The 56,244-nt window shown below is 54.5% G+C and carries 54 protein-coding genes, 2 tRNA genes, 2 rRNA genes and 2 riboswitches (2 of these 60 running past the window's edge); of the genes, 29 read left to right on the forward strand and 29 right to left on the reverse strand.

The window, feature by feature from the left end; all coding sequences use genetic code 11:
• From K3729_13855 to K3729_13870, 4 genes are all read right to left on the reverse strand, one after another.
• Nucleotides 1-979, reverse strand: partial view of a TrkH family potassium uptake protein gene (locus K3729_13855; protein ID UWQ98522.1) — the 5' portion only. 470 nt of this gene lie to the left of the window's left edge; only the first 979 of its 1,449 coding nucleotides appear in the window; its start codon is at nucleotides 977-979; the stop codon falls past the left edge of the window.
• Between the two features lie 98 nt (nucleotides 980-1,077).
• Nucleotides 1,078-2,181 carry a GTP cyclohydrolase FolE2 gene (folE2, locus tag K3729_13860; protein UWR01063.1) on the reverse strand — a complete coding sequence of 368 codons (1,104 nt, stop codon included), beginning with the start codon at nucleotides 2,179-2,181 and terminating at the stop codon, nucleotides 1,078-1,080.
• Between the two features lie 236 nt (nucleotides 2,182-2,417).
• The gene (gene metZ / locus K3729_13865; GenBank protein ID UWQ98523.1) at nucleotides 2,418-3,608 is read right to left on the reverse strand and encodes an O-succinylhomoserine sulfhydrylase; all 1,191 of its coding nucleotides are present in this window, start codon (nucleotides 3,606-3,608) and stop codon (nucleotides 2,418-2,420) included.
• Nucleotides 3,609-3,676: 68 nt separating this feature from the next.
• Nucleotides 3,677-3,754: riboswitch (SAM riboswitch) on the reverse strand.
• A 108-nt stretch (nucleotides 3,755-3,862) separates the two neighbouring features.
• Nucleotides 3,863-4,522 carry a hypothetical protein gene (locus tag K3729_13870; protein UWQ98524.1) on the reverse strand — a complete coding sequence of 220 codons (660 nt, stop codon included), beginning with the start codon at nucleotides 4,520-4,522 and terminating at the stop codon, nucleotides 3,863-3,865.
• A 177-nt stretch (nucleotides 4,523-4,699) separates the two neighbouring features.
• On the opposite strand from K3729_13870, the gene K3729_13875 reads away from it, so the two are divergent.
• Both K3729_13875 and K3729_13880 read left to right on the forward strand, forming a co-directional pair.
• Entirely contained in the window at nucleotides 4,700-5,407 is a 708-nt protein-coding gene (locus tag K3729_13875) for a glutathione S-transferase N-terminal domain-containing protein (GenBank protein ID UWQ98525.1), read from the forward strand.
• Nucleotides 5,408-5,462: 55 nt separating this feature from the next.
• Nucleotides 5,463-5,783 (forward strand): hypothetical protein, encoded by a 321-nt coding sequence (locus K3729_13880; protein UWQ98526.1) that lies wholly within the window; start codon nucleotides 5,463-5,465, stop codon nucleotides 5,781-5,783.
• Here the strand turns inward: K3729_13880 and K3729_13885 are convergent, their stop codons facing one another.
• From K3729_13885 to K3729_13900, 4 genes are read right to left on the reverse strand one after another with little or no spacing between them, the layout of a single operon-like run.
• Nucleotides 5,784-6,389: a septation protein IspZ gene (locus tag K3729_13885; protein UWQ98527.1), complete on the reverse strand. Its 606-nt coding sequence runs from the start codon at nucleotides 6,387-6,389 to the stop codon at nucleotides 5,784-5,786.
• 51 nt (nucleotides 6,390-6,440) lie between these two features.
• Complete coding sequence (locus tag K3729_13890) at nucleotides 6,441-7,343, reverse strand: DMT family transporter (protein UWQ98528.1); 903 nt, start codon at nucleotides 7,341-7,343, stop codon at nucleotides 6,441-6,443.
• Between the two features lie 28 nt (nucleotides 7,344-7,371).
• Nucleotides 7,372-7,761 carry a hypothetical protein gene (locus K3729_13895; GenBank protein UWQ98529.1) on the reverse strand — a complete coding sequence of 130 codons (390 nt, stop codon included), beginning with the start codon at nucleotides 7,759-7,761 and terminating at the stop codon, nucleotides 7,372-7,374.
• Between the two features lie 34 nt (nucleotides 7,762-7,795).
• Complete coding sequence (locus K3729_13900; GenBank protein UWQ98530.1) at nucleotides 7,796-8,818, reverse strand: alkane 1-monooxygenase; 1,023 nt, start codon at nucleotides 8,816-8,818, stop codon at nucleotides 7,796-7,798.
• 184 nt (nucleotides 8,819-9,002) lie between these two features.
• Here K3729_13900 and K3729_13905 point away from each other — a divergent pair, with 184 nt between their 5' ends.
• Complete coding sequence (locus K3729_13905; GenBank protein UWQ98531.1) at nucleotides 9,003-10,688, forward strand: NAD(P)H-dependent oxidoreductase subunit E; 1,686 nt, start codon at nucleotides 9,003-9,005, stop codon at nucleotides 10,686-10,688.
• Between the two features lie 96 nt (nucleotides 10,689-10,784).
• Nucleotides 10,785-12,080: a signal recognition particle-docking protein FtsY gene (gene ftsY / locus K3729_13910; GenBank protein ID UWQ98532.1), complete on the forward strand. Its 1,296-nt coding sequence runs from the start codon at nucleotides 10,785-10,787 to the stop codon at nucleotides 12,078-12,080.
• Nucleotides 12,081-12,132: 52 nt separating this feature from the next.
• On the opposite strand, the gene K3729_13915 is transcribed toward ftsY, so the two are convergent.
• Together K3729_13915 and K3729_13920 are read right to left on the reverse strand one after the other, a co-directional pair.
• Entirely contained in the window at nucleotides 12,133-12,693 is a 561-nt protein-coding gene (locus K3729_13915; protein ID UWR01064.1) for a hypothetical protein, read from the reverse strand.
• Entirely contained in the window at nucleotides 12,693-13,295 is a 603-nt protein-coding gene (locus tag K3729_13920) for a riboflavin synthase (protein UWQ98533.1), read from the reverse strand. Before K3729_13920 ends, K3729_13915 begins: the two co-directional genes overlap by 1 nt.
• 138 nt (nucleotides 13,296-13,433) lie before the next feature.
• On the opposite strand from K3729_13920, the gene K3729_13925 reads away from it, so the two are divergent.
• From K3729_13925 to K3729_13935, 3 genes are all read left to right on the forward strand, one after another.
• A complete protein-coding gene (locus K3729_13925; GenBank protein ID UWQ98534.1) occupies nucleotides 13,434-14,729 on the forward strand; it encodes a capsular biosynthesis protein in 1,296 nt (431 codons plus the stop codon).
• Between the two features lie 192 nt (nucleotides 14,730-14,921).
• On the forward strand, nucleotides 14,922-16,067 hold the full coding sequence (locus K3729_13930; GenBank protein ID UWQ98535.1) for a polysaccharide biosynthesis/export family protein: 1,146 nt from the start codon (nucleotides 14,922-14,924) through the stop codon (nucleotides 16,065-16,067).
• A 2-nt stretch (nucleotides 16,068-16,069) separates the two neighbouring features.
• Nucleotides 16,070-18,103 carry a capsular polysaccharide biosynthesis protein gene (locus K3729_13935; GenBank protein UWQ98536.1) on the forward strand — a complete coding sequence of 678 codons (2,034 nt, stop codon included), beginning with the start codon at nucleotides 16,070-16,072 and terminating at the stop codon, nucleotides 18,101-18,103.
• On the opposite strand, the gene ribD is transcribed toward K3729_13935, so the two are convergent.
• From ribD to dnaG, 13 genes are all read right to left on the reverse strand, one after another.
• A complete protein-coding gene (gene ribD, locus K3729_13940) occupies nucleotides 18,100-19,158 on the reverse strand; it encodes a bifunctional diaminohydroxyphosphoribosylaminopyrimidine deaminase/5-amino-6-(5-phosphoribosylamino)uracil reductase RibD (protein UWQ98537.1) in 1,059 nt (352 codons plus the stop codon). The two genes, K3729_13935 and ribD, sit on opposite strands and share 4 nt — an antisense overlap.
• A 26-nt stretch (nucleotides 19,159-19,184) precedes the next feature.
• Complete coding sequence (gene nrdR / locus K3729_13945) at nucleotides 19,185-19,652, reverse strand: transcriptional regulator NrdR (protein UWQ98538.1); 468 nt, start codon at nucleotides 19,650-19,652, stop codon at nucleotides 19,185-19,187.
• Between the two features lie 253 nt (nucleotides 19,653-19,905).
• Nucleotides 19,906-20,418 (reverse strand): chemotaxis protein CheD, encoded by a 513-nt coding sequence (locus K3729_13950; GenBank protein UWQ98539.1) that lies wholly within the window; start codon nucleotides 20,416-20,418, stop codon nucleotides 19,906-19,908.
• Between the two features lie 280 nt (nucleotides 20,419-20,698).
• Nucleotides 20,699-21,085, reverse strand: coding sequence for a response regulator (locus K3729_13955; protein ID UWQ98540.1), 387 nt, complete (start codon nucleotides 21,083-21,085; stop codon nucleotides 20,699-20,701).
• Between the two features lie 11 nt (nucleotides 21,086-21,096).
• Nucleotides 21,097-21,954 (reverse strand): protein-glutamate O-methyltransferase CheR, encoded by an 858-nt coding sequence (locus tag K3729_13960; GenBank protein UWQ98541.1) that lies wholly within the window; start codon nucleotides 21,952-21,954, stop codon nucleotides 21,097-21,099.
• Nucleotides 21,944-22,396 carry a chemotaxis protein CheW gene (locus K3729_13965; GenBank protein UWR01065.1) on the reverse strand — a complete coding sequence of 151 codons (453 nt, stop codon included), beginning with the start codon at nucleotides 22,394-22,396 and terminating at the stop codon, nucleotides 21,944-21,946. The genes K3729_13960 and K3729_13965 overlap by 11 nt, the downstream gene beginning before the upstream one ends.
• Before the next feature lie 16 nt (nucleotides 22,397-22,412).
• Nucleotides 22,413-24,533, reverse strand: coding sequence for a chemotaxis protein CheA (locus K3729_13970; GenBank protein UWQ98542.1), 2,121 nt, complete (start codon nucleotides 24,531-24,533; stop codon nucleotides 22,413-22,415).
• Nucleotide 24,534: 1 nt separating this feature from the next.
• Nucleotides 24,535-24,903, reverse strand: coding sequence for a response regulator (locus tag K3729_13975; protein ID UWQ98543.1), 369 nt, complete (start codon nucleotides 24,901-24,903; stop codon nucleotides 24,535-24,537).
• Nucleotides 24,893-25,186 carry an STAS domain-containing protein gene (locus tag K3729_13980; GenBank protein ID UWQ98544.1) on the reverse strand — a complete coding sequence of 98 codons (294 nt, stop codon included), beginning with the start codon at nucleotides 25,184-25,186 and terminating at the stop codon, nucleotides 24,893-24,895. Before K3729_13980 ends, K3729_13975 begins: the two co-directional genes overlap by 11 nt.
• Before the next feature lie 173 nt (nucleotides 25,187-25,359).
• Nucleotides 25,360-25,767, reverse strand: a complete 408-nt coding sequence (locus tag K3729_13985; protein UWQ98545.1) for a secondary thiamine-phosphate synthase enzyme YjbQ — start codon at nucleotides 25,765-25,767, stop codon at nucleotides 25,360-25,362.
• Nucleotides 25,768-25,779: 12 nt separating this feature from the next.
• Nucleotides 25,780-26,049: a hypothetical protein gene (locus tag K3729_13990; GenBank protein UWQ98546.1), complete on the reverse strand. Its 270-nt coding sequence runs from the start codon at nucleotides 26,047-26,049 to the stop codon at nucleotides 25,780-25,782.
• Nucleotide 26,050: 1 nt separating this feature from the next.
• Nucleotides 26,051-28,033 carry an RNA polymerase sigma factor RpoD gene (gene rpoD, locus K3729_13995; GenBank protein ID UWQ98547.1) on the reverse strand — a complete coding sequence of 661 codons (1,983 nt, stop codon included), beginning with the start codon at nucleotides 28,031-28,033 and terminating at the stop codon, nucleotides 26,051-26,053.
• A 151-nt stretch (nucleotides 28,034-28,184) separates the two neighbouring features.
• Entirely contained in the window at nucleotides 28,185-30,146 is a 1,962-nt protein-coding gene (gene dnaG / locus K3729_14000; protein ID UWQ98548.1) for a DNA primase, read from the reverse strand.
• A 398-nt stretch (nucleotides 30,147-30,544) separates the two neighbouring features.
• Here dnaG and K3729_14005 point away from each other — a divergent pair, with 398 nt between their 5' ends.
• From K3729_14005 to K3729_14015, 3 genes are read left to right on the forward strand one after another with little or no spacing between them, the layout of a single operon-like run.
• Nucleotides 30,545-32,005 carry a hypothetical protein gene (locus K3729_14005; protein ID UWQ98549.1) on the forward strand — a complete coding sequence of 487 codons (1,461 nt, stop codon included), beginning with the start codon at nucleotides 30,545-30,547 and terminating at the stop codon, nucleotides 32,003-32,005.
• A 17-nt stretch (nucleotides 32,006-32,022) separates the two neighbouring features.
• Complete coding sequence (locus tag K3729_14010; protein ID UWR01066.1) at nucleotides 32,023-32,565, forward strand: pilus assembly protein; 543 nt, start codon at nucleotides 32,023-32,025, stop codon at nucleotides 32,563-32,565.
• Nucleotides 32,562-33,149, forward strand: coding sequence for a hypothetical protein (locus tag K3729_14015; protein ID UWQ98550.1), 588 nt, complete (start codon nucleotides 32,562-32,564; stop codon nucleotides 33,147-33,149). Before K3729_14010 ends, K3729_14015 begins: the two co-directional genes overlap by 4 nt.
• A gap of 18 nt (nucleotides 33,150-33,167) precedes the next feature.
• On the opposite strand, the gene K3729_14020 is transcribed toward K3729_14015, so the two are convergent.
• On the reverse strand, nucleotides 33,168-33,656 hold the full coding sequence (locus K3729_14020) for a hypothetical protein (protein UWQ98551.1): 489 nt from the start codon (nucleotides 33,654-33,656) through the stop codon (nucleotides 33,168-33,170).
• Nucleotides 33,657-33,715: 59 nt separating this feature from the next.
• The gene (locus tag K3729_14025; GenBank protein ID UWQ98552.1) at nucleotides 33,716-34,660 is read right to left on the reverse strand and encodes an NAD(P)-dependent oxidoreductase; all 945 of its coding nucleotides are present in this window, start codon (nucleotides 34,658-34,660) and stop codon (nucleotides 33,716-33,718) included.
• 147 nt (nucleotides 34,661-34,807) lie between these two features.
• Between K3729_14025 and K3729_14030 the strand changes: the two genes are divergently transcribed.
• Nucleotides 34,808-35,719 carry a pirin family protein gene (locus tag K3729_14030; GenBank protein ID UWQ98553.1) on the forward strand — a complete coding sequence of 304 codons (912 nt, stop codon included), beginning with the start codon at nucleotides 34,808-34,810 and terminating at the stop codon, nucleotides 35,717-35,719.
• A gap of 52 nt (nucleotides 35,720-35,771) precedes the next feature.
• Here the strand turns inward: K3729_14030 and K3729_14035 are convergent, their stop codons facing one another.
• Nucleotides 35,772-36,365: a TetR/AcrR family transcriptional regulator gene (locus tag K3729_14035; GenBank protein UWQ98554.1), complete on the reverse strand. Its 594-nt coding sequence runs from the start codon at nucleotides 36,363-36,365 to the stop codon at nucleotides 35,772-35,774.
• Nucleotides 36,366-36,484: 119 nt separating this feature from the next.
• Here K3729_14035 and K3729_14040 point away from each other — a divergent pair, with 119 nt between their 5' ends.
• The 11 genes from K3729_14040 to K3729_14090 all read left to right on the forward strand — a co-directional run bounded on the left by K3729_14040 (nucleotide 36,485) and on the right by K3729_14090 (nucleotide 46,274).
• Nucleotides 36,485-36,793 (forward strand): hypothetical protein, encoded by a 309-nt coding sequence (locus K3729_14040; protein ID UWQ98555.1) that lies wholly within the window; start codon nucleotides 36,485-36,487, stop codon nucleotides 36,791-36,793.
• Nucleotides 36,794-36,847: 54 nt separating this feature from the next.
• Nucleotides 36,848-38,134, forward strand: a complete 1,287-nt coding sequence (locus K3729_14045) for a homoserine dehydrogenase (protein UWQ98556.1) — start codon at nucleotides 36,848-36,850, stop codon at nucleotides 38,132-38,134.
• A gap of 111 nt (nucleotides 38,135-38,245) precedes the next feature.
• Nucleotides 38,246-39,214, forward strand: a complete 969-nt coding sequence (gene glpX / locus K3729_14050; GenBank protein ID UWQ98557.1) for a class II fructose-bisphosphatase — start codon at nucleotides 38,246-38,248, stop codon at nucleotides 39,212-39,214.
• Between the two features lie 92 nt (nucleotides 39,215-39,306).
• Complete coding sequence (gene recJ, locus K3729_14055) at nucleotides 39,307-41,064, forward strand: single-stranded-DNA-specific exonuclease RecJ (protein ID UWQ98558.1); 1,758 nt, start codon at nucleotides 39,307-39,309, stop codon at nucleotides 41,062-41,064.
• 72 nt (nucleotides 41,065-41,136) lie between these two features.
• Nucleotides 41,137-41,211: transfer RNA gene (locus tag K3729_14060), tRNA-Glu, on the forward strand.
• Nucleotides 41,212-41,256: 45 nt separating this feature from the next.
• A tRNA-Glu gene (locus tag K3729_14065) sits at nucleotides 41,257-41,331 on the forward strand.
• A 268-nt stretch (nucleotides 41,332-41,599) separates the two neighbouring features.
• Nucleotides 41,600-42,604 carry an ABC transporter substrate-binding protein gene (locus tag K3729_14070; protein ID UWQ98559.1) on the forward strand — a complete coding sequence of 335 codons (1,005 nt, stop codon included), beginning with the start codon at nucleotides 41,600-41,602 and terminating at the stop codon, nucleotides 42,602-42,604.
• Nucleotides 42,605-42,655: 51 nt separating this feature from the next.
• Nucleotides 42,656-43,444, forward strand: coding sequence for an ABC transporter ATP-binding protein (locus K3729_14075; protein UWR01067.1), 789 nt, complete (start codon nucleotides 42,656-42,658; stop codon nucleotides 43,442-43,444).
• On the forward strand, nucleotides 43,444-44,202 hold the full coding sequence (locus K3729_14080; protein ID UWQ98560.1) for an ABC transporter permease: 759 nt from the start codon (nucleotides 43,444-43,446) through the stop codon (nucleotides 44,200-44,202). Before K3729_14075 ends, K3729_14080 begins: the two co-directional genes overlap by 1 nt.
• Nucleotides 44,203-44,256: 54 nt before the next feature.
• Complete coding sequence (locus K3729_14085; GenBank protein ID UWQ98561.1) at nucleotides 44,257-45,039, forward strand: HAD-IIB family hydrolase; 783 nt, start codon at nucleotides 44,257-44,259, stop codon at nucleotides 45,037-45,039.
• A 14-nt stretch (nucleotides 45,040-45,053) separates the two neighbouring features.
• A complete protein-coding gene (locus K3729_14090) occupies nucleotides 45,054-46,274 on the forward strand; it encodes a glycosyl transferase (GenBank protein ID UWQ98562.1) in 1,221 nt (406 codons plus the stop codon).
• A gap of 1 nt (nucleotide 46,275) precedes the next feature.
• Here K3729_14090 and K3729_14095 read toward each other — a convergent pair whose 3' ends face one another.
• Nucleotides 46,276-48,024 (reverse strand): sugar phosphorylase, encoded by a 1,749-nt coding sequence (locus K3729_14095; GenBank protein ID UWQ98563.1) that lies wholly within the window; start codon nucleotides 48,022-48,024, stop codon nucleotides 46,276-46,278.
• 210 nt (nucleotides 48,025-48,234) lie between these two features.
• Nucleotides 48,235-48,323: riboswitch (TPP riboswitch) on the forward strand.
• Nucleotides 48,324-48,368: 45 nt separating this feature from the next.
• Between K3729_14095 and thiM the strand changes: the two genes are divergently transcribed.
• From thiM to K3729_14130, 7 genes are read left to right on the forward strand one after another with little or no spacing between them, the layout of a single operon-like run.
• The gene (thiM, locus tag K3729_14100; GenBank protein UWQ98564.1) at nucleotides 48,369-49,145 is read left to right on the forward strand and encodes a hydroxyethylthiazole kinase; all 777 of its coding nucleotides are present in this window, start codon (nucleotides 48,369-48,371) and stop codon (nucleotides 49,143-49,145) included.
• Entirely contained in the window at nucleotides 49,142-49,774 is a 633-nt protein-coding gene (thiE, locus tag K3729_14105; GenBank protein UWQ98565.1) for a thiamine phosphate synthase, read from the forward strand. The genes thiM and thiE overlap by 4 nt, the downstream gene beginning before the upstream one ends.
• The gene (gene thiD / locus K3729_14110) at nucleotides 49,771-50,589 is read left to right on the forward strand and encodes a bifunctional hydroxymethylpyrimidine kinase/phosphomethylpyrimidine kinase (GenBank protein UWQ98566.1); all 819 of its coding nucleotides are present in this window, start codon (nucleotides 49,771-49,773) and stop codon (nucleotides 50,587-50,589) included. The genes thiE and thiD overlap by 4 nt, the downstream gene beginning before the upstream one ends.
• Nucleotides 50,586-51,524, forward strand: a complete 939-nt coding sequence (locus K3729_14115; GenBank protein UWQ98567.1) for an ABC transporter substrate-binding protein — start codon at nucleotides 50,586-50,588, stop codon at nucleotides 51,522-51,524. The genes thiD and K3729_14115 overlap by 4 nt, the downstream gene beginning before the upstream one ends.
• Complete coding sequence (gene tenA, locus K3729_14120; protein UWQ98568.1) at nucleotides 51,521-52,207, forward strand: thiaminase II; 687 nt, start codon at nucleotides 51,521-51,523, stop codon at nucleotides 52,205-52,207. The genes K3729_14115 and tenA overlap by 4 nt, the downstream gene beginning before the upstream one ends.
• Complete coding sequence (locus K3729_14125; protein UWQ98569.1) at nucleotides 52,207-52,929, forward strand: ABC transporter ATP-binding protein; 723 nt, start codon at nucleotides 52,207-52,209, stop codon at nucleotides 52,927-52,929. Before tenA ends, K3729_14125 begins: the two co-directional genes overlap by 1 nt.
• Nucleotides 52,926-53,663 carry an ABC transporter permease gene (locus K3729_14130; protein ID UWQ98570.1) on the forward strand — a complete coding sequence of 246 codons (738 nt, stop codon included), beginning with the start codon at nucleotides 52,926-52,928 and terminating at the stop codon, nucleotides 53,661-53,663. The genes K3729_14125 and K3729_14130 overlap by 4 nt, the downstream gene beginning before the upstream one ends.
• Before the next feature lie 842 nt (nucleotides 53,664-54,505).
• On the opposite strand, the gene rrf is transcribed toward K3729_14130, so the two are convergent.
• Nucleotides 54,506-54,620 (reverse strand): 5S ribosomal RNA (gene rrf / locus K3729_14135).
• A 129-nt stretch (nucleotides 54,621-54,749) separates the two neighbouring features.
• Nucleotides 54,750-56,244 (reverse strand): 23S ribosomal RNA (locus tag K3729_14140) (it continues 1,345 nt past the right edge of the window).

A 56,244-nucleotide genomic window follows, 5' to 3' on the forward strand; every position in this document is an offset into this window, starting at 1 on the left:
TGCCCCACGTCATGTAGTCCGCGCTAGCGTATCCGGTGCCCGAAATGATGGATGTCACGTTAAAGAGCGCCTCGCGAAAGGCGAGTTCCGAGAGGACGCCTTGCCGCCCCCAGACCCATGACGTGATCAGGAGCACGCAGATCGTGATAACGCCAAGAAAGCCGCGGATTTGGGGGTCAGACCACAATGGTTTTGCCGACCCCGCCATCAGTTGCACAAAGCGGACAAACGGCACCGCCGCGAGCAGCATAAAGACAATCGCGATGTAATGGGTCGACGCGCCGAACCGCGAAAAGGATGCGTCGGTGTTGGCCATGCCACCTGTCGAAACCGTGGTCATCGCATGCACGACACTGTCAAAACGCCCCATGCCGGAGGCGGCATAAGCGAACGCGCAGGCGATTGTCAGGCCGATGTAGATGGTCGAAATGGAACTCGCAATCTCCCCTGCTCTGGGTAGGATTTTCCCCATGGTATCAAAGCCTTCGGATCGGAAGATTTGCATACCACCAACCCGCAGTTCAGGCAGGAACACCATCGCCACAACAATAATCCCGACGCCGCCAAGCCATTGCAGAATGCCGCGCCAAAGCTGCAATCCGCGCGGCAACCCATCGAGGCCGGTAAACACGGTCGCACCAGTTGTCGTCAGGCCAGACATTGCTTCGAAAAACGCGTCGGTAAAATTCGCCTCTGTCGCGCCCAGTACAAATGGAATTGCGCCGAAAACAGGCAGCGTGATCCAGACCAGTGACGTCAATAGGAAGGTCTGGCGCAGAGATAACCGCGCAGCCGTCCCGTTCGAACAGGCCATTGATGTCAGAACACCCGCAAGAATGGTCACAATCGCGGCCTCGAAGAACACGGGCCATTCGCCGTTTTGATCCACGATATCAATGGCCAAGGGCCCGAGCATGGTCACGCCAAGCGAAGCCACGAGCAGGCCAATAACATATCCAACTGGGCGTAAGTCGATCATCCTGCAGGGTTGGCCTGCGGGGGGTATGGTGTCAAGAGACTGCGGCGTGAGAACGGCCACTGCCGTGGCCATTCGTTCACAGGTTCGGCGGGGCTATTCTAGCCGACGTGGAACAACGTCACGAACATTTTGGGGTCGATGCTATCCGCCGCGAAGGTTTCGCCTTCCGTCAGCACTGACACCGCGTCATGGCTGTGCAGGCTTTCCTGATGGCTTGCCACGACGCGGAAATCGCCGATACGCGGGTCTTTCAGTAGTTGTTCACAGAAAAGCCGCGCTGCATCTTCAACGAAGATCGGGTTCGCTGCGTTCAGTTCGGCAAAGGCCTGTTCATCTTCACGTTTGACCATCACTTGCGTTTCCGTAGGCACAGCTGCGCGGGCCATGTCGATCAGGTCTTCGAACCAAAGGATGCTTTGCCCTTCTTCCAGTTTCACCGAAATCCGCGCGACGGACCGCTGCGAATGTGGTGTCGCCAATTGCCCACGGAATTGGCGGGCATGTTCGGAAAGTTCAAGCGAACACGGGCATGTAGACGAATAGACATAGTCGAAATGTACGATTTTGCGTCGTACGCCGTCTTGTTCCACAAGTTCCAACGCGATGTCGTAGTACTGGTATCCAGACAGACCGGACCGCAGGCTTTCAACTTTCATTGGGAAAGACAGCCGCATTTGAATGCGTGCATCAAAGCTTTCAAGGTCGGTCTTATAGGCATCCAGCGCCCGTTCGATCACGTCGAAGCTAAAAGTTTCTTCGGCGTGTTTGTAGAATGTCCGCATGATGCGGGACATGTTGATACCCTTCTTTTCGGCATCAAGCGACACTGTGCCCGTCACAGATGTTTCCAGCGTCAGATCGCCATTGTCACGGGTGCGGAACCGGATTGGCAAGCGGAAATTGGAAATGCCGACGTGTTGGATTTGCTGTTTCGTGCCACGGATCAGCGACGACGGGCCGTTTTGCAAATCAGGCATGCTCGCCTTATAGGCGTCATCGACTTCAAACGCGTCGGGGTAAGCGCGCGCTAGTGCGGGATAGTTTGAGACTTCCTGCCCCGGGATCAGGCGTGATACGAGCGGGTCCAACGTTGCGACTTCTTCTGCTGTGACGTCTCCTGCCCAGCGCCGTAGCAACGCCAATGCGGCCTCGGCTTCTTCGCGCGATGGTTCACGGTCTAGGTCTGGCGAATGAATATTCATGGCAAGGTCTCCCTGCTGGCTGCCCGCTCCATCCATATGGGGCGATTGTGACAGCTTTCCACTGATACCATCTAAAATACGCGTGATAGCGTCGTTTGGATCAGACATGAGGGCATTCTTTCGCGTGTTTAGGTCTGGCTAGCATAGCCATGTCTGACCTGAACGCGACTGTCTTTTTCGACAGGTTTTAACCGGAACACGCCGCATTGGCGTGTTCCGGATTGTTCGGCGTCGACTTAGGCGATGGTATCAAGTGCCGATTGTAGATCAGCGAGAAGATCGCCTGCATCTTCAAGCCCGCAGGAAATCCGCACGATGCCATCGCTGATCCCCAGCTCAGAACGGTGTTCGGGTTTCAGCCGCTGGTGCGTCGTGGTGGCCGGATGGGTGACGATAGATTTACTATCGGCAAAGTTGTTGGAGATCGTGAAAATCTCGAGAGCGTTAAGGAATTTGAACGCCTCTTCTTTGCCGCCTTTGACTTCGATCGCCAAAACCGTCCCACCGCGTTTGCACTGCCGTTTTGCCAGCGCATATTGTGGATGCGACGGATGCCCTGGATATACCACCTTGTTCAGCTTGGGATGATCGGCAAGACCGTTGGCCAACACTTCTGCGGTATCGCATTGTGCATCAATGCGCAGGTCCATCGTGTCCAATGACTTCAGCATGACCCACGCGTTAAACGGCGACATCGCACCGCCGGTGTGTTTTAGGTAGGCTTCGACCGGGCCACGCACGATGTCACGTTTGCCAAGGATGATCCCACCCAAACAACGCCCCTGCCCGTCCACGTGTTTCGTGGTGGAATAGACCACAAGATCAGCACCAGCTTCAATCGCATAGGAATATGTCGGCGTCGCAAAGACGTTATCGACCACAACCATTGCACCAACCGCATGCGCCATGCCAGCGACCGCTTTCAGGTCGATGACCTCAAGCACTGGGTTTGACACGCTTTCAAGGAAAACCATGCGTGTGTCGGGCCGAATGGCCGCTTTCCACGCGTCCAGATCGCGCCCGTCAACCAGCGTGATTTCGACGCCAAAGCGCGCAAGGATGTCTTCGAGGATATACAAACAGGACCCGAACAAAGCCCGCGACGACACGATGTGATCGCCCGCTTTGACCAACGACATCAGCGCACCATTGACCGCCGCCATGCCTGACGCGCATGCAAAACCGGCTTCTGCGCCTTCAAGGGCTGCCATCCGGTCTTCGAACATCGCAAGTGTCGGGTTGCCGTAGCGGGCGTAGATAAATTCGTCGCCTTCGATCTGGATGAAGCGCTGTTCGGCGTCCTCTGCCGTGTCGTAAACAAAGCCTTGGGTCAGAAAAATTGCTTCGGACACTTCGCCGTATTGGCTGCGCCGCGTACCGGCATGGACAGCCTGTGTGCGACGGGACCAGTTTGATGAGTTGGACATCTATTCGTTCTTTCGGTTCAGGGGGGCGCTTTTCAAAGCAAAACCCCGACACCGGGCAAGGCATCGGGGTGTAAAAACCCGCAGCCTTTTTAGCGAATTATTTAACGTGGCCCGCAATCCGGTCACAAATCACCACGCCTGTTCGGATAGTCAGCAGGACGCGAGAGGTCAACAGGCGTTCACGGAGGGCCGTTCACATTCACGTAAAAAGGGCCGCCAATTGGCAGCCCTTCTTTGTCTTGATTTAGGATCAATTAATCCGCTGCGAAGATAATCGCGAATGCGTCGCTTTCCGCGAAATCTTCGAGTTCCTCGATGTCGTCTTCTGTCAGATCATCGATATCGGTTGTCGATGTGATTGGCAGGCCAACCCCAACGCCAATGACGCCTTCAGTTGTGAAGCTGCCGAAGACGAGCCCTTGATAGCGCCCGTTACCCGCACCACTGCCGCTAAGGGTGCCGTCGATGCTGGCTGCCATGAAAGCATCCCCTTCGAAGTCTTCAGTCACTTCGCCTTCGGAAAGCGTGATTGTACCCGTTTTGCTGTTCCCGTTCGAATCGACAAAGTCACCAAAACTACCGGTCAGAGTGCCTTCGTCACCTGAAAACGATGTTTGCAGAGCAACGCTGCCGGCCAATGTTGGGGTTGGCAAATCACTGATGTCGTCAACCTCGTCAATATTGAGCGTACCAATTTCGGAATACACAATTGCGTCGCCTTCATAGCTAGCGCCACCAGCAGCAGACAGCGTTGAAAACTGCGCGTATTCGACGGAATCATTCAAACCCGCCGTCAGAACCGGATTGGTTTCGAAGTCGTTCAACACGTCATCGAAAGTTGAGCCGCCGCCACCGCTGCCGCCACATGCAGCCAGAGCAAGAATGGAAGTTGAAATGAAAAATGTCCGTATCATGGGTAACTCACTATTTGTTGGTTTCAATTGCTCGCGAAGGTGCCAAAAGTTAACGAAATCGTCCACCCTCAACTTAAGATTTTAAACGGCGTATCCATGTTCGCCTGCAAACCTGTCCAACGCGTTGCGTCTTGTTCGGAATTGCGTAGGCTGCGCGAACGCCAACAGGAGAAACGCATGACCGCCCCCATTGATCTATATTTCTGGCCGACACCAAATGGTTGGAAGGTTTCCATTGCTCTTGAAGAGATGAAGCTGGCCTATAATATCCACCTGATCAACATCGGCGCGGGCGATCAGTTCAAACCTGAATTTCTTGCAATCGCCCCCAACAACCGAATGCCAGCAATCGTTGATCCTGACGGCCCCGATGGCGCGCCTATCAGTATCTTTGAAAGCGGCGCGATCTTGCAGTATCTCGCCCGCAAAACGGGGTCATTTTACGGTGAGACCGAACGTGACCGGATCGCCGTGGATCAATGGTTGATGTGGCAAATGGGCGGGCTGGGACCGATGGCGGGTCAGGCGCATCATTTCCTGAAATACGCGCCTGTCATGGATCCACCGCAGGACCTGCCATATGCAAAGGACCGCTACCGCAATGAAACAGGCCGCCTTTATGGTGTGATGGATCGGCAGTTGGCTAAGTCCGAATACCTTGCGGGTGATTTCTATTCCATCGCGGACATGTCGGCTTGGGGCTGGTCATCGCTTTGGGAAGGGCAACAGCAAACGCTTGATGACAAGCCAAACCTGAAGCGCTGGTTGGATACGGTTGGTGCCCGCGCAGGTGTCGTCGCTGGTCGTGCATTGGCAGCAGATTTGCGCAAGGAGCCGAAAAAGGATTCTGGCACGCAAAATGCGCTTTTTGGCAAACGCGATTAACGCTGGTTTAAGTGAATGCGCCTAAAACTGTCGACAGACGACAAAGAGGCCATTCATGCAATATCCAAACCGACCCTATCGCTACCAGACACACATTCCGGTTCATGTGATCCGCCCCGGCGGGCCGCAAGTTGCTTATATCGTTGATATTAACGAAGCTGGCGCATGTGTTGCGGGTTTAACCGGTGTCGCTGTTGGTGAAGCCGTTGTTTTGCGGGGCAGCGACGATGCCAATGTCGCGACGGTGCGTTGGGCTGCGAACAACCGTGCAGGCGTTGCATTTGATCGGCCTATTCCACCCAAATACCTGAATATGATGCGGTATCGTGATCCGGCTATGTTGGCGGCTGCCACGAATGACAACCACCTTAACTGATCAGGATTTCGCGTCGGGATCGATCAAGAAACGCTGGAGACCGATGATTTGAAGCCATAGGAAAACGAATAGAACGGCGGGGAACGCGAAGGTTTCAAGCTTGACCCAAAGTTCGGTCGTTTGTGTCCGCCAGATCAGTTCGTTCGCGATCGCCAATGCGATGAACATCACGGTGATCCGTTTTGTCAGGATCATCCATCCTTCTTCTTTCATGGGCAGAAAATCCCCCATGACCCATTCAAGATAGCTTCGCCCGCGCAACAGGCCGATGCCGAGAATGGCGGCAAAACACCCGTAAACGATAGAGGTTTTCATTTTGAAAAACCGTTCATCGTTGAAATAGGCGGTCAGCCCGCCAAAGAAGATCACCATGAATGCGGTAAACAATTGCATCCGGCTGAGCGATTTTGTCAGCGCCCATAGCAGCCCCATCGCGACCAACAGAACAGGAACAAAAATCAACGTCGCGACAATAAAGCCGGAATAGTCAGTGCCCGCGATTGTAAAGGTATCGTCCTTGATCCGTAGATAAATCAGGAAAAAGACAAGCGTCGGCCCCAGTTCGAGGACTTGCTTTAGGATCGGGTTGATTGGTTTGGTTTCCATAAGTGGGTTTTAGCGCAAGCATCGTGCGACGCCAGCCCGAAAACGCACATGTTACCCGCCAAGTTCAACGATCACGGCACCCAAGCCGATCAGACACATCAAAAACAGTCGGCGTGGCCCTACCTTTTCGCCCAAGATGAACCAGCCGATGAGGGCTGCAAAAACTGTCGACGTTTCGCGCAGGACAGCCGCCTCACCAACTTTATCGAGACGTGTTGCAAGCATGACGCCGCCAAAACTCAGCCAGGCAATCACCGCACCGATCAAACCGCGCTGCAACAGCGGCCCAAGGTCAGGCGGCTGCGACATCCGGCGGTAGCGCCACACGGCGATAAGCGGCATGTCGAACGCGGTCACAAAAAAGAACCACGCCAAAAATGTAAAAGGATCAGGCGTTTGGCGAATGCCATAGGCGTCATATGTCGTGTAGATTGCAACGAGGATACCCCCTGCGATTGCCCACCCCAAACCGACCTTCAAGGTGTGCGGATCGAGCGTTTCTTCCGACAGATTTCTGAGCGCCAGCAGGAGGATACCACCGGACAAACAGGCGACGCCAAGCCACTGCACAGCCGAGAAATGTTCGTTAAAAAACAATGTCGCCGCAATCACGGTGACCAATGGCCCGGTCCCCCGTACGACCGGATAGACCACAGTATAGGCGGCCCGTTCATAGGCCAGCGCCATCGTCACTTTATAGGCGAAATGAACGATGATGACGCCCACCAACAGGATGGCAGTGGTCTGATTGGGCCATGGCACCAGAAACAATGCGATGGGCGCGGATAAGACTGCCAACCAAAAATCAACCGCGCCGCGCGTCAGCCAAGGATCGTGCCGCCCCTTTTGCAACGCCCCAAAAACGGCATGCGCGAGCGCGGAAAACAATGCGAGGAACGTCGCAAGCCGCGCACCTTCGGGTGTGCCGGCGATGGAAACAAGCCATTCGCTCATGTTATGCGACTACCGCGTTCATTATTGATCAAGACGATAATCCGTCGCAAATCAGTGGCACGGTGTAGTCTTCTGCCTCGAAAATGATCGTTGTGTCCGGTCGTGTGGTGAAAACAGCCCGCATTCCGTCACCTTCGCGATAGATCGCCCAACACTTTGGTTCTGGATCGCCATCGTAACGGAAGCAAATATCGCCTTTGCTTTCGTACCAGACCCCGCGCGTACAGGTGCCATCCCCTGGCGACCATAGCACCCGACGGCCTTCAAGGTATTGTTCCACGCCGAAACCCGGATTGCCTTCGGTGCCGAAACTCACGATCCGGCCCGTGACATGGGCATCAAATTCTGCGGCTGTCATTGGGCTTTCAGCGATTGAGGGGGTCGCCAGAGTGGCGAACAAAAAGACGATAGATCGCATAGTCATTGTCCAATGATGCGTTTTGATCAGCCTATCACGGCGTCGGCGTATCTTTCCAGTGCTGTACGCGGGGATCCATCACCTGACGCCAAAATGGCGGGAACAGCGCCAGAACGGCCATCACGGGCAACGATCTAGGCAGAATTGGCCCATCTGCAGGCATCGCCAGCATGGGATAGGGCCGATAGGGATGTGCGTGATGGTCCGCATAGCGCGGCGCGTACTGCATCATCCCTGACGCAAACCAATGTGGCGCATTCCAACTGTGCCGATCCCCAATCGGTTCCAGCCGACCCGCGCTGTCGCGGTGCCGCAGCAAACCGTAATGCTGGACGTAATCGCACAGTAACAATTGTTGTTGTGCGAACACCGTTAACCCCACGTACCAGACAAGCCCTGTGATGCTACCGACCGCATATGCCCCCACCAAAAATATAAACGCACCAAGGGTATAGGTTACAAACGGCGTTTCGAGGAAAGATCTTTGGACATGCTTGAGCCTACGCGCCTCGGCCATATAACCTGCGGTGACTGCGCCAGCGTAGGCACGACCCAAATACCGATAGTAGCTTTCCCCCAGACGCGATGTACTGGGGTCATCCCGCGTCCCGATAAATCGGTGATGGATCAAAAGATGTGCGGAAACGTGATGACCGAAAAGCAACGAAATGTAGGTCCACACCCCAAGCCCGAACAGGTGTTGTTCGCGTCGATGGATCAGTTCATGCGCATTGGCATTGCTGACCTGACCAAAGAAAATGCCGCTAGCGACAAACAGACAGATTTTGTCGATAGTCGTCAGCAAATCCCCAGCAAGCGCCCAGACGACAAGCGGCACGAGCCCTAGGTGGATAACGGCAAGGCAGGCCGACAACCGGTCTGCTGTCTGATTTTCATCCTCGGGCAATGGTGCTGCCACCCGCCCGACAAGATGATCCAGTCCCGCCACCATCAAGGTCAAAGACAGGACCGCCATGACCGGCCAAGGGCCAGCAAATACCGCCGAGATGGCGATCAAGAACGCGGGAAGGCATGTCGTAAGTACAAAAAAGGCCATGCCGACCTTCAAAACACAAAGGTCCTAAATCGGGGTGAACGCACCGTCCCGCGCACTCTATCCGAACATTTTTCCACGCATCGGCACCAAACACTGCGCCTTAGGCGATTTACATGTCGTTTTCGCGTAGCGACGCCCGCCGCGGACCAGCTATGCATGATCAACACTTGCAAGGGGACGGACCATGGCGCTGGACGACAAAAAGGGCGTTTGGAAATCAGGCAAAGGCAAAGGGCGGCACACGCCCAAAGGCAGGCAGCTCGACGATCAGGCGTGGGAAGAGGTTCGCGCGCTGCTCGGTGATCGTCCGCGTCGATCCGATTTGTTAATTGAATTCTTACACTTGATCCAAGATGCCTACCGGTGCCTTTCGGCTGCACACCTGCGCGCATTGGCTGAAGAACTGCGGATGTCGCAGGCGGAAGTTTACGAAGTTGCAACTTTCTATGCTCATTTCGATGTCGTGAAAGAAGGCGAAGCCGTCCCCCCCGCACTAACGATCCGCGTCTGCGATTCCTTGTCTTGTGAACTGGCCGGTGCCGCTGCTTTGCAGAAAGCGCTTGAAGATGGCTTGGACGCAAATGACGTCCGCGTTCTGCGCGCGCCCTGCATGGGACGTTGCGACACCGCGCCTGTGCTTGAAATTGGTCATAATCACATCGACCATGCGACTTTGGAAAAGGTCGAAGCCGCGATCACAAATGACGATACGCACGCGCATATTCCGGATTATGAAACCTACGCGTCCTACGCTGCATCAGGCGGTTACACCGAACTGACAAAGCTGCGCGACGCCGGTAACTGGGAAGCCGTCCAAGATCAGATCCTTGAAAGCGGTCTGCGCGGGCTTGGCGGGGCGGGCTTTCCGTCCGGTAAAAAGTGGGGCTTTGTGCGCGCCAATGAAGGCACTCGTTACCTTGCCGTGAATGGCGACGAAGGCGAGCCGGGCACCTTCAAAGATCGCTACTATCTTGAGCGCACACCGCATCTTTTCCTTGAAGGTATGTTGATTGCCGCTTGGGCGGTCGAAGCTGAAACCTGCTTTATCTATATGCGGGACGAATATCCGGCTGTGCTGGAAATCTTGCGCCGTGAGATCAAAGCGTTGGAAGATTCGGGCGTTGTCGCAAAAGGCTATATTGATCTGCGTCGCGGTGCCGGTGCTTACATCTGCGGCGAAGAATCCGCGATGATTGAAAGCATCGAAGGCAAACGCGGCATTCCGCGCCATCGCCCACCTTTTGTGGCGCAGGTCGGTATCTTCAATAAACCGACGTTGGTTCATAACGTCGAAACCCTGCTTTGGGTCGCGCGTGTGGTCCGTGAGGGCCCAGAATGTCTGAACGCGACAGAATTGAACGGTCGCAAAGGGTTGCGGTCCTATTCGGTTTCGGGTCGCGTGAAAAATCCGGGCGTGCATGTGTTGCCCGCAGGATCAACCATCACCGACATTATCGCGGCGGCAGGCGGGATGATGGATGGTCATACGTTCAAAGCCTATCAGCCCGGCGGCCCGTCTTCCGGCCTGTTGCCTGCATCCATGCATGACGTGCCGTTGGATTTCGACACGCTGCAACCTTATGGCACCTTCATCGGGTCAGCCGCAGTCGTTGTTTTGTCGGACAAGGACAAGGCGCGCGATGCGGCGCTGAATATGTTGCGGTTCTTTGAAGACGAAAGCTGTGGCCAATGCACGCCGTGCCGCGTCGGTTGTGAAAAGGCCGTAAAGCTGATGCAGGCGGACACGTGGGATCAGCCATTGCTGGACGATCTGTGTACCGCGATGACGGACGCAAGTATCTGTGGCCTCGGTCAAGCCGCGCCAAATCCGATCAAAATGGTGATGAAACACTTCCCAGACGAGGTGTAAGCGCAGCTTCACACGGATACGGAAATCGCCCTGCCCCTTTCCCTTCGGGCATGGGCGTATTAGGTGAGGAACATCAACGTTTCCAAAGGCTGTCGCATGGCGTTCTTCAAAAAGCTCAAAGACCGGATGTTCAAGTCGTCCGCAAAGATTGACCAAGGTCTGGATGCCATTGTCAGTGATGGTGGCGAACAAGAAATAGTCACGCCCGAAGATGTGGTACAAGCGCCAACTGAAACGCCAGAACCCGTGGTTGAAGCGACTCCAGAACCCGCGGTCGAACCAGTTGTAAAGCCTGAGGCTGAGGCTGAGGCTGAGGCTGAGGCTGAGGCTGAGGCTGAGGCTGAGGCTGAGGCTGAGGCTGAGGCTGAGGCTGAGGCTGAGGCTGAGAGCATCACGCCTTCTCCGGCTCCACAAGCCCCTGCGCCATCAATTACCCTGTCGACGGAAATCTCGCCAGTAGCACCGTTGCTGGAAGAAACTGTCACGGATGTCCCTGAAAAGAAATCCGGTCTTTTGGGACGGCTTTTTGGCGGGGCTGAAAAGAAAACCGTTGTCCGGCGCACGCTCGACGATGACATGCTCGAACAGCTCGAAGAACTGCTGATCAGTGCGGACATGGGGGTCGATACGGCCCTGCGAGTAACCGCAAATATGGCCGAAGGGCGGATCGGTAAGAAGCTTTCCGTCGATGAAATCAAGGCGCTCATGGCGTCCGAAGTCAGCCGGATCATGGAACCTGTCGCCCGCCCAATGCCGCTTTACACCCATAAGCCACAGGTGGTTCTGGTCGTTGGCGTGAACGGGTCAGGCAAGACAACGACAATCGGCAAACTGGCTAGTCAATTTAAGGCGGCAGGCAAATCGGTGGTCATCGCAGCGGGCGACACGTTCCGTGCGGCCGCAGTCGAACAATTGCAGGTCTGGGGCGATCGCGCGGGCGTGCCTGTGCTGACCGCACCTGAAGGATCCGATCCGGCTAGCCTCGCGTTTGATGCAATGACAAAGGCGGAAGCCGATGGCGCTGACCTGCTGATGATCGACACGGCAGGACGTCTGCAAAACCGCAGCGACCTGATGGAAGAACTGTCAAAAATCGTCCGCGTCATTCGCAAAAAAGACCCCGATGCGCCGCACAACACGCTGCTCGTCCTTGATGCGACGACAGGTCAGAACGCAGTCCAACAGGTCAAGGTTTTCCAAGACCTCGCCGATGTGTCCGGACTTGTCATGACGAAACTCGACGGGACAGCAAAGGGCGGTGTTCTAGTGGCACTTGCCGACCAATTTGGTCTGCCAATTCATGCCATCGGCGTTGGTGAACAGATCGACGATCTGGCCCCGTTCGACCCCGACGATTTTGCAAATGCGCTTGTCGGCATCGAAACCGCTTAACTTCTTTTGGTCTTAAATATCTCGGGGGGCCGCAGGCGGGGGCAGCGCCCCCTCACCGGCTCGCCGCAGGCGCAAAGTAATCCGTTCCGCGCAGATAACCAGCAGCCTGTGCGGCAGCGGCCCAATCTTGTTCGAACATCGTCTCGCCCACCAGAACCCAGCGGTCCGCAGGGTGGCCAGCAGACACGGCAATCGCTTTCATTCGGTCACGCATTGCTGACCACGTCAAATGCGGTGCCGGGGCATCATCGATACGGTCCAAACCGTCAATCTGTGTCACATCAATGCCTTTGTGCGCTAAAGCAACACGCGTCGTGTTCTCGAGCGACGCCAGCTTTTCGGTCACCACATCGGGGACAATTGCCCGCGCGCTCGGCTTTCCCAAACCATTGGTCGAAAACAGAAATCCGACCAGATCGTGCCCTGTGCTGGCGCGGATGCCTGCGTAGGTTTTATAGGGCAAGCCCAGTTCTTTCGCGCGCTTTACGCGCAGACGTACCACCTCGATCGGGAGTGTTGGCAAGAGCTGCCGCCGTGCCTTGCTCCACGCGTGTTTGCGCCACGCAAGACCGGATTCCATTGACGGTCCGTTGTTATGCCCCAGACCAGCGATCATGCGTATTCTTGCAGCCGCGCGACATAGCGGGCCATGGTATCGACTTCGAGATTAATCGCATCGCCCACTGCCACATCGCCCCATGTCGTCGCGACCTTTGTGTGCGGAATGAAATTAACGCCGAACACCGCCCCGTCGACTTCGTTCACAGTCAATGACGCACCATTTAATGTGACCGAACCTTTTGGCGCAATGAACCGCGCGAGGTCTTCAGGTGCGCGGAACTGGACCCGTGTGCTGTCGCCTTCGTCATGCATTGCGACAACTTCGGCCACGCCATCCACGTGTCCCGACACGATATGTCCGCCCAGTTCGTCCCCGACCTTTAACGCCCGTTCCAGATTCAGGCGATGCCCTTTGGACCACGTTTTGCGGCCGATATTCGTCGCGGCCACGCTTTCAGCTGAAATTTCAACATCGAACCAGTTTTGCGGATCGCGGCCCAGCGCGATAACTGTCAGGCATACCCCGTCGCAGGCAATCGACGCCCCGATGTCGATCCCGTTGATATCGTAAGCGGTGCCAATCCGCGCCCGCAGGTCGCCGCGTTGTTCAACCTCTAAGACCTGACCAATATCCGTAATGATGCCAGTAAACATGGGGCGTCCTTCTTTTTACGTGTTATACGAGAGTTAGCGCCACACAGGCCGACAAACAAGCGCAAGCCGCATTGACAGTGCCGCCATATTTTCGCCAGACAGATGCTGGATACGTAAACGTAACCATTTTTAGTTAGCATGTTTCCCGTGACCGACCCTACAAACCGCCATTTCCTGTTCCTACAAGGACCGCACGGCCCCTTCTTTCATCGGTTGGGGGTGATGCTGCGCGCTGCTGGCTGTGATGTGTCGCGTGTTGGATTTAATGCAGGTGACCGTGCTTTTTGGTTCGGCAAACCAGGCTACATCCCATTTCGCGAAAAACCCGAGGATTGGGATCAAACGCTAACGGGTATTCTGCAGGATCGGCAGATCACGGATATCGTTCTCTACGGGGATACACGGCCTATTCACGCGCAGGCGGTGGCGCTTGCGCGGTCCAAGAATATCACCGTCCACGTCTTTGAAGAAGGCTACATGCGCCCTTATTGGGTCACCTACGAACGCGGTGGCACCAATGGCCATTCCCGTCTGATGGGTATGGACGTACCGGACATGCAAAAGGCGCTCGCGCGGTCTGATCTCGAAGTCCCGACACCGCCTGCCCATTGGGGCGACATGCGTCAGCATGTTTTCTACGGCGCGCTGTACCATTGGTTTGTAATGTTCCGGAACGGTGAATATCGCAACTTTACCCGCCACCGCGAATTGCCCGTCGCGATGGAGGCGTATCTTTACACTAAGCGCCTGTTGCTGATGCCGATTATTGCACTGGATCGTCGGATCGCATCAGCGCGGATCAGGCATGGCGGCTTTCCTTACCACCTTGTTTTAATGCAATTGGAACATGACGCCAGTTTTCAAAAACATTCCCCGTTCAATCGCATGGGTGAGTTTATTGATGTCGTTATGGATGGTTTTGCGACAGGTGCGCCGCGTCATCATCACCTTGTTTTCAAAGCACACCCTTTGGAAAATGACCGCTCGCCGGTGCGGAAACTGATCCGTCAGGCCGCCAAGAAACATGGTGTGCAAGATCGTGTGCATTACGTGCGGGGCGGAAAACTCGCGCGGCTTTTGGATCAAGCCCGCACTGCTGTTACCGTAAATTCGACGGCGGGCCAGCAGGTTCTTTGGCGCGGGATCCCGTTGAAAGTATTCGGGCAGGCCGTTTATTCGAAGCCGCAGTTTGTGTCTGAACAACCCCTTTCGGAATTCTTCGCAAGCCCTAGCCGCCCCGATAGCAAAGCCTACAAAGACTATCGTCGTTACCTTTTGGAAACATCCCAAATCCCGGGCGGTTTTTATTCCGCACGCGGGCGTCGCCAATTGATGCGGCAAGTGGTCGATATGATGCTGGCAGCAGAAGACCCCTATGACGCGCTGAAGGCTGGCAAGAACCCACCGCGCCAGCCCTTGCGGATCGTCAACTAAGCCCCACAATACCTTGTGGTCGAAAGGTCCGTCGCGGCTGAAAAGCCACAGTTTTGCCATACAACATGGACCTTTTCGGACCTGTATCTGGTTTTCGAAGCTGCTTTCGCCTAGCCTGACAGCAATTACAAAGGCCTGCCGCCAAAAGGTGGGCCACGAGGCAGAATAATAATAGGTCGAGGAGACCAAGCAGTGAAAACCCTGACATTGCGCCTTGCGAAGGGCGTTGCCATCGTCGTGACTCTTGGCTTTGTGGCGTCTTGTGGCCTGCCAAGCTCTGGTCCAAACAAAGCTGAAATCTTTTCCGGCTCCGTTCTTGAACAAGGCGACGCCTTTATCTTGACCGTTGATGACCGTGTGAATGCGATTGCATCCGTGACCCCTGCCCTTGGGTTTGCCGCAAGTTTCCGCAACGCGTCGACCCTTGGGTCCGATACAATCAGCCCGGGCGATGTGCTTGGTTTGACGATCTGGGAAAACGTTGATGACGGCTTGTTGGTCCCAACCGGCCAAAACGCGACTGTGCTTGAAGAAGTCCAAGTCGACGGTTCAGGCTTTATTTTCGTCCCTTATGCGGGCCGCATTCGCGCAGCTGGCAACACACCAGAAGCGGTACGCCGGATCATCAGCGAAAAACTATCTGACCAAACACCGGACCCACAAGTTCAGGTGCGTCGCCTCGCAGGTGATGGCGCGACCGTTGCGATTGCCGGCTCCGTAAACGCACAAGGCGTCTATTCGATTGAACGTCCAACCCGCACATTGGCTGCCATGTTGGCGTCTGCCGGTGGTGTCAGCATTCGTCCTGAGATTGCACAGGTGACTGTCGTGCGCGGCAGCCATTCCGGTTCGATCTGGTTTGAAGACCTATACGATCACCCTGGTCACGACATTGCCTTGCGGTCCGGCGACCGGATTTATGTTGAAGAAGACAGCCGTACATTCACCGCGCTGGGTGCCACAGGTACGCAGACCGAAGTGCAGTTCGAATCCCAAGCGATTTCCGCGATTGAAGCGATTGCCCAAGTCGGCGGCCTGTCTACGACGCTTGCTGATCCAACCGGTGTGTTTATTTTCCGTAACGAACCACAGGAAATTGCCAACCAGTTGACCGGCCGCAACGACCTGATCGGCACACAACGCGTCGTCTATGTCCTTGACCTGACACAGCCAAACGGCGTGTTCATGGCCCGTGACTTTGCGATCCGCGACGAAGACACTGTCTACGTTACAGAAGCGCCGTTCAGCCAGTTTAACAAAACGATTGCGGCACTGACTGGTTCACTTTCAGCGGTCACTGCGCTCGATTCTGCCAGCACCACGCTGACCGGCAACTAAACATGACGTCCAATGCTGGACATGCCGCCGCAGAGGACACCCCTTTGCGGCGGCTTTACGTTTATAACGGCGGGTTTCTGACGCAAAAGCGCATCCGGCGGATCATGACGCTGTCCGGTTATGACATCACATTGGGCAAACCAAGCGATGGCGATCTGGTCGGCGTTTGGGGCAATAGCCCGACGTCCCATCGTGGCGAAGCAGTCGCGGCTTGGACTGATGCCCAGATGGTGCGTGTCGAAGATGCGTTCTTGCGGTCGGTGCGCACGGGTCGCGACGGCGACGATCCCATTGGGCTGCATATTGATACAAACGGTGTTCACTTTGATCCGGCCACCAAGTCTGATCTTGAACTGTTGCTCGCCGAACACCCGCTTGACGATACCGCTCTGCTCAACCGTGCCAAATCTGCGATTGAGCGTCTGCAAAAACTGCATCTTTCGAAGTATAATGCATTCGATCCGGCCACCCCTGCCCCGGATGCGGGATATGTCGTGGTCATCGACCAGACGAAGGGCGACGCGTCGGTCAAAGCGAGCAACGCCGATCTGAATACCTTCCGCGAGATGTTGTACTACGCGCAAGAAGAACATCCCAAAGCCCAGATCATCATCAAAACCCATCCGGAAACAGCAGCAGGCCACCGTGAAGGGTATTTCAAAGACACCGACTGTACGGACCGGATCACATTGGACGACACGCCGATGTCGCCCTACGCGTTGTTTGAAGGCGCGATCGCCGTTTATACCGTGTCATCGCAGATGGGTTTCGAAGCCATTCTGATGGGCCACAAACCCGTTGTGTTTGGCCAGCCTTTTTACATAGGTTGGGGGTTGACCGACGACCGGCAGCCGCTTGATCGCCGGCAACGGTCACTGACCAAGGCGCAGCTTTTTGCGGCGGCCATGATCCTTTACCCCAAATGGTTCGACCCGTTCCGTGACCGGCTTTGCACGCTCGAAAACGCGATTGATACATTAGAAGCGAAAGCCCGCGCTTGGCGTGAGGATCACGCCGGGTGGGTGGCGTCCGGGATGCGGATGTGGAAGCGTAAGCCCCTACAGGCAGTGTTCGGACACGTGAAACCTGTGGTGTTCGCAGAGGGACAAGATGCTGTTTCGAAAGCAGAAACTGACGGTAGACGCTGCATGTCATGGGCCAGCAAAGTATCAGAAGACATGGGCGACGTCGTGCGTGTTGAAGATGGTTTTTTGCGGTCGCGCGGGTTGGGCGCCGACCTGATCGCGCCGCTGTCGTTAGTTTGCGATGACTTGGGCATCTATTACGATCCGACACGCGAAAGCCGTCTGGAACGCATCATTAACACGCAGACTGCATTGTCCGATGCGGAACGGGATCGCGCGGTTCGACTGATCAAATCGCTCAACACCGCTGCCCTTTCGAAATACAATACAGGCACGGCGGCGTTGCCGACTGGCCTGCCTGCTGGCCGTCGCATTCTGGTGCCCGGACAGGTCGAAGACGACGCGTCGATCAAATTGGGCGCCGGAAACATCAAGACGAACCGCGATCTGCTTATTGCGGCGCGCAACGCGAATCCAGCGGCTGTCATCCTTTACAAACCGCATCCGGATGTAGAGGCGGGTCTGCGCGCCGGTTCCATTCATGACGCGGGCGACTATGCCGACGCGATCTTGACGGACACGAACCCGATTTCCGCTTTGTCGATGGTCGATGACGTTTGGACAATGACAAGCCTGCTTGGGTTCGAAGCACTTTTGCGATCAAAGAACGTCATTTGTACGGGCATGCCATTTTACGCCGGCTGGGGCCTGACCGATGATCGCGGCGTCCCTTGCCCGCGGCGGACGGCCTGCCCCGATCTAACGGCGTTGGTCCATGCCGTCCTGATCAATTACCCCCGCTACTTCGATCCCGTAACCGGGGGGGCATGTCCGGTCGAAGTTGTCGTCGAACGTCTGGCCAACAACGACATTCCACCACCGTCGCGTTGGAACAGAACCATCGCAAAGCTACAGGGGGCGGTCGCAAGTTATGCCTACCTTTGGCGTTAGCTTCGGTCCCAAGATGACAACACGTCATCACCGATGCGCCGCGTTTCGATCAAAGAAAACCGAGCCGCATCAATAAGGTGCGAGACATCCATGGGCGCGACCGCCGGAGTGCCATCGCCACCGATGACCTTGCCGGCCTGAAATACTTCAAGGCGATCCACTAAATCCGTGCGCAACAAAGAAGCCGCCAGTCCACCGCCGCCTTCACAAAACACGCGGGTGATGCCACGGGCCGACAGTGCTTTCATCGCGTCGTTCAGGTCGAGCCTATCGTTGTGGAGCCCACAAGGCAGGCTTTCCGCCCCCATCGCCGTAAAATCCGCCGGATCGACCGGACCGTGACACAAAAGGACCGGGCTGGTTTCGGTGTCTTGGAACAGGCGTGACTCTAATGGGAAATTCAGGTCAGATGAAACAATCACACGCGCCGGTTGGCGACGCGACCCCATGCCCCGAACGGTTAACTGCGGATCATCAGACCGCATTGTTCCAGCACCGACCATGACAGCATCGTGGCGCGCGCGCATGCCATGAACCGCAGTCCGTGCAGCGGGGCCCGTGATCCACTGGCTTTCGCCGGTTCGGGTGGCGATCCGTCCGTCCAACGTAACCGCAAGTTTCAAGGTTAAGAATGGGCGTTGCTTCAAAACACGTTGAAAAAAGCCTTGATGGTCGCGATCTGCCTCGGACTTTAGGATGCCGGTTTCGATTTGAATTCCTGCGGCTTTGAGCATTGCAATGCCGCGTCCGCTGACGCGCGGGTCAGGGTCTCCGGTCGCGATAACGACTTTAGCCACCTTGGCGTCAATCAATGCGTCGGCACATGGCGGCGTTTTGCCGTGGTGCGCGCAAGGTTCCAACGTGACATAGACGACCGCACCCTTGGCCGCGTTACCGGCTTCGGCTAAGGCCGCAACTTCAGCATGTGGGCGCCCGCCGACCATTGTCCGGCCCCTGCCGACGATGCGACCGTCACGTACAATGACGCAGCCAACTGCAGGATTAGGCCAAACCTGACCTTGGCCACGCCGCCCCAATTGAAGGGCGAGCGACATATATCTTTCGTCGACTTTAGAGTAGGTCACGTGTCGGGCAGGTTATCGGGCCGCAGTTCGCTCACAAACTTGTCGAAATCGTCCGCAGCCTGGAAATTCTTATAAACACTCGCAAAACGCACGTAAGCGACGGTATCAATACGCGCAAGACTTTCCATGACGATTTCACCAATGGTCGTTGATGGAATATCAGTTTCACCCATGCTTTCCAATCGACGCACTATACCGCTTATCATTTGGTCCATACGTTCCGGTTCAACAGGGCGTTTTTGAAGCGAAATGCGGATCGAGCGTTCGAGCTTATCACGGTCAAAGTCTTCCCGACGTCCGTTGGACTTAATCACCACAAGATCGCGCAATTGCACACGTTCATACGTCGTAAAGCGCCCGCCGCAAGCAGGGCAAAAACGGCGACGGCGAATTGCAACATGGTCTTCGGCCGGACGTGAATCCTTCACCTGGGTATCGACGTTTCCGCAAAATGGACACCGCATCTTGATCCTCGTTCTCTGCACATCGTGAGTGTATCGCCCACTTATCCACAGGTACTATAGGTCACCCGCTAAACTTTGGGTAGTCTCCTTTTTCAAACGCTTCATGTTGATCTAAATGGGCTTCACGATGGCGGGCCTTCCTGGTTGTTAGCAGCGATCTTTCATCAGAATAACACTTGAACTTGTAAACAAGCGAAGATTTCTACGGGACCTAGCAACGACAATTCGATCGGGCCCGAGCAACCTACCAACGCTAAAAAAACATGACTTCAGATGGCGATTTACGATGCGACGTGATTTCTTCAGTTACGGTTTCAGCCTCACTTTGGATGAGCCTCACGTCGACCTTACCGATAGTGGGTAGCATTGTGATCCGCCGCGCAAGGGTTCCGCCAACATCTTCAAACTCTAGTGGGATACTCTCATTTCCCAAATACTCGCGGGCAAACGCAATATTGCGCGCGCCGACATCGCCTAATGCGGCATTCATCTTGCCGCCTCCGTATAAGCGAGCCTTCATTGATTCTTTACTCGCTCCAGCTTTCAATAGTTCGTTCACCAACAACTCCATCAAAAACGCACCATACTTTACGTTACTTGCGGAATCGCCGTTTCCCCCGGGCAAAAGGAAATGGTTCATGCCACCAATTTCAGCCTTAACGTCATAAATACAGGCCGCGATACAGGACCCCAAAACGGTAGTCAGTTGATCTTCAGCCAAAGATGAAACCGAGTATTCGCCTTGAACGACACTTTTGATACTCATACTGTCTCCAATCCAGAAACTCCCCACTAAGACGCAAAATTAGATGAAGCTATTTTCAACCTTCAGCAAGGCGCTTCGCCAACCATCTTTGCCAAGCTATTCCAGCACTTTTTTCACAATCTCGAATAGTCGCCGCCAAAGTTGGTTTGATAAACTTCCGCAACCAAACATCCCTTAGATTTCCCGATGGATAACCGACTTATCTTTCAGGTAAAAACCATTGAAATAACATACACGACTTCGGAATCTGAATGAGGCCCAAGACATTACGCGCTTAAATTCAAAGCCGCCCAACAACTTGCTCGATACATGCCTTGAGTTGCTGGGTCGTAAATGGCTTTTTTATCATGTTATTCATACCCAACGCTTTTCCTTTTGCGACTATCTCCGCAGTCGGCTTTCCGGTGATAAGGATAAAGCCTACACCCTTTGTGAGGCGGTTAGAACGTAGCTTCGCTAACAATTCCAATCCATCCATGACGGGCATATTCATATCAGACAGAACTAAGTGCACCGGCTGCTTTCCGATCCTCTCAAGGGCCGATTGACCGTTATTTTCGGTCGTATTGTTCCATATTTTCATCTCCTCTAGGGATTGCACGATCAAGCCTCGACTAGTTGGCATATCATCAACAACCATAACTTTTAATGCATCGCGTAGCGACATTTCGGACCCCTTCAAAGATTGCCTTTTGTTTTTTCAAACGCTGTTGTGCCAATTTTTTTAAAATGTTTCTCCGCAACACCGGATAGTCGTTCTGCCTGCCCAAGAAATAGGACGCCGCCATCTTTGATCCGGCCATGGAACTGCTTCCAAAGCCGGTCTTGTGTCGCACGGTCAAAGTAGATCACGACATTTCGGCAGAATATAAAATCAAATCCTTGGACTTCTGCTCCGATGTTCATCAGATTAATATTGCAAAAACTAACCCGGCTCCTCAATTTGGGCTTAATCTCAAATTCGCCCAAGCGCAGTCGGCTTTGACAAAAAAGATCGCCTATTCTTGATCCGTCCAAATTTAGAGTTTCCTCTTTCAAATATTGACCTGACTTTGCCTTACGGAGCATAGATTCGTCGACATCGGAAGCAAGAATGTCGAAATCCACATGGGGAAAAACTGAACATAGTTTGTCCAAGACAAGTGCGATCGAGTACGCTTCCTGCCCCGAGGAGCAACCTGCGGACCAGATCCTAAAGTGCGTTTTTTCCGCAGTTAACTCGCACTTCCGAGCTATGACGTTACGCAACAACTCAAAATGGTGGCCTTCGCGAAAGAACGAAGTGACGTTTGTCGTGAGCAACGAAATAAAGTGCTTTTCTTCATAACCACCCACTTCGAGGGATCCAAAATATGCTTCGAAGTCCGTCGCACCGACCAACCGCATACGCCTAGCTATTCGAGAATACAACAATTCGGTTTTGGCTTCACTTATGGTCAAGCCGATTTCATTCTTTGCGAAACCTGATACCTTTTCGAAATCTGATTGGCTGAATTCTATATCGTTGGAAACTGTAACAGATCTATCAGATCGCATTTTCAAGAACTTCTTGGTGTGCGAGGAGAACGTCAATATCCACAATGCGCGTCATGTCATCTCCATTTGTAATAACGCCCCGTACCAAGTGGTTAATCGTCCCAGAGTTCATCTTTGGAGCCTCTTTAATGTCCTCATTCGTTACTGTCAGAATCTCCGAAACTGCATCGACAAGAAAACCCACCATCTTCGTTTCAAAGCTGGTAATTATTATTACATTTCTCTTCGTAGGTGATATAGGATCGAAACCCAACTTAACAGCGAGATCTACAATTGGAATTACGGCCCCTCTTAAGTTAACAACCCCCAAAACATAGTTCGGAGAGTGCGGTAACATCGTGATCGGCTCCCACCTTCTAATTTCTCTTATTCTGTCAATTTCAATGCAGAAGCTTTGTTTTCCAACAATAAGTGAAATGAATTCTAAAGAGAAACGTTCCATTGCGTTCACCTGCCCGTCAAGCATGCGTCACCTCCATCATACCCACCGCTTCTTGGCCTTTGAAATCTACACCTTTACTAGGAACAGAATCAGCAATTCCATCGGGGTCTATGATCAAGGCGATCTTCCCGTCTCCCAAAATGGTGGCTGCCGAGATCCCAGGAATCTTCCCGTAGCTACCCTGCAAGCTCTTGATAACGACCTGCCGCTGATCTGAGATTGAATCGACAACAAATGCGCACTGAGAAAGTTTCTCGGTTCTTACCAGCAGTAATACTTTGTTTGATAGCGGTTGAGCACGCTCTAGCTGACCAAGCGCAATCGCCACGTCAACGATCGGGACATATTCCCCCCGAACACGGAGTATTGGATTACCGTCCCCAATTTGGAAGATCTCTGACGCTTTCGGTTGAATCGTTTCAATTATGCTTGAAACCGGAACGACCATAGTTTGCTTGCCGACGTCCACTACCATGCCGTCCATAACAGCCAACGTCAGTGGAAGATTAATAGAGAATGTGGAGCCATTGCCAGGAATGCTAGAAATTCCAATTCGACCACCTAATGCGGAGATGGCAGTCTTGACGACATCCATCCCGACGCCCCGCCCCGACAGGTTTGTCACCTCTTTCGCAGTGGAAAAACCAGGTGCAAACAACAGTTGGTCAATCTCACCATCGGTGAGTTCAGCTTCCTTATTCACAATACCTTTTTCAACTGCAATGTTTTTGATTCTTTCGCGATCAAGACCTGCACCGTCATCTGTGATTTCGATAAGGACGCTGCCGGACCGATGTTGCGCGGACAGCGTCACGGTTCCTGAAGTGGGCTTACCGGCGGCTAACCTACGTTCTTCATCCTCGATACCGTGATCAATAGCATTTCGGATCATGTGGGTTAATGGATCACTCAACCGTTCTACCAGCGTCTTATCTACTTCAGTTGCCTCGCCTTGCGTCACCAATTGCACTTTCTTACCCGTCGACGAAGTCACCTCTCTGACAATACGTGCCATGCGTTGGAAAAGCGGCTTAACGGGCTGGGCGCGAATTGCCATAACACCTTCCTGAATTTCGCGTGCCAAATGCTTGTAATCTTCAAGGTCCACTTGAATATCATCCGACTTTCCAAGGCCGGCGTCTTGAATTCGCTGCGCGATAACCGATTGATTGATGATGAGTTCACCAACGGAATTTATGAGGCGATCGACCCGCTCCAGGTCAACGCGCAATGTTGCCTTTGCTTCGCGATTGTTGCTCGCAGCTGCGCTTTTAGCTATTGGAATCTGTTCTTGTGAGTTCCCTGTACCTACATCTTTTTTATGGTCTTCCTCTACAATTCTGGAGGGAGATATCACAATTGGCTCAGCAGCACTTTCGACCGGCGTTTGATCCGGTGCACTGAGCCGACGAGTAATCGTAATTTCACAAAGGTCATCGACGAAGCTGAAAACTGCGGAAATTACATCTTCGTTCTCTGCAGTTTTGAGGCTCAGTCGCCATTTGAGATAGCTCGATTCCCAATCACCTTCTTCCAGATCATCCGGCACATTGGACGCGTCAGCAACTAAACTCAGGTCCCCAAGCCCCTTCAGCGCACTGAATAGGTGCTGAGGTTCGTTACCGACTTCATAGAAATTTCTGGTAGGCGCGAATTCGATATCGAAACCATCCGTTCGCACTTCGTCAATCTCCGCAGGACCTGGGATATCAAGGACCATGGGCTCGAAAGTGAACTCTTCTTCAGGTTCGTCTTCTTCAATCAAGAATTCGTTCAATGCCGTTGTCGCCGTATCAACAGCGGCCTGATTGATCTCTGTCTCCATTCTGGCCGCGTCGATCAGCTCGATCAGGACATCGCCGGATCGTAGCAAAACGTCTGTCAGTTGTTCGTTGATCGTTAGAGTTCCAGATCGAACCGCGTCGAGAACCGTTTCGAATTTATGCGCAAACCCAACGAGGTCCTCTAATCCGAATGCCCCGCCTGATCCCTTAATCGAATGAACGGCACGAAACACTGCATTTACGGTTTCATTATCGCCTGTACCGTCAGCAATATCGTTTAATCCATCGGTTAATGCGTCGGAGAGGTCCTCGCATTCTTGAAAGAATATATCGCGAATACTGTTGCCACTCATGTCATGCTCCCGTGACACGTTTCAGGGCAGAAATAAGAGACACATCGTCAAATGGTTTTACAATCCACCCCGTCGCGCCTGAATTGCGCGCGCGTGACTTAAGGTCATCGCCGCTTTCCGTCGTTAGAACGAGAATGGGTACACGGTTATTTACATCACCTTTTCGAATTGAGGAAATGACGCCGAAACCGTCCATGTTTGGCATATTGATATCTGTAATGACAACGTCGGCATTTGCATCTTGAAAAGCCTTCACACCGTCCACGCCATCATCTGCAGTCGTCACATCAAACCCGGCACCGACAAGTGTCTCTGTCAGCAAATGTCGAATTGTACGGGAGTCATCAATGGCCAGTACCTTAATTGTCATGAGAAATCCCTTCCATATTGACCATTTGAGTAAGGCCTAGGTTTTCCATCGTGGTCACAAGGGGATCCGATGGGGATGCAATTTCGAAATCGTGGCCATCATGTGACCAAGTTTTTGCAGCCATCACAAATAGTTGCGCTGCGATCGTGTCCATCTTGGTTACGGCTGATCCATCAAATGTAACGGAATTCCCTCTATTTGCCTTGAGCGCATCAAAAATGGGCCCACATGCCGCAGCGCGCATATCCGCAGGGAGAACAAGGAGATCATCGAGAGTCGGCATTCAGGCTTCATTCCCATCACTTCGTTGAATCAAGTGGCACGAACCACGGTCAAACGAATAGCAGTTAGAGAACTAACAAACGGTGAAGCGTCGCAAGATAATTGCGGTTTGAGAATGCAGAGCTTAATTCAAATCGTCGAGCTTAGGCCGTAAGTGACGTGCACCGCCGAGGCTTAACGAGAAAGATGCGCGACAACCGTCCTTTGATGCGCAAGGTCGCGATGTTCGAAAAGGTAAATACCTTGCCACATTCCCAAGCGCATTTTGCCATGTGTGACAGGAATTGATAATTGCGTCGGCACCATCGCTGCTTTGATATGCGCTGGCATATCGTCCGGCCCCTCGTAGGTATGGGTCAGGTAGGACATCGACGGATCGGTCGTTGGCGGCACCAAGCGCGAAAAGAAGTTCTGCAAATCCAATTGTACTTCTGGATCAGCATTCTCCTGTATCAGCAGGCTGGCAGATGTATGTTGGACCATCAACGTGAGCAGGCCGGTGCCGCTAACCCATCGTGCGACGTCGTCTGTAAATTCATACAATCCAGGGCCGCGTGTAGAGATGGAGAAGTCGGTCTGCAAAGCACCCTCACGTCAGTCGAACAGACGGTCGCCTTGTTGGTCAATAACCTGTTTGGCCTTCGCCTGCGATGCGGCGACAGCCGCTTCGAAGCCTTCTAACGTATCAGCGCGGATCAATTGGTGTGACTTCAGTTCGCCGTTCACGTCTTTTTCAATACGCGCGGCGATGCGGAACCGTTTTCCGTCTTTCATCGGTTCCGCAAAAATTCGGAAACCGTTGTATTCTTCGGCGACGGGCCCCTTCGGAGCACCGCCACCAAATAGCTTTGAAAACAAAGACATCTTATTGATCCAAGAAGGACCGCAGTTTACGCGACCGGCTTGGGTGCTTCAGTTTGCGCAGTGCTTTCGCTTCGATCTGGCGAATACGTTCGCGTGTCACGCTAAACTGTTGACCAACCTCTTCCAGGGTGTGGTCTGTGTTCATCCCGATGCCGAAACGCATCCGCAGAACGCGTTCTTCACGCGGCGTAAGCGACGCCAGCACACGTGTTGTTGTCTCTTTAAGGTTCTCTTGAATCGCAGAGTCCAAAGGCAAAATCGCGTTTTTGTCTTCGATGAAATCGCCAAGCTGTGAATCTTCTTCGTCGCCGATTGGCGTTTCCAGAGAGATCGGTTCTTTTGCGATCTTCATAACCTTGCGGACTTTTTCCAAAGGCATCTGCAGCTTTTCTGCCAATTCCTCTGGTGTCGGTTCGCGACCAATTTCGTGCAACATCTGGCGGCCGGTCCGGACCAGTTTGTTGATCGTTTCGATCATGTGAACCGGAATACGGATTGTACGGGCCTGATCCGCGATAGACCGCGTAATGGCCTGACGGATCCACCATGTCGCATAGGTCGAGAATTTATAACCGCGGCGGTATTCAAACTTATCAACCGCCTTCATCAGGCCAATGTTACCTTCCTGAATAAGATCAAGGAATTGCAGGCCACGGTTCGTGTACTTTTTCGCAATCGAAATCACGAGACGCAGGTTCGCTTCGACCATTTCTTTTTTGGCCTGACGCGCTTCTTTTTCGCCCTTTTGAACCTGCTGCACGATGCGGCGGAATTCAGTGATATCGACACCGACATATTGGCCGACTTGCGCCATATCGCCACGCAGACCTTCGATTTTGTCAGTCGAGCGTTCGATCAGCATCTGCCAACCGCGACCAGCCTTCTGACCCATTTCTTCGAGCCAGTTCGGGTCAAGTTCACGACCACGGTACGCGTCAACGAATTCGCGACGGTTAATACGCGCTTGGTCAGCGAGTTTAACCATAGAGCTGTCAATTTGCATGATACGGCGGTTGATGCCGTACAGCTGGTCAATCAGGGCTTCGATCCGGTTGTTGTGCAGGTGAAGTGAATTCACCATTTCAACGATTTCAGAGCGAAGTGCCTGATATTTATCTTCTTCTTTCGCCGAGAACGATGAATCTTCGTTCAATGTCGCAGACATCCGCGCGTCTTGCATGTCAGACAACATCGCGAAGTCACGGGCGATGATTTCCAGCGTTTCAAGCACACGTGGCTTTAGCGCAGCTTCCATCGCGGCCAATGACATGTTGGCCTGATCTTCTTCATCGTCGTCGTCGTCTTTTGCGATCGGGTTGCCATCAGCGTCCAGCTCTTGCGCTTTTTCGCCTTCAGCCGGTTTGGCTGCGGTGTCGGTACCCGGCGTCACAACCGCAACGTCGTCGTCGCCATCTTCGCCCATCGTGTTACCGAAGGTCGTTTCGAGGTCGATCACATCGCGCAGCAGGATGTCTTCGCTCAACAATTCGTCACGCCAGATCGTGATCGCTTGGAATGTCAGTGGGCTTTCGCACAGCCCGAGGATCATCGTATTGCGGCCCGCTTCGATGCGTTTCGCAATCGCGATTTCGCCTTCACGTGACAGCAGTTCTACGCTGCCCATCTCGCGCAGGTACATCCGAACAGGATCGTCCGTGCGGTCAAGTTTTTCGGCTTCAGCCCCACCAAGCACCAGTTCGCGCGCGCCAGCAACGGTGGCAACTTCGCGTGATCCCTGATCGGTTTCTTCGCTTTCTTCTTCTTCAGTAACCTGAATGCCCATTTCAGACAGCATCGACATCACGTCTTCGATCTGGTCCGACGACACCTGATCCGGCGGCAGCACCGCGTTCAGTTGGTCGTATGTGATGTAGCCACGTTCACGGGCGTCCGCGATCATCTTTTTGACCGCGGCTTGGCTCATATCTAAAGAGCCATCATCCTGGTCGCGATCTTTGCGGTCGTCGTTATCCTTAGCGGCCATGGGCGGCTCCTTCAGAGTCGTGTCGCGGGCAGGTCAGCCCGAAAAGTGATTCGCATGATTCGGTTAAAATCGAATCAACGAGGAATTTGGGTGATTCGCAACCACATCGGGCGCGATTTATTGTCGTTGTTGCGCTGAATTCAGTGCGAGATCAGGATCGTGTCCCTTTTCCAGGGCGCGCATTTTCCATGTTTTCCAACAATTTATCAAAAGCGCTGCGTTCGTCTTTGTTCAGCATTGATCCGTTTTCTACTTTTACAAAGTCCGCTGTGTCGTCGGTGTCGGGGCGTACGGAGGTGTCGATCGACTTTGCAGCCTGCGACAGCCGCCATGTCAGGCCTTCATCCACTTGGCCCTGCATTTCTTCCATACCGTCACGCAATTCGCGGTCATGGCCCCGTTTCGCGGCCAATTTCCCGAGTTCTTCACCCAAACACATCGCAGCAATTTCAACTTCACCCGCGCGGCGGACCGCTGGGCTGATCTTCACGTGGGTCTGGGAAAATAGCTTTTCAAGTGGCCCTGCTCCAACTTCTTGAAAGATTGCTTCTTTGATGTCGTCGGCCTCTGCATGACGCAGAATGACGTCACGCAGCATCGCGTGATCAGGGTCCGCGCAATCCATCCGTTCGATCTGGTCTTCGAATGTAATAATCACAGATGGCGTCGCAATCAGCGTCGCCAAAATCACCGCTTCGCGCAGGTGTTCGGTGCGCGCGGCCCCTGCCCCAAGCGCCGAAGATTTGTTCGACGCAACGGGGCTCATCTGGTTTTGCCAAGGCACACCTTTCGTGAACGCCTGCCGCTTGCCAGGCACATATTGCGCCTTTTTCGGTTTGAACAACGCCCAGCGCAGTTCTTTGATGGCTTCCCCATAGTGTGACCGGATGGACGGGTCCTGAATCAGCTTAATCTTTTCGCGCAACGCCTTATCAAGCCCTGCTTTGCGTTCCGGACTGTCGAAAACCTTACCTTCGGTTTCGCGCCGCCAAAGCAACTGAACCATCGGGATCGCCTGATCCAACAGGGCCTGCATCGCGCTGGCCCCTTTCTGTTTAATCAGATCGTCAGGGTCCATGCCTTCGGGCATCAAGGCAAAGCGCAGCGACTGCCCTGCTTCCAGCAAAGGCAGTGCAATATCAATGACGCGCATCGCAGCCCGCAAACCCGCCGTGTCGCCGTCCAAGGCGATGATGGGTTCCGGTGCCATGCGCCACATGAGGCGCAGTTGGTCTTCTGTAATGGCGGTGCCAAGTGGGGCGACGCAAGACGGGAACCCCGCCTCTGACAATGCAATCACATCCATGTAGCCTTCAGCCACAATCAGCGGAGTACCTTTGCCAGCCGCTTCACGCGCGGGACCGTGGTTGAATAGTGACCGCCCCTTATCGAACAGAGGCGTTTCAGGAGAATTGTAGTATTTGGCCGGATGGTTCGGATCCATTGCCCGCCCACCGAAACCAATGGCGCGCCCGCGTGCGTCGCGAATGGGGAACATGATCCGGTTGCGGAACCGGTCATAAGGCGACCCGCCCCGATCACTTTCAGCCGCAAGACCCGCTGACATGACCAATTCCAACGGGACATCTTTTCCCGTCAGGTGCCCCATCACACCGCCGCGTTCCGGCGCGAAACCAATTTCCCATCGCGCCTGCGCATCAACAGACAGCCCGCGCCGTTCGAGGTATTCGCGCGCCGCAGCGGCCGCGCCGGTCTTCAGCTGGAGTTTGTGCCACTGCACGGCCTGCTCCATCACATCAACCAGCTGTGTTCGCTTGTCGGCCTTTTCTTGGGCGCGTGGATCGCGTGCGGGCATCGTCATGCCAGCTTCACCTGCCAGAATCTGAACAGCCTCCATGAACGACACGTTTTCTGTTTCGCGTACAAAGGAAATCGCATCACCTTTGGCGTGGCACCCGAAGCAATAATAAAACCCTTTGCGATCATCGACATGGAAGCTCGCTGATTTTTCCTGATGGAACGGACACGGCGCCCAGAAGTCACCTTTACCTTGGTTCGACTTACGGCTGTCCCACATGACTTTACGCCCGACTACGTCACTAATGGACAGTCTGGTACGTAGTTCATCGATGAATCCGGGGGGTAAGCTCATATCCTTTTTATCACCAAATCCCTCGGAAGAGTCGAGGACAAGCGTATCAATTTTATCGTAAATGATTCTCTAACGAGTTAGCTGCAAGGAGCCGACGCATTGCGCGTTTATGGACAATCAAACCCATCTTAAAAAACCGTTTCCAAAACTGTAACCAATCGAAAATTTGCCCCAAATGATCCGTGAAAAAACTTCGCGGTACCGCAGACGTGCATCCCCCTTATTTACAGGCCATTGGATAAACTCGGGTAAATCGTGACACGGTTTCGCCACATTTCAGGTCCGTTCGCCACATTTCAGCCAAAGATGCTGGTCTAAAACATCACCCATATTGCTGTCGCACAGGCAAAAGGCGTGGGGACCGATCGTTTTGTGCAGCTTAACCAGGGAATACGTTCATGCGCCAACTACCCAACTGCGATGACCGCAGAAAGCTTGCCGCCAGAAGGCAAGATATCATCCGGAACTTTATATACCGTGAGGACGGCTCTTTAGTCGTATTCGCATTGTTCCTCATTCCAATGATGCTGATCTTGGGCGGTATGGCCGTCGACTTCATGCGTTACGAAGGTAAACGTGCTGTCATCCAAGACACTGCCGACCGCGCTGCTCTGCTCGCGGCGAACCTAGAGTTCACGAACGTGGGCGAAGGTGCTGCAGTTGTCGAAGACTACTTCGCCAAAGCTGGTCTCGACGAGTACTTGGACGGCCCTGCCATCGTCACCGAGAGCATTAACAACCGGACGGTAGAAGTGAACGTGGCCCAGCCAATGAACACATTCTTCCTGAACATGGTTGGTATTGATCAGATTGACGCATCCGCGCACTCTGTCGCCACCCAAGGTGTTGGTAATGTCGAAATCTCCCTGGTGCTCGATATCTCTGGCTCAATGCGTAATGCGACGAAAGACGCAGACGGTAACGCTACCGGCTTGACCAAGATGGAAGCGATGAAAGCTGCCGCAACAACGTTCGTAAACACTGCCCTTCAGGACAGTAACCAGGACCGCGTTTCGCTGTCGCTTGTGCCTTACTCTGAGCATGTGAACATCGGACGGACATTGTTCGACCGCCTGAACACAGACCAGAAGCATAACTTCTCGCATTGCGTCGACTTTGACGATGCTGACTTCGGCGTGTCCGGGATCGATGCCGGCCGTACCTACAGCCAAGGTCAGCACATTGATCACTGGTCAACAGGCAGCACGATGCACAGCCCGAACTGCCCTAGCGAATCCTACGAGCAGGTGACTGCTGTTTCTCAGGATCGTGCGGCATTGGTTGCGCAGATCGCTCAGTTCCAACCAACCACTCAAACGTCGATCTTCCTCGGCATGAAGTGGGGCCTGGCACTGCTTGATCCGTCAACAAAAGCGCTGGTATCACCTGATGTTGACGGCGCTTTCTCTGGTCGCCCGGTTGCCTTTTCGACGGACACCGTAACCAACGACACACGTAAGGTTCTTGTGATTATGACTGACGGTCAGAACACTGAATCCACACGGGTCAAACCAGAAATGTACACTGAACCAAGCCATTTTGCGCATTGGGGTCAGCGTCCAGTTCGCAACTGGAGAGACAACAACCTCTTCACAGACAGCCACAGCTGGTCCGAGTACACAGAGCAGCATTACACGAACTCTGAAGGCAACGCGCTTTTGGCAGCTTCTTGTGACGCAGCCCGTGAAGCCAACGTGCAAGTCTTTGCCATCGCTTTTGAAGCAGGCAGCAACGGCGAACAGGTTATGGCCAACTGTGCGACTACTGTGAACCACTACTTCAACACCAACGGTGATGACCTGAACGCTGTGTTCCGTGCCATTGCCGAACAGGTAACAGACCTGAGGTTGACACAATGATGACCACTCTTCAGAAAATGGCGCCTCTTTCCAAACTGGCGAGCGCCGCCAAATCCTTCTGCCGCAAAGAAGACGGCACCAGCACGATCGAATTTATGATGGTCCTGCCTGCTGCTATGTTCTTCTTCGCTGCAACATACGAAAGCGGAACAATCGGTCTGCGTAACGTGATGCTTGAACGTGCGGTCGACGTGACTGTTCGCCAAGTTCGGATCGGTGCGATTGAAAACCCGACGCACAGTCAGCTCAAAGAAATGATCTGTGAATCGGCTGCAATCATCCCGGACTGCCTGAACAGCGTAAAGCTGGAGATGGAACGTAAAGACCCGCGCAACTGGACAGACATGAACACAGACCGTGATTGTGTGGACCGTGCTGCAACCGGCGAACCAGTGATCAACTGGACCACTGGTGGGAACAACGACCTGATGGTTCTGCGTGCCTGCGCGATCTTTGATCCGATGTTGCCAACCAGTGCTGTTGGGGCCGCAGCCCAAGACGCAGGTGGCGTTTATGCCCTTGTTGCAACCTCATCCTTTGTTGTGGAGCCATACCAATGATACATATGCCTCGTATCCGCGCCGCAGTCGCCGGGTTCCGCAAAAGCGAGAACGGATCTGCCTCAATCGAACTTCTGTTCATGGTACCGCTGCTGTCTTTGATCACCTTCTCGATGGTGACCTATTTTGCAGCGTTCCGCGCACAGACCCACGCCACACGTGCAGCGACCGTTATGACCGACATGGTCAGCCGCGAAGTTGCCGCTGTGACACCTGATTACATCGCAGGTGTTGAGGGTCTGATGAAGACGCTGGTGCACACAGACGACACCCCAGAGTTCCGTTTGACTGCATTCACATACGATGAAGAAGACGAAACCTACATGGTGGCTTGGTCGAAAGATTCAGGCATGTACGGCGCGATGGACCATGCGGCCATCAACGAAGTGTCGCACCGTTTGCCAACACTGAAAGACGGCCAGCGTGCGCTTTTGGTAGAGACAAGCGTAGAATACACACCAATGCTGGACATCGGTTTGGGAACACGGACGTTTGAAAACTTCAACGTCGCTGCGCCCCGCTTTGTTCCGCAGCTGTGCTTCTTGCCAGATGAAAGCGCTGATCCAACTTCGGCAGAGTGCTAAGAAAATGCGTGGTGCTGATTATTCGGCACCACGTGCGGCGACCCGCAGTGCGATTTGTTCAGCCATGAATTTGGATTGACCAGCTGACACGGCACCGCCCACACCAACATAGCGCCCAAAGCGCCACCACAACCCCGGGGCCCAGCCACGGGGTTGTTTTGTTTTAAGCTTCAGCGTGAAACCGTTCGATGGCTTAAATGCAAATGCACCACGATCAACGTTGATGATATCGTCCAGCTTTGCGATGAGCGTCCCATCGCTGCTGGTCAGTGCATCCGCCGACATGAAGATCTCTGTCCGCGTGGATCTGCGCAATGCTTCCGCCAAGACCAGCGATCCGACGCCCAGCGCCAGCACGATGATCAGCAATGGCAATGCGGGCGGATCACCCAGTGCCACGTAGATCAGCAACATACCCAAAACGTAGATAACGCCACACGCCATGATCCGCCGCCCAGCTGATGCGCCAACGACCGCCAAAATACCGTCTTCGTCCGGTTGAAACATGAAGAGCCCCCTCTTTGTTTGAAGGCCCCTTACCTGCTCTGTGCTACTTGCGAAAGGGATTACCGGTTCGGAACGACCTCGTATCCCGGTTCCTCGGGTTCATCATCGATCAATTCATCGGGAAATCCGGGTGCTGTGATATCAAGTCCAGTGATGTCTTCGAGCCTGCGGATAATGTCGTCAGATTGCGTCCGTTCGCCATATTTTGCGATGCCATCTTCGAAGATCGACACCATGAGCGGGCTGATTTCAAGCGGCACGTTGTGACGTTCTGCGATGGTCTGAAACAGACCGATATCCTTCTTAACCAAGTCCATTGTAAAATTCACGTCGCGGCAGCCGTTCAAGATCAACTGACTTTCCGTTTCGTGGACAAACGACGTGCCAGAGCTGATTTTCATCGCCTCATATGTCGTCGCCAAATCTAAACCTGCCGCTTTCATCGTGACCATCGCTTCGCAGACGGTGAGCAAATTCGCGGTCGCGAGATAATTCGTCATGACCTTGAGCGTGCTTGCCGTGCCAATCTCGCCAGTGTGCAAGACGCGGCGCCCCAAAACCGTCAGAATCGGCAAGACTCGTTCGAACGTCGCCCTGTCACAACCCGCGAAAATGCTGATGTTACCCGTGTCGGCGCGGTGGCACCCACCCGAGACAGGACATTCCACCGCCATGCCGTCTTTTGCGATCACGGCCTTCGCAAGCCGCGCGACTTCTGCCGCGTCAGTCGTGGACATTTCCATCCATATTTTACCTTCACGCACCTCGGGCAGCATTTCGGACACGACGGCGTCGCAAGCGGCAGGCGATGGAAGGCACGTCACGACGACGTCGCAATCGCGCATCAGTTGCGAGGCACTTTCGCCTGCTTTGGCACCTTTTTCGACAAAGCTAGCGACGAAATCCGCGTTCAGATCATAGACGTGTAAGTCCTTGCCATTGCGCAACAAACTTCCGGCCAGCTTGCCGCCGACGTTCCCCAAACCAATAAATCCGACCTGCATGATATTCCCTCTGAAGTTTCCCACACGCTGTGGCGAAACGCCTGCCCCGTCTAGTCCAATTCCGACACATGCTGTGCGCAGCTGCACAGTAGTGATTATTGTTGGGCAGCCCTGCGCGCCCTATCTTTGCGTTAAAGGAGATACACCATGTCCATTCGACCAACGTTAGAGACACGCGCCGCCGTTCCCACGCTGGAAGGCGCAGGCGTCAAGTTGCATCGCGCATTCGGATTTCATGATCCGTCCGAGCTGGATCCGTTCCTGCTATTTGATGATTTCCGAGGCGACACGCCGTCGGATTTCGAGAAGGGTTTCCCTTGGCATCCGCATCGTGGCATCGAGACGATCACATATATTCTGGACGGCACCGTGACCCATTCAGATAGCCTTGGTAATTCCGGTGATTTGAATGCTGGCGATGTGCAATGGATGACCGCAGGGTCCGGCATTTTGCACCAAGAAATGCCGACGGGCAACGCCAAGGGCCAGATGCACGGGTTCCAGCTTTGGGCGAATTTGCCCGGATCGATGAAGATGACCGCCCCGCGCTATCAGGATGTTACTGCAAACGATATTCCAACCGTCGTTGATGACGACGGCACGTCTGTTCGGATCATCGTTGGTGATTTTTGGGGCAAGAAGGGTCCCGTTGACGGGATTGCCGCAGACCCGCAATATCTTGATATTTCGGTACCTGCAGGTGTGCGAAAGACGTTCAAAGTTGATACGTACCGCCGCGCGTTTGCATATGTTTTTGCAGGTGCGGGGCGATTTAGTGACGCGTCAGCCCCGTCTGGTGTTCTGCTGGAAAAAGAAGTTATGGGCGAAGAATACAACATCCGGGATCTGTCCGGAAACCGTACTTTGATCCGCTTCGGCACAGGTGATGAGGTGACCGTTCAAGCGGGCGAAGAAGGTATTCGGTTCTTGCTGATCTCAGGTGCACCGATCGAAGAACCCGTCGCGTGGCACGGTCCGATCGTCATGAACACCAAGGATGAAATTCGGCAAGCTATGCGGGATTTGAACAACGGGACATTCATCAAACCGGCCCACTAGTGACGTCCTACAGGTCGCCCTCATGGCGGCCTGTTTTCTCGTCAATTCGGATTCATCTGTTTGCAGACACCGCGCGCAACACCAGATCGCAGAACGCTTCTTCCAGCTCTGCCTGTGACAACCGCCCGTCAGCACGGTACCAATTTGTCACACCTGTCAGCTGGGCAATGACAGACAAAACGGCGATCTTGCGGTCTACGAATGAAAATGACCCGTCCGCCTCGCCAGCGATCAGGATGTTTTCCAGCGCTTTTTCGTAATTGTTCCGCAGGTCCTGAATTGCCGCGAAGTTTTCCTCGGACAGATTCCGCAGTTCCATATAGGACACGAAGACTTCGTCGCGCCGTGGCAGGTGAAAGCGGATGTGGAAACGTGTGAAGGCTTCAAGCTGTTCAACAGGTGTGCCTTCAATCGGCGTTTCGGCGTAAGCGGCCAGCAGATTTTCCATATGATGGCGCATCAGATCGAACAAAAGCGTCTGTTTATCAGGTGTATAGTTGTACAAAGCGCCAACCTGAACGCCGACATCTTCTGCAATTTTGCGCATCGAAACGGCGGCACATCCATACCGCGCGATCAACCGCAAAGCAGATTCCCGAACCTTGGGTCCGGTGGTTTCGGAATGAGAGCCTTGTTTACGTGCCATACGCTACTGTAAATGAACGCTTGTTCATATGGGAACCCCCAAATGGCATTCCTTTGCCGACCTGCCTTGCACCTGTTGCGCCCCCATGGGTAAATGCGCCCAAACTACAGGACGTGTTAATGCTGCTTCGCCAATTCATTATGCTAACTGCGTTTGCAGGGTTGGCGCATTGCGGGACAATCCCCGATGTTGGCGGCACATCTGCGGACGCTGCGCGGGCCGCGGATTTCCCTGAATTAGTAGCAATTGATTCTTTGATTGAACGATCTGAGACAATCGCGCCGCAAATCACGCCAGCCTCTATCGTGACAACCAACGACAGAATCGCTCAGTTGCGTAACCGTGCCGGTGCCCTGCGTCGCCCAGTCGTTGATCAAGCAACACGTGCCCGCATGCGTGCGGCAATTGCACGAGCCGCGTTGCGGTGACCGCCCAGATTGGGTAACAGGCCCTAGATTTTCACGACAACGACGGATGCCCCCATGACACAGCCCCTTCGCCTTGGAATTGCCGGTCTTGGTACGGTCGGTGTGGGCGTCGTCCGCATCGTTCAAAAACACGCAGAATTGCTTGAGGCACGTTGCGGGCGCAAGATCGTCATCAGCGCCGTTTCGGCCCGTTCCCGCAGCAAAAACCGCGACGTCAATTTGTCCGACTACGCGTGGGAAGACGATCCAGTTAAACTGGCCGCCCGTGATGACGTGGATGTCTACATCGAACTGATGGGCGGGTCCGAAGGCCCTGCAAAGGCATCGACTGAAGCAGGCATCGCCGCTGGCAAAGACATCGTGACGGCTAACAAAGCGCTGCTTGCGATCCACGGTCAGGCGCTCGCCGAAGCAGCAGAGGCCAAAGATCAGGTGATCCGGTTTGAAGCTGCGGTCGCGGGCGGTATTCCGGTTGTCAAATCCCTGACCGAAGGGTTGGCTGGCAACGAAATCAACCGGATTATGGGCGTTATGAACGGCAGCTGTAACTACATCCTGACACGGATGGAGGACGCGGGCCTGTCTTACGAGGCCGTCTTCGATGAGGCGAACCAACTTGGTTACCTCGAAGCCGATCCTGAACTGGACGTGGGCGGGATCGACGCGGGCCATAAGTTGGCGCTGTTGGCATCGATTGCATACGGCACAAAGGTGAACTTTGCAGGCGTTGATCTTGAAGGTATCGGGTCGGTCACCATCGAAGATATACATCAAGCTGCTGATATGGGTTACAAAATCAAGCTTTTGGGCGTCGCGCAAATGACGGGCCGCGGGCTGGAACAGCGCATGTCGCCTTGCCTCGTGCCCGACACATCGCCGCTTGGTCAGCTGCAAGGCGGGACCAACATGGTTGTGCTCGAAGGCGATAGCGTCGGCCAAATTGTGCTGCGCGGCGCTGGTGCGGGCGAAGGTCCTACGGCAAGCGCCGTGATGGGCGACGTCATGGATATCGCACGTGGTCTGCGCATTTCAACGTTCGGGCAACCGGCCATCGGTCTGCGCGAAGCCCGCTCTGCCCATTCCGCAATTCCTGCGCCGTACTACCTGCGGATGCAGTTGCTGGACAAACCGGGTGCGCTTGGAAAAGTCGCCAAGCTGTTGGGTGAGGCTGGCATTTCCATCGACCGGATGCGCCAGTATGGCCACGATGATACCGCGGCACCCGTCCTGATCGTGACGCATAAAACAACAAGGACCGCGCTGAACGAAGCGCTTGAAGCGTTCGAATCCACCGACGTCGTGAGCGGCACACCTGTTGCTATTCGGATCGAAGCAGTCTGATCTGTAGCCCTTGTCGGGTTAAGTTTTTCGTTGAATGTTAGCGTTCACAGCGTTGTCTTGCGCTGTGTCTTCACGCTAGGTCGGGACTGAATTCTCCCGAAGGACTGCCAGATGCCTGATCAAACTGACTTTAACGACCGTTCCCTTTCGCTTGGCCTCGCCCGCGTTTCTGAGGCCGCAGCCATCGCTTGCACCCCGTTGATCGGGCGTGGCGATGAAAAAGCAGCGGACCAAGCAGCCGTAGACGCGATGCGGACCCAGTTAAACAAATTGGATATCTCTGGTGTCGTTGTGATCGGCGAAGGTGAACGCGACGAAGCGCCGATGTTGTTCATCGGTGAAGAAGTCGGCACCGGCAAAGGACCCGGCGTTGATATCGCGCTCGACCCGCTGGAGGGCACGACGCTGACTGCCAAGGACATGCCAAACGCGCTGGCCGTGATTGCGATGGGCCCGCGGGGGTCGATGCTGCATGCACCTGACGTTTACATGGACAAGTTGGCGATTGGACCGGGTTACCGCGATGGCGTTGTGACGCTGGACATGTCGCCTGCGGAACGTGTGTCTGCATTAGCAGCCGCAAAAGGCTGTTCCACGAATGACATCACTGTCTGCGTCTTGGAACGCCCCCGTCACGAGCAGATCATCGAAGAAATTCGTGGCACAGGTGCTGCAATCCGCTTGATCACAGATGGTGACGTCGCAGGCGTGATGCATTGCGCAGAAGCCGCAAAGACGGGCATCGACATGTACATGGGATCTGGTGGTGCGCCCGAAGGTGTACTGGCCGCCGCTGCGCTGAAATGTATGGGTGGTCAGATTTATGGCCGCCTGACATTCCGCAATGACGATGAACGCGGCCGTGCGGCAAAGGCTGGTATCACGAACCTTGACCGCGTTTACACGCGTGATGACATGGTGACCCAAGACGTGATTTTTGCCGCGACCGGTGTGACAGATGGCAACCTTGTACCGGGTATTAAGCGGGAAGTCGGTTTTGTCACCGCAGAAACGATCCTGATGCGGTCAAAGACTGGTTCAGTGCGGCGCATGCAGTATCGCAATCCTATCGCTGGATAAAAACGACGCTCCAATAGCGATACGCGTTGTTTTGATGAAATGAGGATAAGGGGCGTGGCCAAGGCTGCGCCCTGTCTGTATTGTGCCGTCTTATGAATACACCACAAGATAAAGCGTTTTTGGGCGTTGATTCTTCGGTCACGGGACGCCGTTGGATCGGTCCGGGATTGGTCGAAGATCGCGCGTCAGAGGCTATGGCACAATCCACTGGGCTGCCTGCCCCATTGTGCCGCACCTTGGTGCGCCGCGGCGTGGCCCCTGAGGACGCAGAGACGTTCTTGGCCCCGACCTTGCGCAACCTACTGCCGGACCCACGATCCTTGAAGGATATGGAACCCGCAGCCGCCCGTTTTCTAGCCGCCTTGAACAAGCGCGAACGGATCGCGGTTTTTGCCGACTATGATGTGGATGGCGGCACTTCTGCGGCTTTACTGTTGTCTTGGCTGCGTGACATGGGGCATCGCGCCACACTTTACGTGCCAGACCGCATTGATGAGGGTTACGGACCGAATGACGAAGCTATGGCTGCACTGGCTGCTGATCACGATCTGATCGTTTGCGTGGATTGCGGCACCCTATCCCACGGGCCAATCGCGGCTGCGGTTGGGGCCGATGTCATCGTGTTGGACCACCACTTGGGCGGTGAAACTTTACCCGATGCGTTGGCCGTCGTGAACCCGAACCGGCAAGATGAATCCGGTGATCTGGCTCATCTTTGTGCCGCTGCCGTTGTTTTCTTGATGCTTGTTGAAGTGAACCGCCAGATGAAGGTTGCGGGTCAAAAAGGTCCAGACCTGATGGCTTTGCTTGATCTCGTGGCACTCGCGACTGTGGCGGATGTCGCGCCGTTGGTCGGTGTGAACCGTGCACTGGTGCGCCAAGGCTTAACCGTGATGGCGCGCCGCCAACGGATTGGCCTGACGGCCCTTGCCGATGTTGCGGGCATGGATCAGGCCCCGACGTCGTATCATCTTGGGTTCTTGCTGGGGCCGCGCGTAAATGCGGGGGGCCGCATTGGCAAAGCGGATTTGGGTGCGCGTCTATTGGCAACCGATAATCCGCAAGAAGCCAGCGACATAGCTGCGCGTCTGGATGAACTGAACACGGAACGTCGTGAAGTCGAAACGCAGGTCCGTGATTTGGCGATGGTGCAAGCCGAAGATCGCGGCTTTGACGCGCCTTTGGTTTGGGCTGCGGGCGAAGGATGGCATCCGGGTGTCGTGGGCATCGTGGCATCGCGTTTGAAAGAAGCGACCAACCGCCCCGCGATTGTTATTGGCCTTGATGGTGACGAAGGCAAAGGATCAGGTCGGTCCGTGTCCGGCATCGACCTTGGCGCGGTGATCCAACGGGTCGCTGCGGAAGGATTATTGATCAAGGGCGGCGGTCACAAAATGGCAGCGGGCCTGACCGTCGCGCGTGACAAGCTTGATTCGGCGATGGCGCGGATTTCAGAACTGCTGGCCAAACAAGGCGCAGGCGACATCGGCCCTGCCGATCTGCGTCTGGACGGCATATTGATGCCCGGTGCCGCGACTGTTGAGCTGATTGAACAAATCGAAAAAGCGGGCCCCTTTGGTGCGGGCGCCCCTGCCCCACGTTTTGGCTTTCCCGACTGCCAAATTCTGTTTGCAAAACAAGTTGGTGCAAATCATCTCAAGGTCACGTTCGGCGATGGCCTAGGTGCGCGGATCGACGCAATCAGCTTTGGCGCAATGGACGGACCGATGGGGCCAATGCTGTTGAAGCATAACGGCGCGCGGTTTCATTTGGCTGGACGTTTGGAAGTAAATACGTGGCAAGGCCGCCGGTCGCCGCAGCTGCGTTTGGAAGATGCGGCCCCTGCTTAGAAAAGTGCGAAAAGTCCGAAAAAGGGACTTGCTCTTGGAGTTGCCATTTACTAGAAGCCGCGTACCAAGCGTGGTCCCTTCGTCTATCGGTTAGGACGCCAGGTTTTCAACCTGGAAAGAGGGGTTCGATTCCCCTAGGGACTGCCATTGGTGCAACATTTGCGGTTATACCCATAATCGCAGACCAAGCGCGGTCCCTTCGTCTATCGGTTAGGACGCCAGGTTTTCAACCTGGAAAGAGGGGTTCGATTCCCCTAGGGACTGCCATTGGATCTGAACACCCGCCAAAATCAAATAGTTACATGCCGCGATTGGCATCGCTTGGATTGGCGTGTTTTCTGAATGGTCGTTGAATTGACGGTCGTCCTCCGAACTGCGATGCGCCCTCATTTGTATAAAAATTAGACGCCAGGCTAATTTCTGCACACTTTTTAGACTTTACTGATCGATCATCCGTACATTCACCTGCTGTTCTCTGGGCCTCATTCCACATTTACGGAACGGTCACTCTGTCACACCACACGGGGAATCTTTCATGTTTTACAAATCAATCTCGGCAGTTGTCGCGATGACGTTGGCGTCTTCGGCTTGGGCCGAGACAGACCTGCCCTTCGCGCTCGACTGGAAATTTGAAGGGCCATCAGCGCCTTATTTTCATGCACTCGACGCAGGCTATTTCGCAGCCGCCGATCTGAACGTCACGATTAGCGAAGGATCTGGTTCGCTGGATGCCATCCCGAAGGTCGCAACAGGCGCCTTCCCTGTTGGATTCGCCGATATCAACTCCCTGATGCGCTTTCTCGACCAAAACCCGGGCGCGCCCGTCACTGCCGTGATGATGGTTTACGACAAGCCGCCGTTCGCCGTAGTAGGCCGCAAGTCGTTGGGCGTCGAAGCCCCAGCGGATTTGGAAGGCAAGGTATTGGGCGCACCTCCACCTGATGGCGCTTGGGCGCAATTCCCGATTTTTGCAGCGGAGACAGGCATCGACGCAGATGCGATTACAGTCGAACCCGTTGGCTTCCCGACGCGCGAACCGATGCTGGCTGAAGGTAATGTTGCCGCCATCACTGGCTTTTCGTTCTCGTCCACTTTGAACCTGAAACGTTTGGGCGTGCCTGATGATGACATTTCGGTTTTGTTGATGGCCGATTACGGCGTCGATTTGTACGGCAACGCGATCATCGTGAACACGGATTTTGCAGCCGCGAACCCTGAAATCATCACTGGCTTTTTGTCCGCTGTCGGCATGGGCTGGAAAGACGCGATTGCGACGCCTGACGCCGCAATTGCAGCGCTGATGGAACGTAATCCGGCTGCGGATGCTGCACTGGAAACAGAGCGTCTGCAAATGGCGATTGATGCCAACGTCCTGACGGATTTCGTAGCTGAAAACGGCATGGGCACGATTGACGCGGACCGTATGGCCAGCGCGATTGAACAGACGAAGTCTGTGTACGAGTTCACGACTGAACCTGATGCGGCGCTTTACTTCGATGGAAGTTATTTGCCGACAGATGGCAGCTTGATGCTGAAATAAGGAATTGGGCCGTCGCGACTGTCGGCGGCCCATCTACCAAAGGCTATTACAATCGAAAACCTTATCGAAATCAAAGGCGTAACCCACGCATACGCCACGGACAGCGGCCCTCTCCCCGTGCTAAACGGTTTAGATGTCGCTGTCCCGACGGGCACTTTTGCCGCTGTCGTCGGCCCATCCGGTTGTGGCAAATCCACGCTGACCCGATTGGTCGCAGGGCTATTGAAGCCTGACGAAGGCGAAGTGTGGCTGCACGGCGAACGCGTCAAAGGCCCGCGCAATACCGTTGGCATGGCGTTTCAAAATCCAGTGCTGCTGGAATGGCGGACGATCCTTGATAATATCATTCTGCCGCTTGAAATCGTCGCCCCCCGCATGTCCCGTAAAGACCGCGTCGCCCGCGCGATGGATCTGCTCGATATGGTTGGGCTGACGGGGTTTGGCGACAAACGCCCGTCTGAATTATCCGGCGGGATGCGCCAGCGTGCATCGCTGTGCCGATCAATCGTTCACAAGCCGGATGTGCTGATTATGGACGAACCATTCGGGGCTCTGGACGCGTTTACCCGCGAAGATCTGTGGCAGACAATGCGTGATCTGCGCCGCGCTGAACCGTTTACGGCCGTTCTGATTACCCATGATCTGCGTGAAAGCGTCTACCTTGGCGATCAGGTCATCGTTCTATCGGGTCGCCCCGCGAAAACCCAGTTTGTGATGGACATCGACCTGCCCGAAGATCGCGGTCTCGATGTGCTGTACACACCAAAGGTCGCGGACATGCTGCATGTGCTGCGCGATCAAATCAAAATCGCGCAAGGCCGCGACGCAGAGGTGCATTGATGCTGCGTAAGATTGCCGTTCCAGTCCTGGCCGTGTTGGTTTTCCTCGGACTTTGGGAAGCTTTGGTTTGGGTCAATGACTGGCCGAACTACAAAATGGCGTCTCCGTCCGATTTGCCGCCAGCATTCTGGAAATACAAAGAGCTTTTCTTCACGATGGGCTGGCAAACGCTTTGGCGGACAGTCGCGGGGTTGTTGCTGGCGGTCATTTTCGGCACGGCCCTGGGCATGATCATTGGCTTTTCGAAGATCGCACGCGATGCACTGTACCCGCTTTTGGTCGGTTTCAACGCGATTCCAAAAGCCACATTGGTGCCCGTGATTTCCTTGATTTTCATCGGACAGCACGATTTCAATACGGTGTTGATGGCCTTCATGATTTCGTTCTTCCCGATCGCGGTTTCTGTGGGGATCGGCCTGTCGACGCTTGAACCGGAATACCGCGATATTTTGCGTGCCCTTGGTGCGTCTCGCTTTACGATTTTCCAGAAAATCGCGTTGCCAAAGACGCTGCCTGAATTCTTCGGTGCGCTGAAAGTGTCAGCGACGTTGGCCTTTATCGGCACGAATCTGGTCGAAATCGTCAGCCCGCATGGCAAAGGTTTGGGCGCGTTGTTCAAGTCCGGCGAAACCAACGGCGACTATCCCTTGATGTTTGCGGTTCTGATTGCTTTGGCCTTTCTCGGGATTGTTTTGTATTATGCTGTTATCGTGCTTGAACGTTATTTTGCAGGCTGGGCAGAGCGGGAGGCAAACTGATCAATTTCGCCTTCACATCGCGCGCAACGGTCTCTGACTTAGGGGCATTCTAATATGGCTAATCGTTTGCCATTGATGGTTTTCACAGACCTAGACGGGACGTTGATTGATCACGACACATATGCGTGGACGCCGGCACAACCTGCCTTGTCAGCCCTTGCAGACATCGGCGCGGCGGTCATTTTAGCCAGTAGCAAAACAGCTGCCGAGGTTAGCGTGCTCCGCACTGATCTTGGGTTAGATCAATGGCCCGCGATTGTCGAAAACGGCGCGGGACTGCTGCCCGCCGAGACGACCGAGGTTGGCAAAACGAAGACTTACCCCCAGCTGAGGAGCGCGATTGACGACGTCCCCGCAGAGTTGCGCGCGCAGTTTGTTGGTTTTGGCGATATGTCCGCGATACAGGTTTCAGACATCACGGGCCTGCCAGAAGACGGCGCAAAACTGGCGCAGCAACGCGCGTTTTCTGAACCGGGGCAATGGCATGGCACTGACGCGCAAAAGACCCGTTTCATTGACCATCTGAAAGACCACGGGATCATTGCCCAGCAAGGGGGTCGGTTTCTGACCCTGTCTTTTGGTGGCAACAAGGCCATTCAAATGCGCGACATCATTGAAACATACGCGCCCAAACACACCATCGCGTTGGGTGATGCCCCGAACGACGTACAAATGCTGACGACCGCAGACTACGGTGTCGTGGTCGCAAACCCGCACCGTGCGCCACTGCCCCCTTTGGCGGGTGAGACCGAAGGCCGGATCATACGAACTAGCGCTGCGGGGCCCATCGGCTGGAACGTGGCCATTATTGAATTGCTCGACCGACTAAAACTGTAAAAGGACCATCCATCATGGCTGACTTTCATCAAAACGGAAACATCACGACGCTACACAACCTGCGCACACGATCGACCGACGAGATGGAGCACGAACTGGATGTCTTTTCGCAGACCCGTAAGATTTCGCTGATCCTGCCGTGCCTGTATTCGGAACTTGAACGCGAAGCGATGCCGAACATTCTGTCTGAGCTGTCGCAGGTGAAATACCTGCATCGGATCATCATCGGGCTAGACGCAGCAGACGAAGCGCAATTTCGGCACGCCAAGTCGTTCTTTGAAGGCCTAAACCAAGATCACATCGTCATTTGGAACGACAGCCCACGGATGTTGGCGCTTGGTGCGCGACTAGAGGCGATGGGTCTTGCCCCGTCTGAGAAAGGTAAGGGCAAAAACGTTTGGGCCAGTTTGGGTTATCTGCTGGGCTGTGCCGATAGCGACGTCATGGCGATCCATGATTGCGATATTTTGACGTACGAAAAAGATATGCTCGCCCGCTTGGTTTACCCGGTCGTGAACCCGAACTTCCCGTATCAGGTCGCCAAGGGATATTACCCGCGCATTGGTGGCGATCAGCTAAACGGACGAGTAACACGCCTGTTGGTTAGTCCGCTGCTGATCGCGCTAAAGCGAGTGATCGGCGACCGCGATTACATCGATTACCTGCGTAGTTTTCGCTACCCATTGTCCGGCGAATTTGCGATGCGAACTTCGATTTTGCCCGACCTGCGTATCCCGTCTGACTGGGGCCTCGAGATTGGGGTTCTGTCTGAGGCATGGCGTAACCTTGCGCCCAAAGCGGTGTGTCAGGTCGAAATCTCGGATGCCTATGACCACAAACATCAAGAGCTTAGCATTGATGAAGCCAGCGCCGGTCTGAACCGGATGTCCACCGACATTTGCAAGGCTGTCTTTCGCAAACTTGCCGCTGATGGTACTGTTTTTACTGCCAATGTGTTCCGGACGCTGAAAGCGACCTATTATCGCTGCGCGCTTGATCTGCTGGAATCCTATTACAACGATGCCAAGATGAACGGGTTGTCGATCGATCGCCATGCGGAAGAAAGATCAATCGAATTGTTTGCTGAAAACATTATGCGCGCAGGGCACGTCTTCTTGGAAAACCCGCATGAGACGCCATTCATCCCGACATGGAACCGCGTTCACGCGGCTGATCCGTTGTTCTTGGCAGATATGAACGCCGCAGCACTTGCGGATGTTGCAGAGTTTCAGTGACTTACCCGCGGTTGCTGATCCAACGACATTGATAGGGGGCAAGCGTCAGGCCCCCTGCATCCATGTCGACCGGATCGCCGCTAAGCAGATCGATCCATGGTTCATCGTCAATTAGGTTCATTGACATGTGGTCCACTCGAACCGTTTCAGCGCTGACGTTATGCAGCGCAAAAATGGATTGGTGCCGGTCCAGACTTTGCCGCCATACGCCGAACACGCGATTATCCAGCGGCATCGTGAATTGCGTAGCATTTGGGTGAAATGCCGGTTGCGCGGCCCTAATCCGCAAGCGTTCCGTCAAAGCGCCCAAGACGCGCGCTTGCGGTGTTTCAGCATCATCTAGCAGGTCATTCAAGGTCGGATAATCCCACCGATGGCGGTTGATCGCACGGTTCATGCCGCGTCTTTCCACCTGCGCGTGATCGTTTGGTGTCGCGAGCATAGAATGGATATAGAATGCCGGAATCCCTTCAAGCGACATGACGATGGTCTGCGAACAGACAAACCGGTCGAAATGATAATCGTCTTGCCCCGTAAAGGTTTGCGACGTTGCATCGTAGAACGTCGTGTTGATTTCGTATGGCGCCTGCCCCCCGTCCGGCAAAGCACGCATCGAGACAAGACCGCCGATATCTTTGATTGTGTCGATCATCTTGGCTTGTTCTTCAGCGGGCAAAATACCCTCAACGGGACGCATTCCGATGCCGTCATGGCTGGCCGTGAAATTGAGATAGGCGCAGCCAAATTGCGCAGGCGGCATCCCACTTTGCCAGCGACGCAGGTAATGCGCAGACCCCGACATCATCGCATGCAGGATCAATGGCGGCAGGGGAAAGTTGTAGATCGCGTGGGCTTCGTTCCGGTTGCCGAAATAGCTAAGGTTTTCGGCTTTTGGAACGTTGGTTTCCGTCAGCAATATGATTGTTTCGGCGGCAAAATCGCACAACACCCGCATCAACTGCACAATGGCGTGGGTTTGCGGCAGGTGGATGGATGGCGTCCCGATCTCCTTCCAAAGGAACGCAACCGCATCAAGCCGCACAATACGCACCCCGTTATCCACATGCAGGCGAATGATGCGCAGGAATTCCAGCAGCACCTCTGGATTGCGAAAGTCGAGGTCGATCTGATCATGGCTGAACGTGCACCAGACGTGGCGCGGACCATTCGTGGTTTCGACCTTTTGCAACAGCGGTGTGGTCCGCGGGCGCACGACTTCGTTCAAATCATCGTCTGGCGAGGCTTCAAAAAAGAACTGATCGTAGGGTTCTTGTCCTTGCAAGTAACTGTTGAACCACGTGCCTTGGCTGGAAACATGGTTAAGGACCAGATCGGACATCAGATGAAAGTCGTCCCCGATCCGGTTGATATCGGCCCAGTCACCGAGCTGCGTATCAACGGACCGAAAGTCGGATACCGCAAAACCATCATCAGACGTGTAGGGAAAAAACGGTAGGATATGGACGCCGTTCACCGCGCCTTTCAGACGGCGCAGCAAGAAATCATGAAGCAAATCCAGCGGCTTGTGTGCCCCGTCCAGTATTGAATTCCCGTAGGTAATCAACACCGCATCATGTTCGGTCCACAGATCATTGCTCGGCGTTCGGCCATGTTTGCGTGGTTTAGTCCCATCCGGCCAAAAGGCATCGACGATTTGACTAAGCAGGATATCCGCGTCGATTTCTGGATAGACCTGCGCGATAAGAGGCAATAATTGCGTGCGAAGCGTCGTTGTCTTTGAAGTGTCCATAACGTCAGAAAAACAGAGTTATCGCTAAGATCAAGCCGTTGCACGCAGTCTGCTTGCATTCGGGCCAAGTTCGACATGCAGGCGTCGCGCGCGCTTCGCATTTTGTAGAAAAACGCCTACTTATTGGGCAGAAGAATTCTGATCGCCCCTACATCAGACAACCCATGGGACAATTTTTTCGTTTGACCCGCATGTCCCGTGCATTTACGCAAGCCGTACCAGGGGCGCCGAAAGGCTGAGACGTACCCTTTGAACCTGAACCAGATAATGCTGGCGGAGGGAGGTAGTGCGTTCCGGGCTTTGCGCGAGCGTCGTCTCTTTTTTCCGCTGAAAAAGGAGACATCATGGCCCCGCAACACGTTTTGGCAATGCTGCGCGAACAGAACCCGTTAGTGCAATGCATCACGAACTACGTCGCGATGAACGTGGCCGCGAACGTTGTTCTCGCAGCCGGTGCTTCGCCAGCAATGGTCCACGCATCAGAGGAAATTGCAGAATTCACCCCAATTTGCGGCGCGCTGACCATCAACATCGGCACGTTGTCGGCCCCATGGACTGCCAGCATGTTGGCGGCTGCAAACGCGGCGAATGACAAAAACATCCCGTGGGTGTTGGACCCTGTTGCACATTTCATATCGACTTATCGCAAGGGCGTCGCGCAGGATTTATTGGCGTTGCGTCCCACGATCCTACGCGGCAATGCGTCCGAGATTTTAGCGATGGCTGGTGCGGTAGGAGCTGGTAAAGGTGCCGATAGCGGCGACAGCGTGGATGCCGCAGAGGATGCCGCACGCGCAATCGCCAAGGCACACGGCAGTGTGGTTGCGGTCACCGGACCGGTTGATTTTGTGACAGATGGCACCCAATCAGCAAAGGTCACTGGCGGGTCCGACATCATGCCCAAGGTAACCGCGTTGGGGTGCGCACAAACAGCGCTGATGGGCGCCTATGCCGCCACTGGCCCCGCTTTTGACGCTGCTTTGGCGACGCTGGCGCATTACAAAGTCGCAGGAACAATGGCCGCACAGCAGGCAAAAGGCCCCGGCAGTTTTCAGATGCATTTCCTTGATGCGCTTAGCGCGGTACAGCCCGACGATCTGCCCAACGTGATCCTCTCATGACCAGCCTGTGCCAACAATTGCGGCTGTATCTGGTGACAGACACAGCACTGTGCCGCGGTCATGGGTTGGTCGAAACCGTCCAAGAGGCGGTCGCGGGCGGCGTCACAATGGTGCAACTGCGCGCCAAAGACGCCACCACACGCGAACGGGTCGACATGGCCCGCGCAATCAAGGCCGCACTTGTCGGCACCGGTGTTCCGGTCATCGTCAATGATGATCTAGACGCCGCGATCGAGGCCGATGCTTGCGGTGCGCATATCGGTCAAAGTGATTTGGCTCCGGCAGACGCACGCGGATTGTTGGGCCCCGACAAAATCTTGGGGTTGTCTTGCGAAACAACTGCAACTGTCCAAGCAGCGGACACTGATATCGTGGATTACCTTGGGATCGGGCCGGTATTCGGCACGACGACAAAGCAGGATCACGAGGCACCGATCGGTTTTGATGGCTTGGCAGAATTGGCCGCTCTGACGTCGCTGCCAACCGTCGCGATCGGGGGGCTTAAAGCCAAGCATCAAGCGGACGTATTGGCATCAGGCGTTGATGGCCTCGCTGTCGTTTCTGCCATTTGCGGGCAAGCCGATCCGAAGGCTGCCGCCCAATTATTTTTTCAGGAGCCCGCCCAATGATCCCGAACATACTAAGCATTGCGGGGTCTGACCCGTCTGGTGGCGCGGGCATTCAGGCAGATCTGAAAGCCATATCCGCCAATGGCGCATTTGCGATGGCGGCGATCACCGCCCTCACCGCGCAAAACACGCAGGGCGTTAGCGGTGTTCATTTGGTGCCGCCAGCGTTCGTGCGCGACCAGATCAACGCAGTTTTTGATGATATCCGTGTCGATGCCGTAAAGGTCGGGATGATCGCAGATGCCGATATTGCACAAGCGGTTGTTGATGCGCTGACTGACCGCGACGTCCCTATCATCCTTGACCCGGTTATGATCGCAAAGGGCGGTGCGTCCCTTTTGGACCCCGATGCGATTGCCGTGTTGCGCGAGGCGTTGCTGCCCATCGCAACCATCCTGACCCCAAACCTGCCGGAAGCAGCCCAACTGCTGGACATGCCGGTGGCGCAAGCACGTGATGAGATGGCGGATCAGGGGCGCAAGCTTTGTGCGCTTGGAGCAGACGCGGTGTTGATGAAGGGCGGACATCTGCCGGATGCCGATAGTCCTGATTGTCTGGTCACCCCGAGCAACATCACTTGGTTCGAAGGCGCGCGCACCGCTACCCGCAACACACATGGGACCGGATGCACCCTGTCATCAGCGCTGGCTGCGCAACTGGCCAAAACAGTCGACGTCCATGCCGCCGTTGCCGCAGCCAAATCTTATGTGTCCCACGCAATCGCCCACGCCGATCAGCTTTCCGTTGGATTAGGGCATGGGCCAACCCACCATTTCGCAGAACTGCATCGCGCATCAAAGGAACCACTTTCATGAAAACAGTATTGCTGGCCTCGGCCTTTTCCGTGTTTGCAGCGCCGCTTTGGGCGCAAGATCAAATGACACTTTTGCTCGATTGGTTCGTTAATCCCGACCACGGGCCAGTCATCATCGCGCAAGAGAAAGGCTATTTCGCAGACGTTGATCTCGACGTTGACGTGATCGCCCCTTCGGACCCTTCGGACCCGCCCAAAATGGTCGCGGCGGGGCGTGCGGATTTGGCGATTTCCTATCAGCCCCAACTGCACCTCCAAATCCACGAAGGCCTGCCTTTGCAACGGGTCGGCACGCTGATCGCGACACCGCTGAATTGCTTATTAACTCGTGCTGACGGCCCCATCGCATCACCCGCCGATCTCAAGGGACGTAAAGTCGGGTTTTCAGTGGGCGGCGTCGAAGAAGCCGTTTTGGGGCACGTGTTGAACACGCACGGGCTGACGTTGGATGATGTTGAATTGATCAACGTAAACTGGTCGTTGTCCCCTTCGTTGATGTCCGGTCAGGTCGACGCCGTTATCGGTGCATTCCGAAATTTCGAACTGAACCAAATGGATATCGCAGGCGTGCCGGGGCATTGTTTCTACGTCGAGGAAGAAGGGCTGCCAGCCTACGATGAACTGATCTACGTCGCCAATTCCGAAACCATGGACACCGATATGATCATGCGTTTTCTCGCGGCGACGGAAAAGGCCACACAGTACATCGTCAATCATCCGGAAGAGGCATGGCAAATATTCGCAAGCACAGCGCCAGCACTGCAGGATGAGCTTAACGCGCGCGCATGGGTAGACACCCTGCCCCGATTTGCATTGCGTCCGACAGCGATGGATGCTGGCCGCTATGAGACGTTCGAAGTATTTTTACACGACGCGGGCCTGATACCAGACGTCCATCCCGTATCGAAAATCGCCATTGATGTGACGTCACAATGAGCAATCAGCCTTACGGTCAAACCTTTGCACAATGGCGGGCCGGTTGCCCCACCGCATGGCATGCCTACACGCACCATGCCTTCGTTGAAGGACTTGGTGATGGGACTTTGCCGCGTGCAGCCTTCATCCATTACCTCATCCAAGACTACGTGTTCTTAGTCCATTTCGCGCGGGCGTGGTCCTTGGCCGTGGTGAAAGCCGAAACACTTACGGAAATGAAGACATGCGCCGCGACCGTCGATGCATTGGTCAATCACGAGATGGCCCTGCACGTCGCAACATGTGCAGCCGAAGGCATCGACGAGCAAACCTTGTTCACCGCAACCGAAGAATTCGAAAACCTCGCCTATACGCGGTACGTCATGGATGCAGGGCTGCAGGGTGATTTTCTCGACTTGATGGCAGCACTCGCGCCCTGTTGCTTTGGCTATGGCGAAATCGGGTTACGATTGGAAACGTCAGCAGTCAAAGACACGCCCTACCGCGACTGGATCAAGACGTATTCGGACAATGATTATCAGACCGTGATGTCCAACGTCGGGCGCATGATCGACCAAGCTGTTGTGCGTAGATTGGGAGATCGGCCGTTTAGCGCTGCGCGTTGGCCACACCTTCAAGACCGGTTCACAACGGCCACGCAACTAGAAGCCGCTTTTTGGGATATGGGGTTAAAGCGCGCGTGATGGCGGCACCTGACATTCACGTTTCAGGTCAGTACGACATCGCTGGCCAACGCATTTTTGGCCCCATTGATCTAACGCTGCACGCGGGACAATGGACCTGCCTTTTGGGACAATCCGGTGTGGGTAAATCCACGTTACTGCGGCTGATTGCAGGGCTGGATTGTAGTGGCGCGTTTTCCGGCACCATCACGACCTCTGACGGCGCAACACATGACGGGCAGATCAGTTTAATGGCACAATCTGATCTATTACTGCCTTGGCTCAGCGTCTTGGAAAACATAGTCATCGGCAGCCGCTTACGCGGGACGGAGCCGGATTTCGAACGCGTCGAAGATCTTATCGCCAAGGTCGGGCTGACGCCATATCGCAACGAAAAACCCGCCGCTTTATCGGGCGGGATGCGCCAACGCGCGGCATTGGCACGCACGTTGATGGAGGATCGGCCCGTTGCGCTTCTGGATGAACCATTCTCGGCACTAGATGCAGGCACACGTGCCGACATGCAGGATCTGGCAGTTGACGTTTTAAAAGGAAAAACAGTGTTGTTGGTGACGCACGATCCCGCCGAGGCCGTGCGGTTGGGACATCAGATTACCGTTCTGACACCCGACGCGGCAATTCAATGGCAACCACCCGCAACAGAGCCGATCCGCGACCAATACGCTGCGGAAACTACGGCATGCCAAGCAGCGCTTCTTGATCACCTGAGACGCGACAAATGATCAAATTAGCGTATATTTTGACACCTATTCTATTCGGGATATCCCTTTGGCAAGGCGTAGTTTGGTTAACCGACGTGCCCCAGTTCATTCTTCCATCGCCATGGCGCGTGGCGCAAACAGGATGGGAATATCGCGGTTTGATCCTGGAAAATGCCTTGGTCACAGGGACTGAAGTCGTCTTGGGACTTGTCCTTGGCACAGTCCTTGGCGCATTAACCGCGATCCTATTGGCCAGCTCTCAAAGGCTTCATCGGTTGGTCATGCCGTTGCTTATCCTGACGCAAGCCATCCCGGTTTTCGCGCTCGCTCCGATCCTCACGCTCTGGCTAGGATACGGGATCGCATCGAAAGTTATGATGGCGCTACTGATCATTTTCTTTCCTGTCACCAGCGCATTTTTTGACGGCTTAAGTCGCATCCCAAGCGGCTTTGCAGATTTGGCGAAGACAATGGGCGGGACGAAATGGCAGATCATGCGGCACATCAGAATACCGCATGCGATCCCTTCTCTAGGAACTGGACTGAAACTTGCGGCCGTTTATGCTCCCATCGGCGCCGTAATCGGGGAATGGGTCGGCGCATCGCAGGGGCTTGGATATCTGATGCTGCTGGCGAACGGGCGGGCGAAGACAGACTTAATGTTCGCGAGCTTATTGTGTATTTGCCTCTTGGCGACACTCCTATATCTTGCGGTTTCACTTTTATCGAACGGATTGTACCATGAAGAACGCTGAAATCTTGGAGGTGTATTACCGGAGATGATCGACGGATCCACATATGGATTCCGTCGTATTCGCAAAGTCGGATGCTATCACAGCGGCAGCATCAGAACTGACGCTCCGATTATGCCTTCAGGAGTCATTTTTGCCAACGGACTGTTGCCAACCACGATCTCGAACGAGCGATCTATTTTTGAGATTGTCGCCCAATAGAGGGTCCGGTGAACGCTAACGTTATGCCGCGTGTTACTTATTTGCTATTTCTTGTGTTTATCGTCGAGAGATAGGGTTGGCTTCTTATTAGATTTGGCAGTGACTTACTCTCCCACGCCTTAAGACGCAGTACTATCCGCCGACCGACAGGCGTTTGCTTGCCAAACGCCGTAAGGGGGCGCAGCGGCACTTAACTTCCGCGTTCGGGATGGGATCGGGTGTTTTGTCCCTTTCAAAAAACCACTGTGTTTTTTGAAGGCGTAGCAAGGTTACTTTGCTTGCAAAGTGACAGCTACTCAGACGTTATGACCACTGCCATGTTTTCGGGCTTGATTGTTGGATTGGTATTTTTATCGTTGAGAGATACTTTTTTGACGTTGCTCATTAGATTTGGCAGTGACTTACTCTCCCACGCCTTAAGACGCCGTATCATCAGCGCAGCCGCCTCTATTGGGCCCACGTTCGGTATTGGATTTTGTGTTCAGTCCCCTTCAAAAAAGCATTGTGTTTTTTGAAGTCGTCTCAAGTTTGTTTTGCTTGCAAGGTGAGTGCGACTCGGACGTGATGCCGATTGGCTTGCTATCAGGTTTGATTATTGGGGGGAGTGGTTTCATCGTCGAGAGATACGGTTGGCTTCTTATTAGATTTGGCAGTGACTTACTCTCCCACGCCTTAAGACGCAGTACCATCAGCGCAGCGGCACTTAACTGCCGAGTTCGGGATGGGATCGGGTGTTTTGCTCGCGCTATGACCACCAAATCAAAAAAGAAGCCAACGATCAGGCTGATATCCTATGCGGGATTTCTGCTTGTTCCGTATCAGATATACTGATGGTTGTGTGTGTATGTATCATGATTTTAATTCAGTAAAGTCAGACTATTACTGGATCAAATCAAGCCTATCGGACCATTAGTACCAGTCAACTGAACGCATTGCTGCGCTTACATCTCTGGCCTATCGACGAGGTGGTCTACCTCGGTCCTCAGGGATACCTTGTTTTGAGGGGGGCTTCCCGCTTAGATGCCTTCAGCGGTTATCCTGTCCGATCATAGCTACCCTGCACTGCCGTTGGCACGACAACAGGTCCACCAGTGGATCGTTCACCCCGGTCCTCTCGTACTAGGGGCAACTCCTCTCAAGTATCCTACACCCACGGAAGATAGGGACCGAACTGTCTCACGACGTTCTAAACCCAGCTCACGTACCTCTTTAAACGGCGAACAGCCGTACCCTTGGGACCTGCTCCAGCCCCAGGATGAGATGAGCCGACATCGAGGTGCCAAACGGTGCCGTCGATATGGACTCTTGGGCACCATCAGCCTGTTATCCCCAGCGTACCTTTTATCCGTTGAGCGATGGCCCTTCCACTCGGGACCACCGGATCACTATGGCCGTCTTTCGACTCTGCTCGACTTGTCAGTCTCGCAGTCAGGCTGGCTTCTGCCATTGCACTCAACGAGCGATTTCCGACCGCTCTGAGCCAACCTTCGCGCGCCTCCGTTACAATTTGGGAGGCGACCGCCCCAGTCAAACTACCCACCACGCAGGGTCCCGGATCCGGATAACGGACCGCGGTTAGACATCAAACAGAATAAGGGTGGTATCTCAAGGGAGGCTCCACCGAGACTAGCGTCCCGGTTTCAAAGCCTACCACCTATCCTGCACATACTGTGTCTGATGCCAATGCGAAGCTATAGTAAAGGTGCATGGGGTCTTTCCGTCTAACCGCGGGGAGCCTGCATCTTGACAGGCAATTCAATTTCGCTGAGTCCACATTTGAGACAGCGGGGAAGTCGTTACGCCATTCGTGCAGGTCGGAACTTACCCGACAAGGAATTTCGCTACCTTAGGACCGTTATAGTTACGGCCGCCGTTTACCTGGGCTTCAATTCGGAGCTTGCACTCCTCCTTTTAACCTTCAGGCACCGGGCAGGCGTCAGACCCTATACGTCGTCTTGCGACTTCGCAGAGCCCTGTGTTTTTAGTAAACAGTCGCCACCCCCTGGTTTGTGCCCCCGGCAAAAACTTGCGTTCTCACCGGGCCTCCTTCTCGCGAACTTACGGAGGTATTTTGCCGAGTTCCTTAAATGTGGTTCTCTCAAGCGCCTTGGTATTCTCTACCAGTCCACCTGTGTTGGTTTAGGGTACGATCTCATGGAGGGCTATTTCCAGGAACCTCTCAACGGCCTCCCCAATCCGATAAGGGGAAACAATCTTCGAGATCCGTCACATCCTCCTGGCCCAGGAATATTAACCTGGTTCCCATCGACTACGCCTTTCGGCCTCGCCTTAGGGGTCGGCTTACCCTGCTCAGATTAGCTTTAAGCAGGAACCCTTGGACTTTCGGCGAGGGAGTCTCTCACTCCCTTTGTCGCTACTCATG

Source organism: Rhodobacteraceae bacterium S2214 (genome assembly GCA_025141675.1).
In the GTDB taxonomy this organism is placed as follows: Bacteria; Pseudomonadota; Alphaproteobacteria; order Rhodobacterales; family Rhodobacteraceae; genus Yoonia.

Excerpts from the sequence above, each read along its gene's own strand:
- folE2 (UWR01063.1), bottom strand. The coding sequence starts at position 2,181 with ATGAATATTCATTCGCCAGACCTAGACCGTGAACCATCGCGCGAAGAA.
- metZ (UWQ98523.1), bottom strand. The coding sequence starts at position 3,608 with ATGTCCAACTCATCAAACTGGTCCCGTCGCACACAGGCTGTCCATGCC.
- K3729_13870 (UWQ98524.1), bottom strand. The coding sequence starts at position 4,522 with ATGATACGGACATTTTTCATTTCAACTTCCATTCTTGCTCTGGCTGCA.
- K3729_13875 (UWQ98525.1), top strand. The coding sequence starts at position 4,700 with ATGACCGCCCCCATTGATCTATATTTCTGGCCGACACCAAATGGTTGG.
- K3729_13880 (UWQ98526.1), top strand. The coding sequence starts at position 5,463 with ATGCAATATCCAAACCGACCCTATCGCTACCAGACACACATTCCGGTT.
- K3729_13885 (UWQ98527.1), bottom strand. The coding sequence starts at position 6,389 with ATGGAAACCAAACCAATCAACCCGATCCTAAAGCAAGTCCTCGAACTG.
- K3729_13890 (UWQ98528.1), bottom strand. The coding sequence starts at position 7,343 with ATGAGCGAATGGCTTGTTTCCATCGCCGGCACACCCGAAGGTGCGCGG.
- K3729_13895 (UWQ98529.1), bottom strand. The coding sequence starts at position 7,761 with ATGCGATCTATCGTCTTTTTGTTCGCCACTCTGGCGACCCCCTCAATC.
- K3729_13900 (UWQ98530.1), bottom strand. The coding sequence starts at position 8,818 with ATGGCCTTTTTTGTACTTACGACATGCCTTCCCGCGTTCTTGATCGCC.
- K3729_13905 (UWQ98531.1), top strand. The coding sequence starts at position 9,003 with ATGGCGCTGGACGACAAAAAGGGCGTTTGGAAATCAGGCAAAGGCAAA.
- ftsY (UWQ98532.1), top strand. The coding sequence starts at position 10,785 with ATGGCGTTCTTCAAAAAGCTCAAAGACCGGATGTTCAAGTCGTCCGCA.
- K3729_13920 (UWQ98533.1), bottom strand. The coding sequence starts at position 13,295 with ATGTTTACTGGCATCATTACGGATATTGGTCAGGTCTTAGAGGTTGAA.
- K3729_13925 (UWQ98534.1), top strand. The coding sequence starts at position 13,434 with ATGTTTCCCGTGACCGACCCTACAAACCGCCATTTCCTGTTCCTACAA.
- K3729_13935 (UWQ98536.1), top strand. The coding sequence starts at position 16,070 with ATGACGTCCAATGCTGGACATGCCGCCGCAGAGGACACCCCTTTGCGG.
- ribD (UWQ98537.1), bottom strand. The coding sequence starts at position 19,158 with ATGTCGCTCGCCCTTCAATTGGGGCGGCGTGGCCAAGGTCAGGTTTGG.
- nrdR (UWQ98538.1), bottom strand. The coding sequence starts at position 19,652 with ATGCGGTGTCCATTTTGCGGAAACGTCGATACCCAGGTGAAGGATTCA.
- K3729_13950 (UWQ98539.1), bottom strand. The coding sequence starts at position 20,418 with ATGAGTATCAAAAGTGTCGTTCAAGGCGAATACTCGGTTTCATCTTTG.
- K3729_13955 (UWQ98540.1), bottom strand. The coding sequence starts at position 21,085 with ATGTCGCTACGCGATGCATTAAAAGTTATGGTTGTTGATGATATGCCA.
- K3729_13960 (UWQ98541.1), bottom strand. The coding sequence starts at position 21,954 with ATGCGATCTGATAGATCTGTTACAGTTTCCAACGATATAGAATTCAGC.
- K3729_13965 (UWR01065.1), bottom strand. The coding sequence starts at position 22,396 with ATGGAACGTTTCTCTTTAGAATTCATTTCACTTATTGTTGGAAAACAA.
- K3729_13970 (UWQ98542.1), bottom strand. The coding sequence starts at position 24,533 with ATGAGTGGCAACAGTATTCGCGATATATTCTTTCAAGAATGCGAGGAC.
- K3729_13975 (UWQ98543.1), bottom strand. The coding sequence starts at position 24,903 with ATGACAATTAAGGTACTGGCCATTGATGACTCCCGTACAATTCGACAT.
- K3729_13980 (UWQ98544.1), bottom strand. The coding sequence starts at position 25,186 with ATGCCGACTCTCGATGATCTCCTTGTTCTCCCTGCGGATATGCGCGCT.
- K3729_13990 (UWQ98546.1), bottom strand. The coding sequence starts at position 26,049 with ATGTCTTTGTTTTCAAAGCTATTTGGTGGCGGTGCTCCGAAGGGGCCC.
- rpoD (UWQ98547.1), bottom strand. The coding sequence starts at position 28,033 with ATGGCCGCTAAGGATAACGACGACCGCAAAGATCGCGACCAGGATGAT.
- dnaG (UWQ98548.1), bottom strand. The coding sequence starts at position 30,146 with ATGAGCTTACCCCCCGGATTCATCGATGAACTACGTACCAGACTGTCC.
- K3729_14005 (UWQ98549.1), top strand. The coding sequence starts at position 30,545 with ATGCGCCAACTACCCAACTGCGATGACCGCAGAAAGCTTGCCGCCAGA.
- K3729_14010 (UWR01066.1), top strand. The coding sequence starts at position 32,023 with ATGGCGCCTCTTTCCAAACTGGCGAGCGCCGCCAAATCCTTCTGCCGC.
- K3729_14015 (UWQ98550.1), top strand. The coding sequence starts at position 32,562 with ATGATACATATGCCTCGTATCCGCGCCGCAGTCGCCGGGTTCCGCAAA.
- K3729_14020 (UWQ98551.1), bottom strand. The coding sequence starts at position 33,656 with ATGTTTCAACCGGACGAAGACGGTATTTTGGCGGTCGTTGGCGCATCA.
- K3729_14025 (UWQ98552.1), bottom strand. The coding sequence starts at position 34,660 with ATGCAGGTCGGATTTATTGGTTTGGGGAACGTCGGCGGCAAGCTGGCC.
- K3729_14030 (UWQ98553.1), top strand. The coding sequence starts at position 34,808 with ATGTCCATTCGACCAACGTTAGAGACACGCGCCGCCGTTCCCACGCTG.
- K3729_14035 (UWQ98554.1), bottom strand. The coding sequence starts at position 36,365 with ATGGCACGTAAACAAGGCTCTCATTCCGAAACCACCGGACCCAAGGTT.
- K3729_14040 (UWQ98555.1), top strand. The coding sequence starts at position 36,485 with ATGCTGCTTCGCCAATTCATTATGCTAACTGCGTTTGCAGGGTTGGCG.
- K3729_14045 (UWQ98556.1), top strand. The coding sequence starts at position 36,848 with ATGACACAGCCCCTTCGCCTTGGAATTGCCGGTCTTGGTACGGTCGGT.
- glpX (UWQ98557.1), top strand. The coding sequence starts at position 38,246 with ATGCCTGATCAAACTGACTTTAACGACCGTTCCCTTTCGCTTGGCCTC.
- recJ (UWQ98558.1), top strand. The coding sequence starts at position 39,307 with ATGAATACACCACAAGATAAAGCGTTTTTGGGCGTTGATTCTTCGGTC.
- K3729_14070 (UWQ98559.1), top strand. The coding sequence starts at position 41,600 with ATGTTTTACAAATCAATCTCGGCAGTTGTCGCGATGACGTTGGCGTCT.
- K3729_14080 (UWQ98560.1), top strand. The coding sequence starts at position 43,444 with ATGCTGCGTAAGATTGCCGTTCCAGTCCTGGCCGTGTTGGTTTTCCTC.
- K3729_14085 (UWQ98561.1), top strand. The coding sequence starts at position 44,257 with ATGGCTAATCGTTTGCCATTGATGGTTTTCACAGACCTAGACGGGACG.
- K3729_14090 (UWQ98562.1), top strand. The coding sequence starts at position 45,054 with ATGGCTGACTTTCATCAAAACGGAAACATCACGACGCTACACAACCTG.
- K3729_14095 (UWQ98563.1), bottom strand. The coding sequence starts at position 48,024 with ATGGACACTTCAAAGACAACGACGCTTCGCACGCAATTATTGCCTCTT.
- thiM (UWQ98564.1), top strand. The coding sequence starts at position 48,369 with ATGGCCCCGCAACACGTTTTGGCAATGCTGCGCGAACAGAACCCGTTA.
- thiE (UWQ98565.1), top strand. The coding sequence starts at position 49,142 with ATGACCAGCCTGTGCCAACAATTGCGGCTGTATCTGGTGACAGACACA.
- thiD (UWQ98566.1), top strand. The coding sequence starts at position 49,771 with ATGATCCCGAACATACTAAGCATTGCGGGGTCTGACCCGTCTGGTGGC.
- K3729_14115 (UWQ98567.1), top strand. The coding sequence starts at position 50,586 with ATGAAAACAGTATTGCTGGCCTCGGCCTTTTCCGTGTTTGCAGCGCCG.
- tenA (UWQ98568.1), top strand. The coding sequence starts at position 51,521 with ATGAGCAATCAGCCTTACGGTCAAACCTTTGCACAATGGCGGGCCGGT.
- K3729_14125 (UWQ98569.1), top strand. The coding sequence starts at position 52,207 with ATGGCGGCACCTGACATTCACGTTTCAGGTCAGTACGACATCGCTGGC.
- K3729_14130 (UWQ98570.1), top strand. The coding sequence starts at position 52,926 with ATGATCAAATTAGCGTATATTTTGACACCTATTCTATTCGGGATATCC.